This is a genomic window from Ruegeria sp. YTSC106 (assembly GCF_059609765.1).
The window spans coordinates 113,723-170,185 of record NZ_JBXWMI010000005.1; the positions used below are offsets into that span (position 1 = coordinate 113,723).

At 57.6% G+C, this 56,463-nt stretch carries 58 protein-coding genes (2 of these 58 only partly in view); 32 read left to right on the forward strand and 26 right to left on the reverse strand.

All coding sequences use genetic code 11. The annotated features are described in order from the left end of the window. Positions 1-802: the 5' end (the start) of a lipase family protein gene (locus tag AC2FEB_RS08845; RefSeq protein WP_496676590.1), read on the reverse strand. It extends 1,157 nt beyond the left edge of the window; only the first 802 of its 1,959 coding nucleotides appear in the window; the start codon lies at positions 800-802; its stop codon lies beyond the left edge, outside the window. Between the two features lie 133 nt (positions 803-935). Between AC2FEB_RS08845 and AC2FEB_RS08850 the strand changes: the two genes are divergently transcribed. Beyond that, the gene (locus AC2FEB_RS08850; protein ID WP_117869752.1) at positions 936-1,391 is read left to right on the forward strand and encodes a methylated-DNA--[protein]-cysteine S-methyltransferase; all 456 of its coding nucleotides are present in this window, start codon (positions 936-938) and stop codon (positions 1,389-1,391) included. Between the two features lie 76 nt (positions 1,392-1,467). Continuing rightward, positions 1,468-1,935, forward strand: a complete 468-nt coding sequence (locus tag AC2FEB_RS08855; RefSeq protein WP_299898545.1) for a hypothetical protein — start codon at positions 1,468-1,470, stop codon at positions 1,933-1,935. 21 nt (positions 1,936-1,956) lie between these two features. On the opposite strand, the gene AC2FEB_RS08860 is transcribed toward AC2FEB_RS08855, so the two are convergent. The 4 genes from AC2FEB_RS08860 to fsa all read right to left on the reverse strand — a co-directional run bounded on the left by AC2FEB_RS08860 (position 1,957) and on the right by fsa (position 5,197). Continuing rightward, complete coding sequence (locus tag AC2FEB_RS08860) at positions 1,957-2,652, reverse strand: CDP-alcohol phosphatidyltransferase family protein (protein ID WP_117869750.1); 696 nt, start codon at positions 2,650-2,652, stop codon at positions 1,957-1,959. Positions 2,653-2,720: 68 nt separating this feature from the next. Next, a complete protein-coding gene (locus tag AC2FEB_RS08865) occupies positions 2,721-3,641 on the reverse strand; it encodes a tyrosine recombinase XerC (protein WP_496676595.1) in 921 nt (306 codons plus the stop codon). After that, positions 3,638-4,345 (reverse strand): DUF484 family protein, encoded by a 708-nt coding sequence (locus AC2FEB_RS08870; RefSeq protein ID WP_117869748.1) that lies wholly within the window; start codon positions 4,343-4,345, stop codon positions 3,638-3,640. The genes AC2FEB_RS08865 and AC2FEB_RS08870 overlap by 4 nt, the downstream gene beginning before the upstream one ends. Positions 4,346-4,543: 198 nt before the next feature. Next, on the reverse strand, positions 4,544-5,197 hold the full coding sequence (fsa, locus tag AC2FEB_RS08875) for a fructose-6-phosphate aldolase (RefSeq protein ID WP_117869747.1): 654 nt from the start codon (positions 5,195-5,197) through the stop codon (positions 4,544-4,546). Between the two features lie 88 nt (positions 5,198-5,285). Here fsa and AC2FEB_RS08880 point away from each other — a divergent pair, with 88 nt between their 5' ends. The 4 genes from AC2FEB_RS08880 (at position 5,286) to AC2FEB_RS08895 (ending at position 10,184) form a co-directional block, all read left to right on the forward strand. Further along, a complete protein-coding gene (locus tag AC2FEB_RS08880) occupies positions 5,286-7,481 on the forward strand; it encodes a primosomal protein N' (RefSeq protein WP_496676597.1) in 2,196 nt (731 codons plus the stop codon). Between the two features lie 79 nt (positions 7,482-7,560). Further along, positions 7,561-8,793 (forward strand): MFS transporter, encoded by a 1,233-nt coding sequence (locus AC2FEB_RS08885; RefSeq protein ID WP_496884002.1) that lies wholly within the window; start codon positions 7,561-7,563, stop codon positions 8,791-8,793. A 66-nt stretch (positions 8,794-8,859) separates the two neighbouring features. Continuing rightward, a complete protein-coding gene (locus AC2FEB_RS08890) occupies positions 8,860-9,738 on the forward strand; it encodes a 50S ribosomal protein L11 methyltransferase (protein WP_496676598.1) in 879 nt (292 codons plus the stop codon). A gap of 101 nt (positions 9,739-9,839) precedes the next feature. Next, entirely contained in the window at positions 9,840-10,184 is a 345-nt protein-coding gene (locus AC2FEB_RS08895; RefSeq protein ID WP_117869743.1) for a hypothetical protein, read from the forward strand. Positions 10,185-10,286: 102 nt separating this feature from the next. Here the strand turns inward: AC2FEB_RS08895 and AC2FEB_RS08900 are convergent, their stop codons facing one another. Beyond that, entirely contained in the window at positions 10,287-10,502 is a 216-nt protein-coding gene (locus AC2FEB_RS08900) for a DUF1127 domain-containing protein (protein WP_117869742.1), read from the reverse strand. A gap of 332 nt (positions 10,503-10,834) precedes the next feature. On the opposite strand from AC2FEB_RS08900, the gene ruvC reads away from it, so the two are divergent. From ruvC to AC2FEB_RS08990, 18 genes are all read left to right on the forward strand, one after another. Beyond that, complete coding sequence (gene ruvC / locus AC2FEB_RS08905; protein ID WP_117869741.1) at positions 10,835-11,332, forward strand: crossover junction endodeoxyribonuclease RuvC; 498 nt, start codon at positions 10,835-10,837, stop codon at positions 11,330-11,332. Continuing rightward, positions 11,329-12,006 (forward strand): Holliday junction branch migration protein RuvA, encoded by a 678-nt coding sequence (gene ruvA, locus AC2FEB_RS08910; RefSeq protein ID WP_496761259.1) that lies wholly within the window; start codon positions 11,329-11,331, stop codon positions 12,004-12,006. Before ruvC ends, ruvA begins: the two co-directional genes overlap by 4 nt. A gap of 4 nt (positions 12,007-12,010) precedes the next feature. Continuing rightward, the gene (ruvB, locus tag AC2FEB_RS08915; RefSeq protein WP_496673767.1) at positions 12,011-13,030 is read left to right on the forward strand and encodes a Holliday junction branch migration DNA helicase RuvB; all 1,020 of its coding nucleotides are present in this window, start codon (positions 12,011-12,013) and stop codon (positions 13,028-13,030) included. A 64-nt stretch (positions 13,031-13,094) separates the two neighbouring features. After that, positions 13,095-13,718 carry a hypothetical protein gene (locus tag AC2FEB_RS08920; RefSeq protein WP_496673770.1) on the forward strand — a complete coding sequence of 208 codons (624 nt, stop codon included), beginning with the start codon at positions 13,095-13,097 and terminating at the stop codon, positions 13,716-13,718. Next, complete coding sequence (ybgC, locus tag AC2FEB_RS08925; RefSeq protein WP_299898561.1) at positions 13,715-14,098, forward strand: tol-pal system-associated acyl-CoA thioesterase; 384 nt, start codon at positions 13,715-13,717, stop codon at positions 14,096-14,098. Before AC2FEB_RS08920 ends, ybgC begins: the two co-directional genes overlap by 4 nt. Before the next feature lie 109 nt (positions 14,099-14,207). Further along, positions 14,208-14,903 (forward strand): protein TolQ, encoded by a 696-nt coding sequence (gene tolQ, locus AC2FEB_RS08930; RefSeq protein ID WP_117869737.1) that lies wholly within the window; start codon positions 14,208-14,210, stop codon positions 14,901-14,903. 2 nt (positions 14,904-14,905) lie between these two features. Then, the gene (gene tolR / locus AC2FEB_RS08935) at positions 14,906-15,382 is read left to right on the forward strand and encodes a protein TolR (RefSeq protein ID WP_117869736.1); all 477 of its coding nucleotides are present in this window, start codon (positions 14,906-14,908) and stop codon (positions 15,380-15,382) included. A 9-nt stretch (positions 15,383-15,391) separates the two neighbouring features. Continuing rightward, positions 15,392-16,495, forward strand: coding sequence for a cell envelope integrity protein TolA (gene tolA / locus AC2FEB_RS08940; RefSeq protein WP_496673774.1), 1,104 nt, complete (start codon positions 15,392-15,394; stop codon positions 16,493-16,495). After that, positions 16,492-17,811, forward strand: coding sequence for a Tol-Pal system beta propeller repeat protein TolB (gene tolB / locus AC2FEB_RS08945; RefSeq protein WP_496673777.1), 1,320 nt, complete (start codon positions 16,492-16,494; stop codon positions 17,809-17,811). Before tolA ends, tolB begins: the two co-directional genes overlap by 4 nt. Positions 17,812-17,883: 72 nt before the next feature. Then, positions 17,884-18,390, forward strand: a complete 507-nt coding sequence (gene pal, locus AC2FEB_RS08950; RefSeq protein ID WP_117869733.1) for a peptidoglycan-associated lipoprotein Pal — start codon at positions 17,884-17,886, stop codon at positions 18,388-18,390. 4 nt (positions 18,391-18,394) lie between these two features. After that, positions 18,395-19,219, forward strand: coding sequence for a tol-pal system protein YbgF (gene ybgF, locus AC2FEB_RS08955; protein ID WP_496673780.1), 825 nt, complete (start codon positions 18,395-18,397; stop codon positions 19,217-19,219). Beyond that, on the forward strand, positions 19,210-20,469 hold the full coding sequence (tilS, locus tag AC2FEB_RS08960) for a tRNA lysidine(34) synthetase TilS (protein ID WP_496673783.1): 1,260 nt from the start codon (positions 19,210-19,212) through the stop codon (positions 20,467-20,469). The genes ybgF and tilS overlap by 10 nt, the downstream gene beginning before the upstream one ends. Before the next feature lie 75 nt (positions 20,470-20,544). After that, complete coding sequence (gene ftsH / locus AC2FEB_RS08965; RefSeq protein WP_117869730.1) at positions 20,545-22,464, forward strand: ATP-dependent zinc metalloprotease FtsH; 1,920 nt, start codon at positions 20,545-20,547, stop codon at positions 22,462-22,464. A 101-nt stretch (positions 22,465-22,565) separates the two neighbouring features. Continuing rightward, entirely contained in the window at positions 22,566-23,162 is a 597-nt protein-coding gene (locus AC2FEB_RS08970; protein ID WP_496673786.1) for an MOSC domain-containing protein, read from the forward strand. A gap of 144 nt (positions 23,163-23,306) precedes the next feature. Then, on the forward strand, positions 23,307-24,983 hold the full coding sequence (locus AC2FEB_RS08975; RefSeq protein WP_496673789.1) for a formate--tetrahydrofolate ligase: 1,677 nt from the start codon (positions 23,307-23,309) through the stop codon (positions 24,981-24,983). A gap of 60 nt (positions 24,984-25,043) precedes the next feature. Beyond that, positions 25,044-25,349 (forward strand): chorismate mutase, encoded by a 306-nt coding sequence (locus tag AC2FEB_RS08980; RefSeq protein WP_117869727.1) that lies wholly within the window; start codon positions 25,044-25,046, stop codon positions 25,347-25,349. Between the two features lie 53 nt (positions 25,350-25,402). Next, complete coding sequence (gene folD, locus AC2FEB_RS08985) at positions 25,403-26,293, forward strand: bifunctional methylenetetrahydrofolate dehydrogenase/methenyltetrahydrofolate cyclohydrolase FolD (protein ID WP_496673792.1); 891 nt, start codon at positions 25,403-25,405, stop codon at positions 26,291-26,293. A 206-nt stretch (positions 26,294-26,499) separates the two neighbouring features. Then, positions 26,500-27,246: a LytTR family DNA-binding domain-containing protein gene (locus tag AC2FEB_RS08990; RefSeq protein ID WP_496673795.1), complete on the forward strand. Its 747-nt coding sequence runs from the start codon at positions 26,500-26,502 to the stop codon at positions 27,244-27,246. Positions 27,247-27,248: 2 nt separating this feature from the next. Here AC2FEB_RS08990 and pdeM read toward each other — a convergent pair whose 3' ends face one another. From pdeM to AC2FEB_RS09065, 15 genes are all read right to left on the reverse strand, one after another. Further along, positions 27,249-27,911 (reverse strand): ligase-associated DNA damage response endonuclease PdeM, encoded by a 663-nt coding sequence (gene pdeM, locus AC2FEB_RS08995; protein WP_496673798.1) that lies wholly within the window; start codon positions 27,909-27,911, stop codon positions 27,249-27,251. A gap of 41 nt (positions 27,912-27,952) precedes the next feature. Further along, entirely contained in the window at positions 27,953-30,364 is a 2,412-nt protein-coding gene (locus AC2FEB_RS09000) for a ligase-associated DNA damage response DEXH box helicase (RefSeq protein ID WP_496673801.1), read from the reverse strand. Between the two features lie 40 nt (positions 30,365-30,404). Beyond that, complete coding sequence (locus tag AC2FEB_RS09005) at positions 30,405-31,712, reverse strand: DUF8689 domain-containing protein (protein WP_117869723.1); 1,308 nt, start codon at positions 31,710-31,712, stop codon at positions 30,405-30,407. A gap of 116 nt (positions 31,713-31,828) precedes the next feature. Next, complete coding sequence (locus AC2FEB_RS09010; protein WP_496673804.1) at positions 31,829-32,374, reverse strand: prepilin peptidase; 546 nt, start codon at positions 32,372-32,374, stop codon at positions 31,829-31,831. Positions 32,375-32,377: 3 nt separating this feature from the next. After that, complete coding sequence (locus AC2FEB_RS09015) at positions 32,378-33,229, reverse strand: tetratricopeptide repeat protein (protein WP_496673807.1); 852 nt, start codon at positions 33,227-33,229, stop codon at positions 32,378-32,380. Positions 33,230-33,259: 30 nt separating this feature from the next. Then, positions 33,260-33,802, reverse strand: coding sequence for a tetratricopeptide repeat protein (locus AC2FEB_RS09020; RefSeq protein ID WP_371415269.1), 543 nt, complete (start codon positions 33,800-33,802; stop codon positions 33,260-33,262). Positions 33,803-33,859: 57 nt separating this feature from the next. Then, positions 33,860-34,834 (reverse strand): type II secretion system F family protein, encoded by a 975-nt coding sequence (locus tag AC2FEB_RS09025; protein WP_117869720.1) that lies wholly within the window; start codon positions 34,832-34,834, stop codon positions 33,860-33,862. A 10-nt stretch (positions 34,835-34,844) separates the two neighbouring features. Further along, on the reverse strand, positions 34,845-35,813 hold the full coding sequence (locus AC2FEB_RS09030; protein ID WP_117869719.1) for a type II secretion system F family protein: 969 nt from the start codon (positions 35,811-35,813) through the stop codon (positions 34,845-34,847). Between the two features lie 11 nt (positions 35,814-35,824). Further along, positions 35,825-37,267, reverse strand: coding sequence for a TadA family conjugal transfer-associated ATPase (locus tag AC2FEB_RS09035; protein ID WP_117869718.1), 1,443 nt, complete (start codon positions 37,265-37,267; stop codon positions 35,825-35,827). Between the two features lie 24 nt (positions 37,268-37,291). Then, positions 37,292-38,527, reverse strand: a complete 1,236-nt coding sequence (locus AC2FEB_RS09040; RefSeq protein WP_496673810.1) for a CpaE/TadZ family protein — start codon at positions 38,525-38,527, stop codon at positions 37,292-37,294. A 199-nt stretch (positions 38,528-38,726) separates the two neighbouring features. After that, positions 38,727-39,356, reverse strand: coding sequence for an OmpA family protein (locus AC2FEB_RS09045; RefSeq protein WP_117869717.1), 630 nt, complete (start codon positions 39,354-39,356; stop codon positions 38,727-38,729). Positions 39,357-39,373: 17 nt separating this feature from the next. Then, a complete protein-coding gene (locus AC2FEB_RS09050; protein WP_299898593.1) occupies positions 39,374-40,780 on the reverse strand; it encodes a type II and III secretion system protein family protein in 1,407 nt (468 codons plus the stop codon). A 194-nt stretch (positions 40,781-40,974) separates the two neighbouring features. Beyond that, positions 40,975-41,853 carry a Flp pilus assembly protein CpaB gene (gene cpaB, locus AC2FEB_RS09055; RefSeq protein ID WP_117869715.1) on the reverse strand — a complete coding sequence of 293 codons (879 nt, stop codon included), beginning with the start codon at positions 41,851-41,853 and terminating at the stop codon, positions 40,975-40,977. Positions 41,854-42,144: 291 nt separating this feature from the next. Further along, positions 42,145-42,384: a hypothetical protein gene (locus tag AC2FEB_RS09060; RefSeq protein ID WP_117869714.1), complete on the reverse strand. Its 240-nt coding sequence runs from the start codon at positions 42,382-42,384 to the stop codon at positions 42,145-42,147. 313 nt (positions 42,385-42,697) lie between these two features. Then, positions 42,698-42,928 carry a Flp family type IVb pilin gene (locus AC2FEB_RS09065; RefSeq protein ID WP_117869713.1) on the reverse strand — a complete coding sequence of 77 codons (231 nt, stop codon included), beginning with the start codon at positions 42,926-42,928 and terminating at the stop codon, positions 42,698-42,700. 353 nt (positions 42,929-43,281) lie between these two features. Between AC2FEB_RS09065 and AC2FEB_RS09070 the strand changes: the two genes are divergently transcribed. After that, complete coding sequence (locus tag AC2FEB_RS09070; protein ID WP_117869712.1) at positions 43,282-44,148, forward strand: lytic transglycosylase domain-containing protein; 867 nt, start codon at positions 43,282-43,284, stop codon at positions 44,146-44,148. A 38-nt stretch (positions 44,149-44,186) separates the two neighbouring features. On the opposite strand, the gene AC2FEB_RS09075 is transcribed toward AC2FEB_RS09070, so the two are convergent. From AC2FEB_RS09075 to tldD, 5 genes are all read right to left on the reverse strand, one after another. Next, positions 44,187-44,813 carry a CoA transferase subunit B gene (locus tag AC2FEB_RS09075; RefSeq protein ID WP_152457252.1) on the reverse strand — a complete coding sequence of 209 codons (627 nt, stop codon included), beginning with the start codon at positions 44,811-44,813 and terminating at the stop codon, positions 44,187-44,189. Beyond that, positions 44,813-45,517 carry a CoA transferase subunit A gene (locus tag AC2FEB_RS09080; RefSeq protein WP_496673817.1) on the reverse strand — a complete coding sequence of 235 codons (705 nt, stop codon included), beginning with the start codon at positions 45,515-45,517 and terminating at the stop codon, positions 44,813-44,815. Before AC2FEB_RS09080 ends, AC2FEB_RS09075 begins: the two co-directional genes overlap by 1 nt. A gap of 91 nt (positions 45,518-45,608) precedes the next feature. After that, positions 45,609-48,236: a type I DNA topoisomerase gene (topA, locus tag AC2FEB_RS09085; RefSeq protein ID WP_496673820.1), complete on the reverse strand. Its 2,628-nt coding sequence runs from the start codon at positions 48,234-48,236 to the stop codon at positions 45,609-45,611. Between the two features lie 167 nt (positions 48,237-48,403). Further along, entirely contained in the window at positions 48,404-49,528 is a 1,125-nt protein-coding gene (gene dprA / locus AC2FEB_RS09090; RefSeq protein ID WP_496673823.1) for a DNA-processing protein DprA, read from the reverse strand. 239 nt (positions 49,529-49,767) lie between these two features. Next, complete coding sequence (gene tldD / locus AC2FEB_RS09095; RefSeq protein ID WP_496673826.1) at positions 49,768-51,189, reverse strand: metalloprotease TldD; 1,422 nt, start codon at positions 51,187-51,189, stop codon at positions 49,768-49,770. Positions 51,190-51,365: 176 nt separating this feature from the next. Here tldD and coxB point away from each other — a divergent pair, with 176 nt between their 5' ends. The 7 genes from coxB to thrC all read left to right on the forward strand — a co-directional run. Next, a complete protein-coding gene (gene coxB, locus AC2FEB_RS09100) occupies positions 51,366-52,277 on the forward strand; it encodes a cytochrome c oxidase subunit II (RefSeq protein ID WP_299898603.1) in 912 nt (303 codons plus the stop codon). 87 nt (positions 52,278-52,364) lie between these two features. Beyond that, positions 52,365-53,315, forward strand: a complete 951-nt coding sequence (gene cyoE / locus AC2FEB_RS09105; RefSeq protein ID WP_496673830.1) for a heme o synthase — start codon at positions 52,365-52,367, stop codon at positions 53,313-53,315. Further along, positions 53,312-53,473 (forward strand): cytochrome c oxidase system small membrane protein, encoded by a 162-nt coding sequence (locus AC2FEB_RS09110; protein ID WP_162896804.1) that lies wholly within the window; start codon positions 53,312-53,314, stop codon positions 53,471-53,473. Before cyoE ends, AC2FEB_RS09110 begins: the two co-directional genes overlap by 4 nt. Further along, positions 53,473-54,048, forward strand: a complete 576-nt coding sequence (locus tag AC2FEB_RS09115) for a cytochrome c oxidase assembly protein (RefSeq protein WP_496673834.1) — start codon at positions 53,473-53,475, stop codon at positions 54,046-54,048. The genes AC2FEB_RS09110 and AC2FEB_RS09115 overlap by 1 nt, the downstream gene beginning before the upstream one ends. Positions 54,049-54,070: 22 nt before the next feature. Continuing rightward, positions 54,071-54,886, forward strand: coding sequence for a cytochrome c oxidase subunit 3 (locus tag AC2FEB_RS09120; protein WP_117869706.1), 816 nt, complete (start codon positions 54,071-54,073; stop codon positions 54,884-54,886). 155 nt (positions 54,887-55,041) lie between these two features. Then, complete coding sequence (locus tag AC2FEB_RS09125) at positions 55,042-55,719, forward strand: SURF1 family protein (RefSeq protein WP_496673838.1); 678 nt, start codon at positions 55,042-55,044, stop codon at positions 55,717-55,719. Then, positions 55,716-56,463, forward strand: the 5' portion of a protein-coding gene (gene thrC, locus AC2FEB_RS09130) for a threonine synthase (RefSeq protein WP_496673841.1). The gene runs 641 nt beyond the window's last position; 748 of the gene's 1,389 nt are visible here — the first part of the coding sequence; its start codon is at positions 55,716-55,718; its stop codon lies beyond the right edge, outside the window. The genes AC2FEB_RS09125 and thrC overlap by 4 nt, the downstream gene beginning before the upstream one ends.

The following is a 56,463-nucleotide window of genomic DNA, read 5'->3' on the forward strand; positions in this document are numbered from 1 at the left end:
GGGACAGCAGAAAAACCTGAAAAGCCACGAATTGCTCCAGAGCCGGTGGGCAGCTTACCGTGTCAGAAGGAACGCAGGCCCAAAATTCCAGACCCAGCGGCCCCAAGATCAGACAGAGAGTCAGTACTGCCCCCATTCCGAGCATTCCGCGCCAGAAGACCCGCCTGAGATAGGTCGGCGCTGCCCGGCTCTGCCCCAGCCCAACAACGGCCCCACCGGCGTAAAGCCCAAACAGCAGCAAGAATAACAGGGCAGGGTTCTGGGAAAACGAGACAGGTATCCGATCGGTCATGACCGCTGCGGCACCGATCAACAAATAGACGTTCAGCGTCGCGACCGCACCGAAGAATATCCAAGTGAAAAGGTGAACCAGTTGCGCTGCCAGTGTGTTCCGGCCATTGGGCTGGTCCGGGGCAACACCTTTGCGGCTATGGGTCTGCTCGGCGTTGTCCATCGCCAAATAACCCAGAGCCAGAATGACCCAAATCAGATCCATTACAGTTTTGATGGCTCCTTTCGGGGCCGGAGACCGATCGGCCCAATAAACTTCTGCAAACATGGCCTTGTCCTGTGGGACAGCCGGGTCGGTCACTGTGCGCAGATTGACTTCGAACAACTCTGCATTTCTCGGGTTTCCGTCGAAGGTGGATTCGGCCAGTTCGATCATTCCGCGTTCGACTTCGATCGGGGGTCTGGGTTTTCCATCCAGCCAGGTAGTTGCGGCACCGACCACCTGATCGACGGTTTCACCGGGTTTTTGTTCACCGATTCCGTGTACCGTGAGGATCAAATGACGACCCATTGCGTTCTCCAAATCTCTTTAAGTAACGACAGAAGCGTATCATGAATGGTGCCATTGCCCAAAAGTGATGCGTTGCGCGGTTTTGCACGCCCCTGCGCTTGCGCTTGGCGGTTTGATCTGAAACCGTCGATCCATGGCGATGATTTCCGTTGAAACCCGTTTCGGACGACTTGGTGTTGAAGAAACAGACGGGGCCCTTACGCGGCTTGTCTGGAACGGCAGGGACAAAGGCGAACCGACTGCGTTGCTGCGCGAAGCCGCCGCCCAGCTGGGGGCTTATGATGAAGGGCGACTTGACCGCTTCGATCTGCCATATCGCATTGACGGATCAGAGTTTCAAAAGCAGGTCTGTCACATCATGTATGCCATTCCGCTAGGAGAAACGCGCACCTATGGCGACATAGCAAAGGCATTGGGGCAGCCCGCCCAGCCGGTTGGCCAGGCATGCGGTGCAAATCCGATCCCTGTGATTATTCCTTGCCACCGGGTTCTGGCCGCCAATGGCCTGGGCGGCTTTTCGGGCGACGGTGGTATTGAGACAAAAGTCGCCCTCTTGCGACATGAGCGAGCGGCAGGCCTTTTGATCTGAGCATCGAAATTCGGTTGCAATCCGCTTTCTGCAGGCACAACTTGTAATTGGTGCAGAATTTGAAGGACCGCATTGCATGACCACTGAACAAGACCGTGCAGCCAGCAAGAAGGCCATTGTAGACCGGTTGATGTCGCTCGAAGCGCAAGAGCTTGCAACAGCGCAGGCGCATTATGACGCGTTTTTGAAAGATGCTCAATTGGACGACCGGGAAGGTCACGACAAGGATGACATTGCCGCATCGCGTGAGAACGCCGATCTGGCGGCTGCCTTTGACGCCCCGGTCCACGCGCATCATGCCAAGATTGATGTCATCGAAAATACCGATTTCAGTCTGACCGACACGGTCAAACCGGGTGCTGTGATCAAGTTCAACAATCGCAGATTTGTCGTGTGTGTCTCGACGACGCGGTTCGAGGTGGACGGTAAGACCTATATGGGCATTTCAACTCAAAGCCCGATTTATCTGGCTATGGCCGGCCTGCAAGAGGGCGACGTCTTTACCCATAACAGCACCGAATTCGAGGTGCAGGAAGTTCTGTAAAACGGCTCAGGCAGCGCTGCCTCAGACGTGGCGCTGCGGAATGATCTGTTGGGCGATGCCTGCAAAGGTCAGGTACAGGCTGGTGATTACCAGCCCCCAATGGGCCCAGCTTTCAGGGTGAAAATCGACCCAGGCGGCCCAACCCGCGAAAAACGTCCATGCCAGTGCCATCGGCAAGGTCAGGCTGCGCCAGCGCTCGGTGCGTACGGGATGGACGAATTTTAGTGGCAGGAACATGGCCAGCGACAGCAGCGTGACCAGCAGCAGGATGACCCAGAAACTCGGCTCTAGCGCGAAGATCACGATGACGAACATGTTCCAGCACCCGGGAAAGCCGGAAAAGGAATTGTCCTTGGTCTTCATGCGTGTATCCGCGAAATACATCGCACTGGCAAAGGTTATCACGATGATCGCAAACCATCCGGTCCAGCCGTCCATCAGCCCCGACTTGAACAGGGCAAAGGCCGGGATGAACACATATGTCAGGTAGTCAATGATCAGATCCAGCAGAACGCCATCGAACTCGGGCGCATTGTGCTTGACGTGATAGTGTCGTGCCAACGGACCATCGATACCGTCTACAATGAAAGACACGACCAGCCAAAGATACATAAGGCTCCATTTCTCTTCGACGGCAGCCAGCATGGCCAGCATGGCAAAAACAGCGCCTGTTGCAGTGAAGAGATGAACGGAAAGAGCTTTGAATCTGAGTGTCATGCAAGCGTCATGACCGATGCGCGTCTGAGATGCAAACCAAAAGCCCGGGTTGTCGAGTGATGTGTAAGTCAGGCTTTTGGGTGCGCGCGGTTGTAGACTTCCATCAACCGCGCAGTGTCCACTGCCGTATAGGTTTGCGTCGTCGACAAAGAAGCGTGGCCCAGCAACTCCTGAATGGCGCGCAGGTCGCCACCGGCTGAAAGCAGGTGGGTCGCAAAGCTGTGCCGCATAGCGTGGGGTGTTGCAGTAGAGGGCAATCCCAATTGCATACGGGCTTTGGCCATGACCCCCTGGATCGCACGCGGGTTCAGTGGCCCGCCACGAACGCCCCGAAACAGGGCCGCGTCATGTGTTTTTGCGTGTGGACACAGCTGCAAGTACCGGTCTACCGCGTCGCGGGCGGCTGGAAGAACCGGAACGATCCGCTCCTTGTCGCCTTTCCCGATGATGCGCAGTGTCGCAGGCAACGGTGCGTCCGCTCCGGTCAGCGATAGCGCCTCGGATATGCGCAGGCCGCAGCCATAGAGCAGCGTGACGACAGCGACATCACGAGCGGCGACCCAGTCGGATGTGGATTGCAGTTCCACAGTATCGATCATGGTTCGCGCGGCGTCTTCGGCCAGTGGACGGGGCAGTTTTTTGGTGAATTTTGGCGCGCGGGTGGACAGAACGGCTGTGGGTTCGAACCCCTCACGCTCTGCCAGCCAACGATAGAAGCTCTTGACCGCAGACAGTTTGCGCGCCAACGATCGTGCGCTTACGTCTGCGCTGCGCTGATCCGCCATCCAGGCGCGCATGTCCGATACCGTGATCCGTTCAATCGCTTTCAGCCCCTGTCGTTCAGAGTGATGCAGTGTCATGAACGACAGAAATTCGGTGACATCACCGCGATAGGCGTTTTGCGTGTTCTCGGATCTCGCGGCCAGCGCGCCCAGACTGTCCAGCCAGTGCTGCAGCGCGTCGCGGCACGCGGGTGAGATCAGGCTCACGACAGCCAGTGACGCATCGAGCGTTCGAATACGCCGGCAAAAAAGGCCAGAAGATCAGTGCCCAGCTGTGGCGTGAAATGTCGCGGGTCCCGGGCTGCCATGACGATCATGCCTGGAAGGCGGCCTGGCCCAAGGTCGAGTTTCAGGCAGGCCTCAGAGCGGAGCTGGCCAGCCTGAGACCCGAATATACGGCGGCTTGGCTGATGGATTTCCCGCAAGATCACGTCCCGTGCGGGGCCACCGCGATCAATGGTCAGATATCGGTCGATGAAACCTGGCTCCGCGATCGTCAGGACGCCACCCAGCGTGTCAATCGCAGGATCGTTCTGAACCACGGTGGTTTCCAGAACCAGCGTAACGCTATCGACGCGCAGGATGTCTGCGACGTCAGCGCCCAGCGCGCGGAGGAAACCTTCAAACTCGACCGGTTCCAGCAGGCGCAGAATGGCGCGGTGTACCTGATTGGTGCCCGCGAGGTTTTCATAAGCTGCTGCAATGACCGAGCGATGAGTGTCTTCCAGCCGATCCAGCCGGGCCTCGAGTCGTTGCATGGCAATGCCGCGCAGGTCGATCACGTTGTCGCCGCGTGCCTGCTCGTTGGCTGCAACAAGTGCCTGCATCAGGTCCTTGTCGTCCAGCACGACGTCCGGCTCGGCCAGTATCGCTGCGCGGAGGTTGTCCTCGAGTTTGGGGTTGCTGCTCATATCCCGTCCGGTCTTTTTTTGTTGTCGCGGTTTATAACATGCCGGACGGGATTTGCCTTGGGAAAAATGCACGCAGGGATGGATTTCCTTGCGTGCTGTGGCGAGGGAGCTCCCGCCTGCCACGCCCGATCACAGATAAGGCATTTGGCCTGTGGGCCGGGCGCGGCGCCGTTCGGCACCGCGCGGTCGCGCCTGGGATCAGAGGATCTTCTGGCCGGTTTTGGCCCAGTCCGCCAGGAAGGTTTCCAGACCTTTGTCCGTCAACGGATGGTCGGCCAGTTTCTTGATGACGGCAGGCGGTGCAGTGATCACGTCGGCCCCGATGCGGGCGCTGTCGGTCACGTGGTTGACGGTACGGATCGATGCGGCAAGGATTTCGGTCTCGAACCCGTAGTTGTCATAGACTTGGCGGATGTCTGCGATCAGATCCATACCGTCGAGGTTGATGTCGTCCAGGCGGCCGATGAAAGGTGAGATGAAGGTTGCGCCCGCTTTGGCGGCCAGAATTGCCTGATTGGTAGAAAAACAGAGCGTCACGTTGACCATCTGGCCTTCGTCGCTGAGCGTTTTGCATGTTTTCAGGCCCGCCCATGTCAGCGGAACCTTCACGGCGATATTCGGCGCGATCTTGGCCAGCTTGCGGCCTTCGGCGATCATGTCATCAGCTTCGGTAGCGACAACCTCTGCCGATACCGGGCCGTCGACCAGTTCACAAATCTCTTTGGTTACTTCCAGAATGTCGCGACCCGATTTCAGGATCAGTGAGGGGTTGGTGGTTACGCCGTCCACCATGCCCAGATCGTTCAGTTCGGCGATGGCGTCGATTTCGGCTGTGTCTACGAAGAATTTCATGAGGGCAGTCCTTTGATGGGTTGGCCTTGGTCGCGGATGGCTTTACCTCAAAGAGACCCATGCTGGAACCCCCTGCGAAGGACATGCCGTGAGCGCTAACGGATTTTTCGACCAAGGAGAGCTGGTTGCGGTGCTGACAACGCAGCCGCTGGACCGGACGCTGGATTACAAAGCGCCCGAGGGCGGGTGCTTTCTGGGTGCTTTTGTCGAAGTTCCTTTGGGTCCGCGCAAGGTGCTGGGGGTGGTCTGGGGGCCGGGGCAGGGCGGTTTTGATCTGAGCAAGGCGCGGTCGGTGATCCGGGTTCTCGAAGTTGCACCAATGCGCGAAGAGATGCGGGTGTTTCTGGAGAAGGTTGCCGATTACACTCTGACGCCAATGACCGCCATGCTGCGTCTTGCTACGCGGGCCCCGGGCCTGGGTGATCCGCCGTCTATGCGCAAGGTCTACCGGCTGGGCAATGCTGAACCTGACCGAATGACCGATGCCCGGAACCGGGTTCTGGAGGTGTTGCGGGATTATGGCGGGCTGGCCTTTACCTTGAAGGAACTCGCCGAACAGGCGGGCGTAACGTCATCTGTTGTCAAGGGGTTGGTCAAACAAGGCGCCGTGCGCGAAGAGGACAGCCCGCGCGACCTGCCTTATCCGCATCTTGATCCGGACCTGCCCGGTAAAGACCTGACAGAGGATCAGGCGGCGGCGGTCAAGCGGCTTCAGGCCGTGCAGCAGACAGGCGATTACGGCACCACGCTGCTGAAAGGCGTTACCGGTTCCGGTAAGACCGAGGTCTATTTGGAGGCCGTGGCCGAAGCGCTGCGCATGGGGCGGCAGGCATTGGTTCTGCTTCCCGAGATTGCCCTGACCGCAGAATTTCTGACCCGGGTTGAGGCGCGATTTGGTGCGCGCCCGGCGGAATGGCACTCTGGCGCGACGATGACGGAACGGCGTCGGGTCTGGCGGATGCTCGGACAGGGGAATGCGCAACTGGTTGTGGGCGCCCGGTCGGCGCTGTTTCTGCCATTCCGCGATCTGGGGCTGGTGGTCGTCGACGAAGAACACGACACGTCCTACAAACAGGAAGACGGCGTGCATTACAGCGCCCGTGACATGGCAGTTCTGCGCTCGGCGATCTGTGGCGCCCGGGTGATTCTGGCCAGTGCGACGCCTTCGCTGGAAAGCTGGGCCAATGCCGAGGCCGGCAAATACGAACGGCTCGATCTGACCTCGCGCTTCGGAGAAGCAGTTTTGCCCGAGATGAAGCCCATCGACATGCGGGCCGAACAGATGACGCCCGGAACGTGGGTTTCTCCGTCTTTGCGGCAAGCGGTGCAGCAGCGGATCGAGAGAGGCGAGCAGTCGCTTCTGTTCATAAACCGCCGTGGCTATGCGCCGGTAACGTTGTGCCGGGCCTGCGGTGAGCAGATTGCCTGTGACCATTGCGACGCGCGCATGGTCGAGCATCGGTTTCTCAAGCGGCTGATGTGCCACCAATGCGGTGAAACCAAGCCGATGCCCGAAGCCTGCCCCTCCTGCGGCGTGGAAGGCAAGCTGGCCCCGGTCGGGCCGGGCATTGAGCGGTTGGCTGAAGAAGCCGAGGCGACATTCCCAGACGCCAACATCGCGATGCTGAGCTCTGATCTGTTCGGCTCGGCGCGGGCTTTGAAGGCCAAGATTGAAGAGATTGCTGCAGGGGATGCCGATATTATCATCGGCACTCAATTGGTGGCCAAAGGGCATAACTTCCCCAAACTCACTCTGGTCGGCGTGATTGACGCTGATCTGTCATTGCACGGCGCGGACCTCCGCGCGGCTGAGCGTACGTTTCAATTGATGCGGCAAGTAGCCGGGCGCGCGGGGCGTGCGGACAAGCCGGGTCAGGCGTTGTTGCAGACGTTTCAACCGGAACACCCGGTGATCCGGGCCATCCTTTCGGGTGATGAGGAAGGTTTCTGGAAAGCCGAGGCGGCAGGTCGGCAGGCGGCAGGAGTGCCGCCTTATGGTCGCATGGCCGGGATCGTGTTGTCGGGGCCCGAGGTTGGACCGGTTTTCGATATCGGCAATGCATTGGCGCGCAACGATACACCTTTGACGCAGATCGGTGGGCAGGTATTTGGCCCTGCGCCAGCACCCATCGCTCGTATACGTGGCCGCCACAGAGTGCGTCTGTTGGTGAAAGCCCCCAAGGGTGCGCCGATCCAGGATGCCATTTCCCGCTGGATCGCGCCTTTGCGCCTGAAGGGTGACATCCGTCTGACAGTCGATATCGATCCGCAGAGCTTTTACTGACATCTGCATTTGCGCAGAGTGACTGTGTGCGCGCGGCTTCCCTCTCGCCAAAGCAGTGAAATGGGCGTACAGGACCCTCATGCTGAATCCCATGCCGCTTTCCGAGGCCCAGAGCCTGCCGTTCTGGCGCCGCCCCATCACGCTCTTGTTCATGATGGCGCTCACCATGCCCATTGCGTTCAACGCATGGAGCGCGCTGCTGAACAATTTCGTCATTGAGGCGGCAAACTTTGACGGGGCTGATATCGGCCTGTTGCATACGGTGCGCGAGATTCCGGGTTTTCTGGCGGTTGGCGTGATTGCCGTCATCATTTTCATCCGCGAGCAGGTGCTGGCGATGATCTCGTTGATGATGCTTGGTGTTGCAACGGCTGTGACTGCTTGGTTCCCCAGTCTGGGCGGGTTGCTGTTTGTGACCTTGTTCAGTTCGATCGGGTTCCATTACTACGAGACTGTTAACCAGTCACTTCAGTTGCAATGGTTGCCCAAGCACCGCGCGCCGCAAATTCTGGGATGGCTGGTGGCGATGGGGTCGGCGGCGACCATGGTGGTGTACGGGCTGATCGTACTGACCTGGGATCGTTTTGATCTGTCGTACAACATTGTCTTTATGGCTGCGGGCGGTGTTACAGCTTTGCTGGCACTGTTCTGCCTGTTTGCCTATCCGCAATTCGATGCGCCCACACCACAGACCAAGAAGCTGATCCTGCGTAAACGCTACTGGCTGTATTATGCTCTGCAATTCATGGCCGGTGCGCGGCGGCAGATATTTGTCGTCTTTGCCGGGTTCATGATGGTCGAGAAGTTCGGATTTGAAGTGCATGAACTGACCAGCCTCTATCTGATCAACCTGATGATCAACATGATGGCCGCCCCATTGCTTGGAAAGGCGGTGGCAAAGTTTGGTGAGCGGCGCACGCTGATCTTTGAATATACCGGTCTGGCTATCGTGTTCGCTGCTTATGGTGGCATCTATTGGTTCGGCTGGGGGGTGCTGTTGGCGGCGACCCTGTACGTGATCGACCATGTGCTGTTTGCGCTGGCTTTAGCATTGAAAACCTATTTCCAGAAAATCGCCGACCCTGCTGACATCGCACCGACCGCTGCGGTGGCCTTCACGATCAATCATATTGCGGCGGTGTTTTTGCCCGCTTTGCTTGGCCTGCTTTGGGTGGTGTCGCCGGGGGCCGTGTTCGGCCTGGCCACGGCTATGGCCATCGGTTCGCTACTGCTGTCCCTGTTGATACCGCGTCATCCCGAGCCGGGCAATGAAACCATCTTGACCAAGTACGCCCCCGCCCCCGCGGAATAGGCCTCAGCGCTTGACCTTCACGGCGCGGCGTCCTAGGCGCGGTGTCAATCGAGACAGGAGCCCCCAATGCCCACCTTCACCGCACTGACCACGCTGACAGGTATGAAAACCGCCGAAGGTCTGGGCGAGGCGATGGAACGTCTGGAGCCGGAGCCAACGGGCGTTGGTGTGTTCGAAGTCGAAGACGACTCTGGCCTGTGGGAGGTCGGCGGATACTTCACCGAAGCCCCGGACGAGACTGCATTGGCGGTTCTGGCCGCCGCGTTCGGCGCCAAACCGTTTGTTGTTTCAGAACTGCCGGAAACCGACTGGGTTGCACATGTGCGACGCGAACTGGCGCCAGTCGAGGCGGGCCGTTTCTTTGTCTATGGCAGCCATGATGCCGATAAGCTGCCCGAAGGCCGTATTCCGCTACTGATCGAGGCCGCGATGGCCTTTGGCACCGGCCACCATGGTACGACGTTGGGCTGCCTTAAGGCTTTTGACAGGCTGCTGGACGAAGGCTTTGCAGCAACAAAGGTGGCGGATATCGGTTGCGGCACCGCCGTTCTGGCCATGGCCGCAGCCCGGGTGTTTGACGGCGACATCATTGCCAGCGACATCGATGAAGTGGCCGTGGACGTGGCCGAAGCCAATCTGAAAGCAAACGGCATGGCAGGTGCAGTGCAATGCGTTGAAGCCGCAGGGTTCGGTCACCCCGATCTCAAGGCGCACGCGCCCTACGATCTGATCTTTGCGAATATTCTCAAAGGTCCCTTGGTGGCCCTGTCGCCGGAAATCGCAGCGAATCTGCGTCCCGGCGGGTATGCAATCCTGTCGGGAATCCTTAATGAACAGGCTGATGACGTCGTATCTGTTTATTCTCAAAATGAACTCAATCTAACTCACAGGGGTGAGATTGGTGAATGGACGACGCTAATCTTAACGAAACAGGGCGCAAACTAGGCTATTTGCAGGAGTTTTGTGGAATTTTGCCACGATTTTGTCGTAATCTCTTTTTACCGTTTCCTGACTGAAGTCGAGGGGGGCGGTTTTTGGAGGCTGCCATGACGGGTAAACAACTGGAGTTCACTCAGCGCGTTAATCGCCTGAACAAGAAGCATCAAAAGATGAGCCGTGGCTATCGCGCGACGATGCGCAGGGATGGCCTGGTCGTCATGAAGCCGCAGCGGGTAAGCTCGGCAGTGCCTGCTAGGGTATTGTTGCTTACACTTCTGGGAGTTCTGGCGTTCAAAGCGTTTCTTTTGTCCAGCCTTGGCCCGACCGGATACCAATATCGGATCGATAGTTTGAACGAAGGCACATCGGTCGAGAAAGCCGGTGCGTGGGTGATGCAGATCGACCCGGTGTCGCAAGCGCTGGCGGTTCAGCTCAACAAGATTTTGTACTGATTATCAGTCTTCGGACGAAGAAACACCGCGTGCCTTGGGCATGCGGTGTTTCTGTTTGCCCTCTAGGGAAAAGGAAGGGGCGAATGAGTGTGGTGGTCGGTATTACCGGCGACCTTGGGCGATGGCGTCGATGTCGCCACGGCACAGGCCGATATCTTCCAGTTCGCGATCGCTCAGACCAGTCAGCGCGTTGCGGGTAACGCGGGCGTCATTCCATTCGACGGCAGCGTTCACGGCCGATACGAAAAATGCGCCGATACGGCCAGCAAGGCCGAATGAGCCAGTGGAGGCGAAGCGGGTTGTGTCCAGTGCAGCCATATCCTGTTTCCTTCTGGTTGGTGTTCACTTTGCAGTCTTGCGTTCTGCCCGGCATCTAGTGCCGCCATATCGCCTGCACAAGTTCCGTTTTTGCATGTGTCCTATGCGTTTTATGCAACGCTTCACGAAGCTGTAATCCCCTTAAATATTTGGTCAAAATGCGTTCATAACAGTGTCGAATTCAGACATCCTCATGTCGCAAATCGCGCGTTAAGTCGCCTGTGGAACAGGTCTGTCGTTTTCAGCCCATGGGTCAATTCGCTTGGAAAATGTTCACGCTTCGTGCTAGGCGTTGAAAAAGATCACAGAACCCGAGCAGGCCGAGGCAAAACATGCGAATTCTGGGCATTGATCCGGGGCTTAGGACCCTGGGATGGGGCGTCATCGAATCAAATGGCAGCCGCCTGAGCCATGTGGCCAATGGTTTGTGCAAGTCGGATGGAGATGATCTGGGTGAGCGGCTTTTATCTCTTCACAACCAGATTGTCGAAGTCATCGCCGATTACCAACCGGATCAGGCCGCCATCGAACAGACTTTTGTGAACAAGGATGGCGCCGGCACACTCAAACTGGGTCAGGCGCGGGGGGTGGCGTTGCTGACACTGGCTCAGGCTGGATTGCCGGTGGGAGAGTACGCACCCAACCGCGTCAAAAAGACCGTGGTTGGTGTGGGTCATGCCGAGAAAGAGCAGGTGCTGCACATGGTCAAACTGCAATTGCCGGGCTGTTTGCCGAAAGGGGCCGATGCGGCAGATGCGCTGGCGATTGCGATCTGCCATGCCTATTACGGAAAGACGCAACAGGCGCGTGTGAAAGAGGTGCGGGCATGATTGGTAAACTGACAGGTCGCTTGGACTACCGAGCGGCTGATCACGTGCTGATCGATGTGCGTGGCGTTGGCTACCTCGTCTATTGTTCTGACCGGACCATGGCTGCGTTGCCGGGTGTGGGTGAGGCGGTCTCGATCTATACAGACATGGTCGTGCGCGAAGACCTGATGCAGCTTTACGGTTTCCTCTCATTGATCGAGAAAGAATGGCACCGCCTTTTGTGCTCGGTTCAGGGGGTCGGAGCGAAGGTATCTCTGGCGATCCTCAGCGCACTGGGGCCGGACGGTGTCAGCCGCGCAATCGCATTGGGCGATTGGAGCGCGGTCAAGGCGGCCAAAGGTGTCGGACCCAAAACGGCCCAGCGGATTGTTTTGGATCTCAAGGACAAGGCTCCGGGTGTCATGGCCATGGGCGGCACGGTTACCGAGGCGATGGATGGGCTAGAGCTTGAAGTCGTCGAGCCGGGTGAACCCGCGTCCGCGCCAAAACGTTCGGTGAAGCCACCTTCTGGCGCGTCTGCCGCGTCCGCCGGGGCGTTGTCGGCGCTCGCCAATCTTGGATATGGGCCGTCCGACGCAGCAGCGGCCGTGGCCGAGGCGGCGGCCAGTCAGCCTGAGGCGGGAGAGGCGGATCTGATTCGTGCTGCGCTCCGCTTGTTGGCTCCGAAAGGCTAGATGAATGGTAGACGCTGATCCCACTGTGCGCCCGGAGCCCCTGCCCGAGGACAACGACCGCGCGCTGCGCCCGCAGGGGCTGGACGAATTCATCGGTCAGGCTGAGGCGCGCGCCAACCTCCGCATCTTCATCCAATCTGCGCGCCAAAGGGGCGAGGCGATGGATCACACGTTGTTTCATGGACCTCCGGGGTTGGGTAAAACGACCCTCGCGCAGATCATGGCACGCGAGCTAGGGGTGAACTTCCGCATGACCTCGGGCCCGGTTCTGGCCAAGGCGGGTGATCTGGCGGCGATCCTGACCAATCTGGAGACGCGCGATGTGCTGTTCATCGACGAGATTCACAGACTGAACCCGGCGGTGGAAGAAGTGCTTTATCCGGCAATGGAGGACTTCGAGCTGGATCTGGTGATCGGTGAAGGCCCGGCCGCCCGCACCGTTCGGATCGAACTGCAACCTTTTACGCTTGTGGGGGCGACCACTCGGATGGGTCTGCTGACAACGCCCTTGCGCGACCGGTTTGGCATTCCGACGCGACTTCAGTTCTATACGATTGACGAGTTGCACGAGATCGTCACCCGCAACGCGCGCAAGCTGGGCGCGCCAGCCGATAATGATGGCGCGCGCGAGATTGCGCGCAGGTCGCGCGGGACACCACGTATTGCCGGGCGCCTGCTGCGCCGGGTGGTGGATTTCGCCATAGTCGAAGGAGATGGGCGGATCACGCGCGAATTGGCCGACGGTGCCTTGACGCGTTTGGGCGTCGACAATCTTGGCCTGGATGGCGCAGACCGGCGCTATCTGAAACTGATCGCTGAAAACTACGCCGGCGGGCCGGTTGGGATCGAGACGCTGTCGGCGGCGCTCTCGGAAAGCCGGGACTCGCTGGAAGAAGTGATTGAACCCTATCTACTGCAACAGGGCCTGATCCAGCGAACACCGCGTGGGCGTATGTTGGCGCAAAAGGCCTGGACGCATCTGGGAATGGCTGCGCCCAAGCGGCAGAGCGATCTGTTTGGTTGATGCCAGCGCCCAGAGATTTTATGCCTTTCCGTGTAAGGTTTTTCGAAAAGATGAAGGGCTGGGCGTGACACCGGAAGAGATTGAGGCACTGTTTGCGCGCGAAAGCGGTGAGTTTCTGTTTGCGCGTTGGGGGCGGCCCATCGTGCCGATTGTGTTTGGTGTAGAAGACGAGACGCTGTCCACTGTGAAGGGCGCATTCGAGGCTGTTGTCACTCTGGCCGGTCACAAAATGGCCGAAACCGACCCCGAGCTTGGTGCCAACTGCATGATCTTCTTCTTCCGGGATTGGCAAGAGCTGCTGGAGGTGCCGGATCTTGATCGTCTGATTCCCGATCTGGCACCGTTGGTCGAGCGCTTGGTTGAAGCGGATGCAAACCAGTACCGCATTTTCCGGTTCGAAGAGGACGGCGCGATCCGTGCGGCTTTTGTTTTTCTTCGCATGGACAAGCAGTTGTCCAAGGTACCGGCGGAAGCGCTGGCGCTGAGCCAGGTGGTGCAAACCATCCTGCTTTGGTCCGATACTGCGTTTCGAACGCAATCTCCGCTGGCTGTGGCAGGTGACACGACGATCCTTCGCCCCGACATTGCTGCGCTAATCCGGTCAGCTTATGATCCGGTTCTGCCAGGGGCGGCGCAGGATGCGTCTCATGCGCTCAGGTTGTTTGCCCGGTTGGAGCCACCGCAATGAAACACATCTACCCGGTTCGCGTATATTATGAAGACACCGACATGGGCGGCGTTGTCTATCACGCGAACTATCTGCGGTATATTGAACGTGCGCGTTCGGATTGGGTGCGCAATCTGGGCAATGACCAGAACGCGATGCGGGAAGAGGGCATTGTTTGGGTCGTGCGGCGGGTTGAGGCCGATTACCTTTCGCCTGCCAGGTTCGATGACGAACTGATCGTCGAAACCGAAGTCACGGAAATCTCGGGTGTGCGGCTGACCATGGCGCAGCTGGTCCGGCGCGGCGAGACCGAGATTTTTCGCGCCTCGGTCACAGCTGTGTGCATCAACAAGGACGGCAGGCCGATCCGACTTCCGGCAGAGATTCGCGCATTGATGTAACAATTTGCGTCTCAGGGGTGGTTCTGTTGGCATTTCAGCCCCAACTGCGTTAGCGTTTGGCAAAACAAGGCCAAACAAACGGCCGTCAGGCAAAACAAAGAGCAGGTTCATGGAAGCTGAAACGCTGGCGCTGGCGCAGGAGATAGATTTCTCCATGTGGGGGCTGTATGCCCGCGCGACCTTTATCGTCAAATTGGTGATGTTGATGCTGATCGGCGCATCCATCTGGTCTTGGGGTATTATTATCCAGAAGCTGATCAATTACCGCGCGGCCCGTCGCGAGGCGCAGACATTTGACGAGAGCTTCTGGTCCGGAAACCCTTTGGACGAGTTGTTCGAACAGATCGGAACCCAGCCGGATGGCAGTTCAGAAAAGATTTTTGCAGCGGGCATGATCGAATGGCGAAGGTCGCACCGAAATGATGGCGGATTGATTGCCGGAGCGACCGCGCGGATAGACCGTTCCATGGATGTGGCCATTGCGAAAGAGGCAGAGACCTTGCAGAAAGGTCTGCCCATCTTGGCCACGGTTGGATCGACTGCGCCGTTCATCGGCCTGTTTGGTACCGTCTGGGGCATTATGAATGCCTTTATCGAAATCGCAGAGCAGCAGAATACCAACCTGGCGGTTGTGGCCCCAGGTATTGCCGAGGCGCTCATGGCGACGGGGCTGGGCCTTCTGGCGGCGATCCCGGCGGTGATTTTTTACAACAAGCTCAGTGCAGACTGTGACCGCATCGTGGGCGGGTACGAAGCCTTTGCCGATGAATTCGCCACCATCCTGTCGCGCCAGTTGGACAGCTGACAATGGGTGCGGCGGTTCAGCAATCTTCGGGTGGAAACGGGCGCAGACGCGGCCGGCGTCGCGGTCGCGCGCAACCCATGGCCGAGATCAACGTGACCCCGTTTGTGGACGTCATGCTGGTTTTGCTGATCATCTTCATGGTGGCCGCGCCATTGCTGACCGTCGGTGTTCCGGTGGATCTGCCCAAGACCGCTGCCAGTGCTTTGCCCAGTGATAATGAAGAACCGTTGACCGTGACTCTGACGGCAGATGGACGTGTGCAAATTCAGACAACTGACGTGTTGCGCGAAGAGTTGATTGGCAAGCTGCGGGCCATCGCCGCAGAGCGGAGCAGTGACCGGGTTTTCCTGCGAGCCGATGGCGCAATTCCTTACGCTCAGGTCATGCAGGTTATGGGTGCGCTGAACGCGGGCGGGTTTTCCAACGTTGGGCTTGTGACCGATACGGGCGGGCCGACGCTGGATGAAGGTGGAGAGTGAGGCCGCACGGTGGATACCGGCACCAAGATTTCGGCGATTGCGCATGTCAGCCTGATCGGAGCGGCGCTGTTCGGCGGCACCTTCCGATCCGAGCCGTTGCCGATGGCCGTACAGGATGTGTCAGTGATTACCGCTGAACAATTCGCGGCCATGACGGCCCAGCGGGATGCGCCTGCGATCCCGGAGGTGCCGACGGCATTGCAACAGCCGCCCGAACCACAGGCTGAGACCAAGCCGCCAGAACCTGTGGTCGAGGAACAGCCGCGCCATGAACCCGTCGTGCCTGCCGAACCCGAACCCGAGCCTGCTCCTGTAATCGTCGAAGCGCCGCCGGAGCCGGACGTGCCGGACGAACCGCCAACATTGACAGAGCCCGAGGTCGAACCTGTCGCACAGCCTGTGCCCCCGGGGCCCGAGGCGCAGCCGCGCCCGTCGGATCGTGTCGCCCCCGAGGCCATAGCGCCACCACCGCCCGAGGCAAAACCGGATGATTTCGAAACGCCGCCGGTGTCTCTGGACGAAGGCGCCGAGGTTCAGCAGGAACAACAGGATCAGACTGCGCCGGAAGAAGCGGCCCCGGAGATCGTGACCGAGGCAGAGGAAACCAAAGAGCAGTCTCCGCTTACGTCACCGCGACCGCGGGTGCGTCCGAACCGCCCAAGCCCCCCACCCGAACCTGTTGTGGCGCAGACACCGGAAGCGGTACCTGAACCTGACGCACAGGCCGATGAGGCCGCAATCAATGACGCTCTGGCCGAAGCCTTGGGCAGCGGAGCCGAGCCTTCCGGCCCACCGCTGACCAGCGGCGAGAAGGACGCGATGCGATTGGCCGTGTCCAAATGCTGGAACGTGGGCTCTTTGTCTACGGATGCGCTGAGCACTGTGGTCGTTGTAGCATTTTCGCTGAACCGTGATGGTACAGTTGTGGATGGCAGCATTCGGATGCTGGACAGTTCTGGTGGGTCTGCCGGTGCGGCCAATCAGGCCTATCAGGCCGCCCGGCGCGCGATTTTACGCTGCGGGGCCAGAGGATATGACTTGCCTGCTGACAAATACGCTCATTGGCAGGATGTTGAGATTACATTCAATCCCGAGAGGATGCGGATCAAATGATGAAACTTCTGACCAGCCTCTTTGTTGGCCTGACGCTGATGTCTGCGCCGGTTCTTGCACAGAACGGTCCCCTGCGACTGGAGTTGGACCAGGGCATTATCGAACCATTGCCCTTTGCGGTACCGAACTTTGTCCCCGATGGCCCGTCAGCGGCGCAATATGCACAGGACATCTCGCGCGTGGTGGCGGCTGATCTGACGGGAACCGGTTTGTTTCGCGAAATCTCCTCGGATGCGTTCATCAGCAGGGTCAGCAGCTTCGAAGCACCAGTTCAGTTTGCCGATTGGAAAGCGATCAATGCCGATGCGCTGATCACGGGGGCGGTCAATGTTTCGGGCAAGAACCTCACGGTTCGGTTTCGGGTCTGGGATGTGTTTTCGGGTCAGGAACTGGGGAACGGCCTTCAACTAGCGGGTACCACCGAAGGCTGGCGACGCATGGCCCATAAGGTGGCCGATCAGGTGTACAGCCGGATTACGGGCGAGGGCGGTTACTTTGACAGCCGCGTGGCCTTTGTTTCGGAAAGCGGGCCGAAGAACCAGCGCCTGAAACGTCTGGCGATCATGGATTATGATGGGGCGAATGTGCAGTACATGACCGACAGTGCGGCGATCGTGCTGGCGCCGCGCTTTTCGCCTACCGGCGATCGGTTGCTTTACACCAGCTATGAAAGCGGCAGCCCGCGCATCTATGTTCTGGATGTGGGCCGCGTCAAACGGCAGGAACTGAAGACGCAGGACGGAACCATGAGCTTCTCGCCCCGCTTTTCGCCGGATGGCCGGTCGATCGTGTATTCATTGATTCAGGGCGGAAATACGGATCTGTGGAAAATGGATCTGGCCTCGGGGAAAAGCACCCGTCTGACCAACACGCCGGCGATTGAAACCGCACCCAGCTATTCGCCCGACGGCAGCCGGATCGTGTTTGAAAGCGACCGTTCTGGTACGCCGCAGCTTTACGTGATGCCTGCGAACGGAGGCGAGGCCACGCGGATCAGTTTTGGCGCAGGTCGTTATGGCACGCCGGTATGGTCCCCACGTGGCGATCTGATTGCCTTTACAAAGCAAAACCAGGGCCGTTTCCACATTGGCGTTATGCGCACGGACGGGTCCGAAGAGCGGTTGCTGACGGCCTCGTTCCTGGATGAAGGCCCGACGTGGTCGCCCAATGGACGTGTCATCATGTTCACCCGTGAAACGCAGGGTGCCAGTGGCCGGGCCTCGCTGTATTCGGTGGATATCTCGGGCCGCAACCTGCGCCCTGTGCGTACACCGGATGGCGGCAGTGATCCGTCATGGGGCCCACTACAGAATTGATCGCAGCAAAGTTCACAACGAATCGTCCCTGTGGTAGACAGGCGGCAATAATCAAAACACGAGGCACTTGAAATGAATGTATTGAGCAAAGTCCTGGCGTTGGGCGCGCTGAGTGTGATCGCGGCCTGTACGAACAATGACCCCTCTGCTTTGGGCGGCGGTGGTGCCGGTGGCACTGGCGCAATCGTACCGGGCTCGCCCAGTGACCCGCGTTCGCCAGCGTATTTCCAGCAAACCGTCGGCGACCGTGTTCTGTTCGCCGTGGACCAGTCGACCTTGTCTCCGCAGGGGCAGACCGTACTGCAAGGACAAGCCGACTGGCTGCTGGCCAATCCGGATTTTGTTGCCACGATCGAAGGTCACGCGGATGAGCAGGGCACGCGCGAGTACAACCTTGCGCTGGGCGCGCGTCGGGCAAATGCCGCGCGTGAGTATCTGATTTCGCGCGGTGTCGCGGGCAACCGTCTCAAAACCGTCAGCTACGGCAAGGAGCGCCCAATCGAAATTTGCAGCGTTGAGGAATGTTATTCCAAGAATCGCCGCGCGGTAACGGTGCTGACCGGGTCAACTCTGGGGTAAGACAATGCGTATTGCAGGATGGGTATTGGCGGCGGTCATGGCGACGACCGGTGTTGCACAGGCACAAGATCAACAGACCTTGGCTGACATACGCCAGGAGCTGACAGTGCTGTACGTGGAAATTCAGCGTCTGAAGCGCGAGTTTTCCACCACAGGATCCCCCGCGCCAAATTTGTCCGGCAGTTCGATTCTTGAGCGCGTCGACGCAATAGAGGCCGAATTGCAGCGCCTGACCCGTCAGACCGAACAGCTTAACCAGCGGGTGCAGAGCATTGTCTCCGATGGCACCAATCGCATCGGGGATCTGGAATTTCGTCTGTGCGAGTTGGAGGCAAATTGCGAGATATCGGGTGAGCCGACGAGCACGCTGGGTGGAGATGGCACGGATGCTGGTACAGCTGCAATCACGCCTGCCACACCACCTGAAACAGATCAGGGTGAACTTGCTGTAGGTGAACGGGCGGATTTCGACGCGGCATCGCAAGCGCTGGCCGAAGGCGACTATCAGACCGCTGCCACCTTGTTTGCGCAGTTTGAAACAAGCTATCCCGGCAGCCCTCTTGCCCCTGAAGCTAATCTGAAAAGAGGTCATGCGCTTGAAGGCCTTGGCGACACCCGCGAAGCCGCGCGTGCGTTCTTGGCTAGCTTTACCGGAGATTCCGAAGGTCCTTTAGCCCCCGAGGCCCTCTATGAGTTGGGCGCGGCGCTGGGGCGTCTGGGGCAGACCGATCAGGCTTGCATCACGCTCAATGAAGTTGGCGTGCGCTTTCCATCCGCACCCGCGTTCGCGAATGCCACGCAAGAGATGTCTGCGCTGGGGTGTTCTTGAGACGACACAGCGAAAACCTGCTTGCAGAGCTTCGCGCCCGGCTTCCCGAAAGGCTTCCGCGCAAACTGGGGGTAGCGGTATCAGGTGGTGGGGATTCTGTCGCGCTGATGCATCTCTTGCATGAGATCGCTCAAACCGAAACGACCACCGTTATTGTTGCCACGGTCGATCATGGCTTGCGCCCCGAGGCCAGGCAGGAGGCCGAGGCCGTGTCCCGCCAGGCCGCTGCATTGGGGATGGCTCATGATACTTTGCATTGGGCGGGTTGGGACGGCGCTGGCAACTTGCAGGATCATGCGCGTCAGGCTCGTTACAAATTGCTCGCCGACTGGATGCGGGAGCGCGGAATAGACGCCATGGCGTTGGGGCATACAGCAGATGATCAGGCGGAAACGTTGTTGATGCGCCTGGGTCGATCATCAGGTGTCACGGGTCTGTCCGGCATGTCGGCAAGTCGGCAACTGGAAGGGCTGACATTACTGCGACCTATGCTGGGGATCACCCGAAAGGACCTGCGAGCCTACCTGGCCGGTATCGGCGCATCGTGGGTCGAAGATCCGTCGAATCAGGACACACGTTTCGACCGCATCAAAGCGCGAGAAGCCCTATGTGGCCTCAAACCATTGGGAATTGACGCGCTTTCACTGTCTCGAGTGGCCGACAATCTGGCGCAGGCACATGCAGCCCTGGGTGTGTTTGCGCAGGAATCCGCACGGAATGTAGCCCAGGTTGAGCAAGGTGATGTGAAGGTGGACAGAGCCGGGTTTGCCGCATTGCCCAAAGAAATCCGACGCCGCGTGTTGGTTGGCAGCCTCGCCTGGATCGCAGGGCAGGGATACCCCCCGCGTCAGGCTGCGGTCGAGCAGGCGATGGAGGCCATGACCAACGGGCGGTCTGGATCGGTCGGTGGGTGTCTGTTGGTCCCCAAGGGCAATAGTGTTTGGATTTGCAGGGAATTTAGGACCGTGGAGGCTCAGGTATCGGCATCCGACGAAGTATGGGATGGTAAATGGGTCTTGAGCGGACCCGAAATATCCGGTGCCGAGATCCGTGCTTTGGGTGAAGATGGGCTGCGACAGGTGCCCGATTGGCGCGAAGCAGGCCGCCCCAGACTTGCCTTGAGCGCGACGCCTGCTGTCTGGAAAGGGCAAACGGTGCTGGCTGCTCCGCTTGCGGGATTCGCGAACGGATGGCGCGCGGACACGTCACCAGAATGGCCCGAGTTCTACGCATCTTTTTTATCGCATTGAACATACCACAATCCTCTCTATTTTAAGAGGTAACTTGGCAGCTCCTCACCTGCCGGAACTTTTGGGAGAATTTCCTTGGGCAACGCTCGCAATATCGCGTTTTGGGTCGTTCTGTTCTTGCTCATCCTTGCACTGTTCAATCTGTTCAGTGGACCGGGCGGAACGCTTCAGAGCAATGAGAGAACTTATTCCGACTTTGTCGGCGCCGTGCAAGGCGGCGAAGTCAAGAACGTGACGTTGGATGGCGAGCAGATTCGCTATACCACAGAAAGCGGTGCGACTTATGTCACGATCAAACCCGGCGATGCCGAAGTCACCAAGCTTTTGATCGATGAGAACATCCCGGTTCAGGCGGTCAAGCAACAACAGTCAGGCTTCCAGTCGTTCCTGATCACGCTCTTGCCGTTCCTGCTGCTGATCGGTGTCTGGGTATATTTCATGAACCGGATGCAAGGCGGTGGCAAAGGCGGCGCGATGGGCTTTGGAAAATCCAAGGCTAAGATGCTGACCGAGAAGCATGGTCGCGTGACCTTTGATGACGTCGCAGGCATCGACGAGGCCAAGGAAGAACTGGAAGAGATCGTAGAATTCCTGCGCAATCCGCAGAAATTCAGCCGGCTTGGCGGCAAGATCCCGAAAGGTGCTCTGCTGGTGGGACCACCGGGGACGGGTAAGACATTGCTGGCCCGTGCCATCGCGGGTGAGGCGGGCGTTCCGTTCTTCACCATTTCGGGGTCCGACTTTGTCGAGATGTTCGTAGGTGTCGGTGCATCCCGTGTCCGCGATATGTTCGAACAGGCCAAGAAGAATGCGCCTTGCATTGTGTTCATCGACGAGATTGACGCCGTTGGCCGCCATCGTGGTGCCGGTTACGGCGGTGGTAACGACGAACGCGAACAGACCCTCAACCAGTTGCTGGTCGAGATGGACGGCTTTGAAGCCAACGAAGGTGTGATCATTCTGGCGGCCACCAACCGCAAGGACGTACTGGACCCGGCCTTGCTGCGTCCGGGCCGGTTCGACCGCAACGTCACCGTTGGCAATCCTGACATTAAAGGCCGCGAAAAGATTTTGGGCGTACATGCCCGCAAGACACCTCTGGGCCCCGATGTCGATCTGCGCATCATTGCGCGCGGGACACCGGGTTTCTCGGGTGCTGATCTGGCAAACCTCGTGAACGAGGCCGCGTTGATGGCCGCCCGCGTAGGCCGTCGCTTTGTAACCATGGAGGACTTTGAGAACGCCAAGGACAAGGTGATGATGGGCGCCGAGCGCCGCTCGATGGTGCTGACCCAGGACCAGAAGGAAAAGACCGCCTATCACGAGGCCGGACACGCCGTTGTCGGCCTGAGTCTGCCGCTGTGTGATCCGGTCTATAAGGCGACGATCATCCCGCGCGGTGGCGCGTTGGGTATGGTTGTATCGCTGCCAGAAATGGACCGTCTGAACTATCACCGTGATGAATGTGAGCAAAAGCTGGCTATGACCATGGCCGGGAAAGCCGCGGAAGTGATCAAATATGGTGAAGATCATGTGTCGAACGGCCCGGCCGGGGACATCATGCAGGCCAGCCAGTTGGCGCGCGCCATGGTGATGCGCTGGGGTATGTCTGACAAGGTTGGCAATATCGACTATGCCGAAGCGCATGAGGGATATCAGGGCAATACTGCCGGGTTCTCGGTCTCTGCCCATACCAAAGAACTGATCGAGGAAGAGGTGAAACGCCTGATCCAGCAAGGATACGAGAGGGCGCACCAGATTCTGACCGAAAAGAACGAAGAATGGGAGCGTCTTGCGCAGGGCCTGCTTGAGTATGAAACCCTGACTGGGGATGAGATCAAACGCGTAATGAATGGCGAGTCACCCAGCGAGGATGATGATGAAGGCGACAAGCCGGATGAAGGCAGCGCGCCCAGTGTCACGGCCATTCCTAAGACAAAGGCCAAGAAGTCTCCTCCCGATGATGGCGGGATGGAGCCTGAACCCACTGCATAGTCAAAAGAAACAGACCCGGGGCACGCTCCGGGTCTTTTCTCTTTTCATCGGGGTTTTGCCGGGCATTATGCGCGCAAGCAAAAGGACGAAAAGGGAAGGCTATGCCGTTTCTACGGGAAACCGAGTATACTGCTGAAGTAATCTGGCTTGGCCATGTTCCTACGGGAAAATCCCTGCGAGCTGATGCCGTTGATGCGCTTGATCTGGGCTTCGACGGCGTAAAGGGCGAGCGCCACGAGGGGCTTAATCGCGCGTCATGTGTCAGGGTCTCAAATCTCTATCCAAAAGGCACCGAAATTCGCAATGTGCGTCAGCTTTCGGTTCTCTCTGCCGAGGAGTTGCAACAAATTGCGCAGGACATGGGGTTGGACCAGCTTGATCCGTCTTACCTTGGGGCGTCCATTGTGCTGCTTGGGATCCCGGATTTCTCACATATTCCGCCGTCTTCACGTCTTCAGGCAAAAAGTGGGATGACGATAACAGTAGACATGGAAAACGCCCCATGTGTTCTGCCTGGGCGCGAGGTTGAAGCGGATCACCCGGGGCATGGCCCGACTTTCAAACCTGCGGCTGCCGGACGTCGGGGCATCACAGGATGGATAGAACGACCTGGACGCATTCAACTTGGGGATCGGCTAAAGCTGTTTGTTCCGGATCAACCTGCCTGGGCTTACGAAAACGGGCTTGTTTCCGATTAGAAACCCCTGAAACGAACTTACGACGCTTCACGACGCCAGAATGTCGGAATCCATGGCTATTGAAATTGTACACAAGGGTATGGAATGCACAGCGCCGACGCCCTGCGTCGGCTTTGCACGGTATTCAATCAAGGACCCCGGCCAATGAGCTACAAATCCGATATCGAAATCGCCCGCGAAGCGAACAAAAAGCCGATTCAGGAAATCGGTGCCAAGATCGGCATCGACTCTGCGGATCTGCTGCCTTACGGCCATGATAAGGCAAAAGTCAGCCAGGACTTCATCAACTCGGTGCAGGACCGCGAAGATGGCAAACTGATCCTGGTCACTGCGATCAACCCGACCCCGGCAGGTGAAGGCAAGACCACCACCACCGTTGGACTTGGTGACGGTCTGAACCGTATCGGCAAAAACGCGATGATCTGTATCCGCGAAGCCTCGTTGGGCCCGAACTTCGGCATGAAGGGCGGCGCTGCTGGTGGCGGTTACGCTCAGGTTGTTCCGATGGAAGAGATGAACCTGCACTTCACCGGCGACTTCCACGCCATCACCAGCGCGCATTCGCTGCTGTCGGCGATGATCGACAACCACATCTACTGGGGCAATGAGTCCGACATCGACACCCGTCGTGTTGCCTGGCGTCGTGTGGTCGACATGAACGACCGCGCCCTGCGTCAGATCACAGCGTCCTTGGGTGGCGTGTCGAACGGTTTCCCGCGGGAGGCTGGTTTTGACATCACCGTGGCGTCCGAGGTCATGGCCATCCTGTGTCTGGCCAACAACCTGAAAGACCTGGAAAAACGTCTGGGCGACATCATCGTGGCCTATCGCCGCGACAAGACCCCGGTCTATTGCCGTGACATCAAGGCCGAAGGCGCGATGACCGTTCTGCTCAAGGACGCAATGCAGCCGAACCTGGTGCAGACGCTGGAAAACAACCCGGCCTTTGTCCATGGCGGTCCGTTCGCGAATATCGCGCATGGCTGTAACTCGGTCATCGCCACCAAGACCGCTCTGAAGGTGGCCGACTATGTCGTTACCGAAGCGGGCTTTGGCGCCGATCTGGGTGCCGAGAAGTTCATGAACATCAAGTGCCGCAAGGCAGGCATTGCACCGTCCGCTGTGGTGCTGGTTGCCACCGTGCGCGCGATGAAGATGAATGGCGGCGTTGCCAAGGCCGATCTGGGTGCGGAAAACGTCGATGCGGTTAAATCGGGCTGTGCCAACCTTGGTCGTCACATCGAGAATGTGAAATCCTTCGGCGTGCCGGTTGTTGTCGCGATCAACCACTTTGTCACTGACACCGATGCCGAAGTGCAGGCGGTCAGCGACTATTGCGGCGAGCATGGGGTTGAGGCGGTTCTGTCGCGTCACTGGGAGCTGGGCTCGGAAGGCTCTGCCCCGCTGGCCGAGAAGGTTGTCGAGATCGTCGAGGGTGGCAGCGCCAACTTCGCGCCGATCTATCCTGACGACATGCCACTGTTCGAGAAGATCGAAACCATCGCCAAGCGCATCTACCGCGCCGATGAGGTTCTGGCCGACAACAAGATCCGCAACCAGCTGCGCGAGTGGGAAGAGGCGGGATATGGCAACCTGCCGGTCTGCATGGCTAAGACGCAGTATTCCTTCTCGACCGACCCGACGCTGCGCGGTGCGCCCACCGGCCATTCGGTTCCGGTGCGTGAAGTTCGCCTGTCCGCAGGCGCCGGTTTCATCGTGGTTGTCTGCGGCGAGATCATGACCATGCCCGGTCTGCCTCGCAAACCGGCCGCTGAAACCATCTGCCTCAATGACGCAGGTGAGATCGAGGGCTTGTTCTAAGCTGCTGAATAAGACATCTCGTGGTCCGGGGATTCATTCCCGGGCCATGAGGAGATGACGATGCCCACTCTGACACCGCCCCAGAACTGTAACACGATGCAGGACCTGCGGGCCGAGATCGACAAGCTGGATCGCCAACTGATCGAAATGTTGGTGACTCGCGCGAGTTATATTGACCGCGCGTCGCAGCTGAAGCCGGGCGAGGGCCTTCCGGCCCGTATCCCGGAACGCGTCGAAGAGGTGGTGCAACGCGTGCGTGCAAACTCGGACGCGCTGGGGATGGACCCGGATCTGGCCGAGAAGCTATGGCGCATATTGATTGACTGGTCGATTGCACGCGAAGAGCGCGTGATTGGCACCGACTGACTGACCGGGCGCTTTGTGCGCCCGATCCGTTTTTTGAAAGAAGGGATCAAAACATGGTAGCTCAGGTTATCGACGGTAAGGCCTTTGCCGCAAAAGTGCGCGCACAAGTGGCCGATCAGGTCGCAAAGCTGAAAGAGGAAAACGGCATCACCCCCGGCCTGGCCGTGGTTCTTGTGGGCGAAGACCCTGCCAGCCAGGTCTATGTCCGCTCGAAGGGCAAAATGACTGTTGAAGTCGGTATGAATTCGTACGAGCACAAACTGGACGCAGCGACGTCGGAAGAAGATCTGCTGGCGCTGATCGACAAGCTGAACAACGACCCCGCCGTGCATGGCATTCTGGTCCAGTTGCCGTTGCCTAAGCACCTGAATGAAGATCTGGTGATCAATTCTATCGACCCGGTCAAAGACGTCGACGGGTTCCATATCTCGAACGTGGGCCTGCTGGGCACCGGTCAGAAGTCGATGGTGCCCTGCACCCCGCTGGGCTGCCTGATGATGCTGCGTGACCACCACGGCTCGCTTTCCGGCATGGACGCGGTTGTGATTGGCCGCTCGAACATTGTGGGCAAACCGATGGCGCAACTGCTGCTGGGCGATAGCTGCACCGTGACGATCGCGCATTCGCGCACCAAGGATCTGCCGGATGTCGTGCGCCGTGCCGATATCGTTGTGGCCGCCGTGGGCCGTCCGGAAATGGTGCCGGGTGACTGGATCAAGGAAGGCGCGACCGTGATCGACGTAGGCATCAACCGCATCGAGCGTGACGGAAAGAACAAGCTTGTCGGTGACGTGGACTATGCCAGCGCGTCCGAGCGTGCTGGCGCGATCACTCCGGTTCCGGGTGGCGTAGGCCCGATGACCATTGCCTGCCTGCTGGCCAACACGTTGACTGCGTGCTGCCGTGCCAATGCTCTGCCCGAACCAGAAGGTTTGACGGCATAAAGCAATCTGGTCGGGTCGATCCATTCGGCCCGACAAACCCCTTGGTTGCGCTGGACAAACACTGGACGCCACGGCCATTTTGTTCCAAATGGGTTTGACAGCTTTAAAATTCGTGATATCCCTGTATTCCCAGCCAGTTACAGGTAAGGTGCATCAGTGCTCGACGTGCTCAGGTTGATTTTTATTAAATCGTGCACAAAAGCGGTATGACGTCCAAGATTGACACTATTCGGAAAGCATTTACCCCACAGCGGGTGATGGCGGGTCTCGTCTTTCTTCCTTTGCTTGCCTATGCGTTTCCGCCGTTTCTGGTTGCTGATCTGACCTTTGGATTGCGACTTCTTTTCTGGACCGGGGTGATGGTCCTTGCCTTGACTGTCACCGGGGTGGCGCGAAAGCTGATGCAGAAAAACCCTGTATTTTTGAATGTTCCTGCCCGTGATGTGGCATTTGCCGCTTTAATTCTGGTCTTGTTCACACCGTCCCTTTGGATGTTGGCTTGGGTTCTTTTCACCTGCGGTGGTCACATGGCACCAGGTGCCCAGACAGTAGCAGTCTATGGGGTCCTGTTCGCGACTGGTTTGGTTCTTGTGCAGCGCGGTGACCTAAATACTTCGATGGACTCTGCGCCTGAGATCGAGAAGCCGCGCCTTGTCAGACGCTTGCCACCCGATTTCGACGGTCAAATCCATCGTCTGACGGTCAGGGATCACAATGTGGATGTTGTGACCTCGGAAGGCACGTTCACAGTCCGCTCGCGTTTTACGGATGCAATTGCCGAGATGGAGCCGGTTCCCGGACACTGTTCGCACCGTTCACATTGGGTGGTGGATGCGTCCATCGTTTGCGTTGAAAAATCAGGCGGTAAAACCTTTTTGCGCCTGATGAACGACGACCTGGTTCCGGTGAGCCGCAAGTACAAACCCATGTTGGAAGAAGACGGGTTGATCTGAGTTTACAGCGGCATTGGAATCATGCGCGGTTGCGGACCGGTCAGAATGGCCATTGCATCCGCGTCCATGAGATCTGCCAGTGCCTGATCCGAACTGCGCAACCCCCCGGTATAAGTACCGTAGGCAGGCAGGATCAGCCGATTGCTGTCCAGCAAGAAGGCGGGTCGTGAAATGTGCCTGCCTTTCGTCCGAATCCGAGCTTTTGGGTGAAAATGGCCTGAAACCTCGCCTTGTAGCCGACTTTGAGCGATATGACGAAAGATAAGCGGGCCACACTGCCATTCGACCAAATGAGAGCCGCCCATCTCGATCGGGCCTGGATCGTGATTTCCTTCGATCCAGATCCACTGACGCCCGGCCTGCAACGTTGCAATCCTCAACCCTTCGGCGCCGGGTAGAGCCCGGGCGGCTTCAAGATCGTCGAAACTGTCACCCAGGCAGATGACGGTTTCAGCGTTGGTGTGTTCCAGATCGCGCGCCAGCCGATCAAGCGTTTCGCGACTGTCATAAGGCGGAAGCGTCGCCCCGCCTCGACGGGCCATGCGTTCGGATTTCCCCAGATGCAAATCCGAGACACAGAGCAGTCGCCGCTCCGGCCACCATAATGCGCCGGATGGCAACGCATCGAGCCGCTGACCGGCAAAGGAGAACTTGCACACGTTCATGATACGTTCTTGAACTGTTTGCGGATGTAGCGCAAGGGGGATCAAAGCTGGTCCAACCCGGCGGTCTCAAGCAGGCGCGCGCTTTCTTCTGCAAGCAGCCTTTCCTCGGCTGCCCCTTTGACAGGCACCTTTCCAACTTCAAGAAACAGCGGCGCGGCAAGTGGGGAAACGTGGTCCAGACGCAGCAGGTCGATGCGGTCTCCGATGCGGGCCAGCATCGCCTCGATACGACCGAAGTCAACCAGCCCGCGCATGGCTTCTTCGCGGGTGATCTGCATCAACAGATGATCGGGATCATATTTCAGCAGTGTGTCATAGAGAATATCCGACGAAAATGTGGCTTGCCGTCCGCTTTTACGTTGCCCGCCCGTGTTGCGTTCGATCAGACCGGCAATTGTTGCCGACGCGCGAAAGGTACGCTTCATAACCGCGTTGCCTGCCAGCCAGGTGTCCAGCCCGTCACGCAGCGCTTCGGGTTGAAACAAAGGGCGAGGGTCGGTGACTGCGTCCAGCCCCCAAATCAGCGTGGCATAGTCTGTGGCTACAAACCCCAACGGGGCCAAACCGGTTTCCTCCATTCGCTTTGTCAGCAGCAGGCCCAGTGTCTGTTGCGCATTGCGCCCGGCGAAACCGTAAACGCACAGATGCTCCCGCCCGTCACTTGGAAAGCTTTCGATCAGCAAACGATCGCGCTGAGGCAGGCGAGACACTTGGCGCTGTAAGTCCAACCAATCAGCCGTGTGTGAAGGCAGGTGCGGCCAGTCAGTTTGGGCGAACATGCGCAGAATGCGGTCACTGAGTTGCGTGGAGGTTGCAAACTTCGTACCCGAGAAGGTCGCGATCTTTGGTTTGCGATCTGCGCGACGGCTGACTTCGACCACCATTTCGCGCAGGCCCTCATAGCGCACGATCTGCCCACCGATCAGGAAGGTATCGCCGGGGGTCAGCGAGGCAGCAAAGGCTTCTTCAACTTCTCCCAACGGTTTTCCACCACGGCTGCGCTTCAGGCGTACCTTCAGGGTGTCGGTATCCTGAATCGTGCCCAAGTTCATGCGAATGCGTGACGTTGCGCGAGGATCGCGCAATTGCCATTGCCCGTCGGCACGCTGCTGCAATCTTTGCCAGCGATCATAGGCGCGCAAGGCGTAACCCCCGGTGGCACAGAAATCCAGACAGGCGTCAAACTCGGGTCGCGTCAACTGCGCAAAAGGCCCGGCGGATGTCATCTCAGCATAAAGGTCATCGGCGTCAAAAGGCCCGGCGCAGGCCGCAATCAGAATGTGCTGGCACAACACATCGCGAGGGCCGGGGCCTCGGGGTTCCCCGTCCAGGTCATGAGCCTTGGCAGCCTCGAGCGCTGCAATGCATTCGACAACTTCAAACCGGTTAGCAGGCACCAGTAGTGCCTTGGAAGGCGCGTTATAGCGGTGGTTGGCTCGTCCAATCCTTTGCACCAGCCGTTTGACGTTCTTGGGCGCACCGATCTGAATCACCAGATCGACATCGCCCCAATCAATGCCCAGATCCAGCGAGCCGGTGCAGACTATAGCACGCAAGTCGCCACGCACCATCGCTGCCTCGACCCGCTCGCGTTGCTGTCGGTCAAGACTGCCATGATGGACGCCGATGGGCAGGCCGTCGTCATTTGCCAACCACAGATTGTGAAAGTAGATCTCGGCCTGCGCGCGGGTGTTGTGAAAGATCAGCGTGGTCTTGTGCCGCCGGATTTGTTCCAGTACTGCCGGAATCGAATAAGCCGCGCCGCCGCCGGACCAGGGCGGCATTTCGGTTGTTTCCAGCATCTGTATGTCCGGGTCCGGGCCGGGGTCGGCCTGCACGATCCGGCAGGGGTCCGGGTGGCGCGCCAGAAAGTGGGCAATCGCTGCGGGGTCTTCGACCGTGGCTGACAAACCAACACGGCGCAGATCCGGGTTGAGACGCTGAAGACGCGCCAGGGCCAGTATCAGTTGATCGCCGCGCTTGCTTTCCGCCAGCGCGTGGATTTCGTCGACGATGATCCGTTGCACGCCGTCGAACATGCGCGGCGAATCTTCATAAGAGGTCAGCAGCGCCAGACTTTCGGGTGTGGTCAGCAGGATATGGGGCGGGTCGGCCCTTTGGCGTTTCTTCTGTGTGGCTGAGGTGTCCCCGGTGCGATCCTCGATCCGAATAGGCAGGCCGATCTCGTCCACCGGGGTGCGCAGGTTACGTTTGATATCAGCTGCCAGGGCCTTCAGGGGAGAGACATAGATCGTGTGCAATCCGCCATGGCCACCGTCGGCCAGCTCGGACAGGGAAGGTAGAAAACCGGCCATGGTCTTGCCGCCACCGGTTGGGGCGATCAGCAAGGTTGACGGGTCCTTCGCCCGATCGAACATCTCTTGTTGATGTGGGTGGATGGACCAGCCTTTGGTGGAAAACCACGTATCAATCCGAGCGGGAATCTGCGTCATGGTCACAGATTACCCGCCCGGAGGAGGGATTGGCACGGCGTTATTTGACGATTTTCTCGTCTTTGACGAACATATTGGCCCAGGCACGGTCAATCAGGTCCGGGCTCATCTGATAAGGTATGCCCTCGAACTCGCAGATCGAGATCATCTGGTCGATCAGGAAGATCGGCTGATAGTTGGCATAGATATTGTCGATAGTCGGATACTTGACCTTCAGCAGGTGTACCAGTGCCGCCTCGTCTAGTGGTATTCCACGTTTGCGGGCCACCATGGCGAAAATTTTCAGGAAGTTTTCCTGGTTCGGGCCGTCAATCTTGATCTTGAAGAAGATTCGACGCAAGGCGGCTTGGTCGAAGATCTCGTTCGGGTGGAAGTTGGTCGAGAAGATGACCAGCGTGTCGAAGGGTACTTCGAATTTTTCACCCGATTGCAGGCCGAGGATATCCTTGTTTTCCTCCAGCGGGACGATCCAACGGTTGACCAGCGCCTGCGGGGGCTCGGCCTGACGGCCAAGGTCGTCCACGATGAAGATGCCACCGGTGGATTTCAGCTGCAACGGGGCCTGATAGGTTCGTGCGGTTGGGTTGTAGACCAGATCCAACATGCTGAGCGACAGTTCACCACCGGTTACAACGGTGGGGCGTTCACATTGCACATAGCGGGAATCGAACCGCTTGCGACGGCGCAGGCTGTTGGGATCATCCGGCTCCTGTTGGATCGCCGTGTGAACGATCGGGTCATAAACCGTGATCACCTGCCCCGAGTATTCGATGGCGTAGGGCACATAAACATTATCGCCCAGTGCGTCCCGTACACCGTTCGAGATTGAGGATTTACCGTTGCCCGGGGGACCATACATCAAAATCGACCGGCCCGCGCTGACCGCAGGGCCCAGATGATCCAGCAGGCTGTCGGGTAGGACCAGATGGCCCATTGCACCTACGAGTTGTTCTCGCGTGACCTGAATGTTGCGGATCGACTGGCGTTTAACCTGCTCGCGATAGACATCCAGCGGCACCGGCATCGCACCAAAATACTCGGATTGGCTCAGCGCATCCAGCGAACGGGCCTTGCCCGCATCGGTCAGCTGATACCCCATCTCATTGCCGCTATTGGCGTTCAGTGTCCCGGTCGCTTCAAGCAGTTTCTGATCGCGCGCGATGTCGATCAGTTCCTGAGTAACCGAAGTGGGAAGACAGATGGCTTCGGCCACTTCCGACACGGTGCTCGCGTTTTTGCGGAAAATCGTCTTCAGCAGAATATCCCGCATCATTACAAGCGGAAGCTTCATTTCGCCCAGACCCTTGGGGGCAGGGGGGGCCATAACAGAGGAAGTCTGCATATTCATGCGCGGTGCTCGTCCATCAAAATGTCACGCCAAGAACCCAAAAATGGGCGTCTTGAAAAAAAATGAACCAGCTTTGTGGCGGGACAAAGGCAGCGAAAAGGCGCGCTGATGATAGTTTACGATCCGAGAACAGTGCCCAAAATCAGGTACATGGCGAGCGATCCGCCCAAGGCGAACCCCATCGGAAACTGTTTGCCTCGATCCCAGCTTTCCCAATGCGGTGCAATGGTGCGCAGCTTTGTGATTTTGGCCAAACGATGAGTGACCACGGCAGCCAGAATGCAGGCGGTCACGATCACCAGCACAATTCTAAAGTCGCCGAGCCATACAAACGCCGACGCGGCAGCCAGAAACTTGGCGTCGCCAGCGCCCATGGTGCCTGCAGCATTCAGGAAGATACCAATTACCAGGACCACGACGATATGCAGAAGTTGCCAGAAATAGACCGGCATCGACACGGTGAACGGCCCCAGGTTGCCGCTGATGCCGCCTGTGGACCAGGGTGGGAGGACGATCAGACCTATCACAATGTAAACCAGTGCCAGCGCAAGGACTGCATGGTTCTTGATCCGCATCTCACGCATATCCGTGAATGCCACGTAAAAGCAGATCGGCAGCACAAACGGCAGGAACCAGGCCGCGGCCACTGCAGGTATATGCATGTGTCAGGCCCCTTCAAGCGCCCGAAGCGAGCGGACTGCCTCGTCGAAATGCTGCGGGTGGGTTGAAATGGCTTCACGGAACAGGTTCTTGGCAGTTGTTATATCGCCCTGTTTGACTGCTGAAATACCCATTGTGTTCAGCAAGCGCGCCCGTTCGACCTGAGTCATGGGGACGACTGGCAGGCTATAGTTGCCTTGCGCTGATCGGGCCAAAACAAGGTTGTTCTTTGCGGTAAACAATGAGTTGTCCTGGCGGACTGCATCCGAGAACAACCGCTCAGCTTCGGCATATTGGCCGCGGGTCAGTTTGGAATACCCCCAGTTGTTCATCACACTGCCTGGACGTGTCGTCAGTCCGACAGCGGTTTCATAGAAATGATCCGCGCGCTTCCACTCTTTCCGGGAATCCGCAACCACGGCCTCAAGGCGATACCGTTTGAAGGTTTCAAAGGTCGGGGGGACCGAATCCAGAACCGTTTTGGCCTGCGACCAGTCTCCGTTTCGGACTAGTGCGTCCGCGTATTCGACCTTGTCCGCGGCATTCGTGCCTTTCATCGTCGTAACGCGCTTCCACGCGGTTACGGCTTCGGTCGTGCGCTTGGCACGGCCCAAGGAAATCGCCAGTCCACGCTGAAGATCGATCCGGTCCGGGTTTTTGAGTGCTGCACCGTGGAAATAGGTCACTGCCTCATTTGGATCAGCGGCACTCAGAAGCACATCGTTCAGGTTGGTTTCGTCGATTACGTTCACTTCCTGGAATGTGCGTTCAACCTTTTCCTCTTCGGTTTCCTTTGCACAGGCCGAAAGGATCAGACCACTGATAACAACAGTCGGAATCAAGAATTGCTGGCGCATTTTTTGCGTCCTTTACTGCTCTCGCCTCAATTACTGGATCTTGCGTAGCGTGAATTGCCCGTCGCCAAGCTGCTCCAGTGTGTATTCTTGTTGTTCTTGTGGGGTATTATTAACAGGATTTTCCATTTTTGCGAGTGCTAAGCGCAGATTGTCCCGGATTGCGTCACTTTCGCCATTGTCCAACGCATAGGCCCGCTGAAACACTTGCGCGGCTTCAGGGTAATCCTGTTTCTCCATCAGCAGGACACCGAGATTGTTCCACGCTACGGGCCAGTCCGTGTCGTCTTCTACAGCACGGCGCAGCAGTTTTTCGGCCTGACCCAAGCGGCGGAGTCCGACATTCGCGGTGCCCAGAGACGTCAGGACCTGGGGCGTCATACCCTGCTCCAGCGCGGCCCGGGAAAAAGTTTCAAGCGCCAGTTCGTATTCTCCGGCGGCCATCAATCTGTTTCCGACTTTGATGCTGTCCTCGGCCTGACCTTTGGCGTCAATTCCCGGTGCATCCAATCCGTTAGGTGACAGGCCTTCTGTGCAAGAAGCCACCATGGCAAAAAACATGGTGGCCCGGAGCATTCGGCGAAACCCGGAAGGGAAGCACCTGATTTCAGCATTCATATGGTTCTATCCGACCTAGCGTCCAAAACTCGAAATAACGTTCGCCGACGGGCCGATCAGAATAATCAGCAGTGGCGGTACTGTCAGCATCATTGTGACAAGAGTCATCTTGGTCGGCAACTTGTTCGCGGCCTCTTCGGCGCGCATCACACGTTTGTCGCGCATCTCACCGGCGTAAACCCGCAACGCCTCGGCAATCGATGTGCCAAATGTCGCCGATTGGATCATAACGGTAACAAATGAGTTCACGTCCTGCACACCACATCGCACGCCGAAATCACGCAGGACGGTGTCCTTGTCCTTACCAGCCTTCATTTCATGCGCGACAGTTTCGAATTCCTGCGCGATATCTGGATACGACGCACTCATTTCACCGGCTACCCGAACAATGGCCTGATCCAGCGACTGACCGGCCTCAACGCAGACGAGCATCAGGTCGAGCGTATCGGGAAAGCCGGCGGTAATCGCTTCCTTCCGTTCTTCAACCCGGCGCGTAATCCAGTATTTTGGTGCGAAATAGCCAATCGCGCCGGGAACAAGCACCCGGATCATCATCTGTGTTCCGGTAAACTCCTGGCCGCCGGAAAAGACTGTGACCAACATAACACCAAGGAAAATGCCAAGGATACCCAAAGAAAACTGCGCAAAGTGAAAGAACCGAACTGAATCCTTCGACCTGTAGCCCGCCTGACGCAGTTTCAGCTCGACGGCCGAATATTCTTCTTCGTTCTTGGGCTCCAGAAAAGTCGCGAACTTCTCAAGCTGTTCGTTTCGGCTTGAGTTTCGAAGCTGCTCTTTTTTCCCCTTTTTCTGCTTTGGAGGGGCAGCATTAGATCTTTGCAGTTTCTTCAGGGGATCTTCCGGCTGCTTCATCATCAGTGTGACAGCGACCAGAACCAAAATCAGGCCAAGTACGCCGACAATGATCAGGGGGCCGAACTCACCCAAGTGCTGGGTCAACAGGTCATTGATGCTGGTCAGGAATTCCATGGTACTGCCCTCAGACCTTGATGTTGGTGATGATTTTCATGACGATCAGGTTCAATGTCAGCAGGATAGCGACAACAAAACACGCGGGAATAAACCAGGGGTGATCCAACACATCGTCGTAATAGCCCGGGTCCTTGACCAGAATGAATATCAGACAGGCGACGGGAAACCCGGACAGGAACTTACCAGACCATTGTGCCTCGGCTGTAATCGCCTTGACGCGACGGAACAAGCGAAAACGAGCACGGATCACCTTTGCCAATCCGGCCAAAATCTCAGCAAGGTTACCGCCAGATTGCTGCTGAATACCCACGGCTACGGCCAGAAAGCGCATATCCTGCATGTCCAGACGTTCAGCCATGTCCTTTAGCGCCTCGCCCACATCGCGACCATAGGCACATTCATCGGCGATAACGCCAAATTCGGTTCCCAGCGGATCCTGGACTTCGTTTGCAACCACTTGAATTGTCGATACAAATGGATTTCCGACACGCAGAGATCGCACCATCAGTTCAACCGCGTCCGGCAGTTGTTCTTCGATCATACCCATTCGTTTCTTGGCCTTGTGGTTGACCCAGGCGTAAACACCACCGATGCCGATTGCGATGGAAACAACGATGCGCAGTGCCGTGTCCGTAGCGGTGCCGATGCTCAATCCGACAAAGGCCATGGCGGATACCAGGCCCATGATCATGATCAATTGACGTGGAGAGAACGCGATTGCCGCCTTTTGCGCCTTGTCTGCCAGCAGTGAGTACAGAGGGATGCTCTGCGACTTCATATGCTGCTGCATCTCTTTGCGCAGCTGTTCCAGCACCTGTTCGCGCCCAGCACCCTTTTCCAGCATGTCCAGACGCCGGTTGACCCGGCTGTTCAGGCTGATGGACTTGCCGAAGGCGACAAGATAGATGCCCTCGACCAAGGCAAGAACCCCCACAAAGATGGCGACATAAATGATCGCCTCCATAGGCAATTGCATACCTGGTTCTCCTACATTGTGGTTGGGTCGTAGATGGACGCTGGCAAATCAAAGCCCCAAAGACGGAAGCGTTCCGAATAGTGGCTGCGCACGCCGGTCGCGGTAAAGTGTCCGATGATCTTGTTGTCGGGTGTCAGGCCAACGCGTTGAAAACGAAAGATTTCCTGCATGGAAATCACGTCACCTTCCATCCCGGTGATCTCGGTGATCGAGGTCATCCGGCGCGAACCGTCCTGCAGACGACTGGCCTGCACGATCAGGTTGACAGCCGAAGCGATCTGACTGCGGACGGCTTTGATCGGCATTTCGATCCCGGCCATGGCGATCATGTTTTCCAGACGTGAAATACCGTCCCGGGCCGAGTTGGCGTGGATCGTGGTCATCGATCCGTCGTGGCCTGTGTTCATGGCCTGCAACATATCGATCACCTCGGCACCACGCGTCTCACCCACGATGATACGGTCAGGACGCATACGCAGGGCGTTTTTCAGACAGTCACGCGGACTGACCTCACCTTTGCCTTCCACGTTGGGCGGGCGGCTTTCCATCCTGCCCACATGCGTCTGTTGCAGCTGAAGTTCCGCCGTATCCTCGATGGTCAGAATGCGCTCGGCGTCGTCGATGAAACTGGACAGGGCGTTGAGCGTGGTCGTTTTACCAGAACCCGTACCCCCGGAAACGATGATATTCAGCCGGGTGGACACGGCGGCCTGCAAATAGGCGGCCATTTCTTCGGTGAACGCCCCGAAATTGACCAGATCGTCAATGCCCAGCTTATCTTTCTTGAACTTACGAATGGAAACAAGCGATCCGTCCACCGCAATCGGTGGCACCATAGCGTTGAAACGCGAGCCATCGGCCAGACGGGCGTCAACATACGGGTTGGATTCGTCAACTCGACGGCCCACGGCGGACACGATCTTGTCGATGATCCGCATCAGGTGCTTTTCATCCTTGAAGGTAATATCGCTGATTTCCAGCTTACCGGAGCGTTCCACAAAGATCTGTTGTGGACCGTTCACCAGAATATCGTTGACCGTATCGTCCTGAAGCAATGCTTCAAGCGGTCCAAGCCCCGTTACCTCGTCATAAAGTTCCTTGTTCAGCTGGGACCGGTCTTCGCGGTTCAGAACAATGTTTCTTGTTTCCAGAACTTCACTGGCGATTGCACTGATTTCAGCACGCAACTCCGATTCGCCAGCGTTTTCCAGTGCTGCCAGGTTCAGGTTTTCGAGCAACTCGCGGTGTAGTTCGATCTTGATCTCGCCCAGCCGCTCTTTGCGTTTCCGATCCCGGTCCGAGCTTGCGACCTCACCTGCAATCTTTTTCACAGGCTTGCGGGCCACGGCAGTCGCAACAGGTGTCTCTTGCGCTGTGGACGCCTCAGTTTCGGGCGGTTGCGCCGGCGTTTTGACGGGCTGCGCTATGGGCTGCTTTTTGTATCTTGAAAACACGGCTTATCCCCCCTTGGGATGATGTTACGCAGCTTCTTCGGCACTGCTGCCATGGCTGTGAAGCGACTTTGCCAGCTTTGCGATTTCCCGGCGTAACGGATTCTTGGCGGCCGCATTTGCCAGAGGCAGGCCGTGATCCCCACTTTGCATGACCGGTTTGCCGCCATCAGGCAGTAGCAGGTCGATGGAGATACCAAGGCTTTCCCCCATGCGCTTCACACGGCTTTTTCCGTTCAGGTCGGTAAACTTCGGCGCCCGGTTCAATGCAAAGCGCAACTTGTTGAATGGCAGTTCCTCTGCCTGCAAAGCACGCTTCAGGCGCAGGGCATTCTGGGCGGACCGCATGTCCAGCTCAATCATGGCGAAATACACATGGGCAGCCTGCAAAACTGTTTCAGACCACAGGACAAGCGTCTTCGGCATATCAACAATGACGTAGTCGAAATGCGCGCGCGCCACGTCAATCACGCGTTGAATGTCTTCCGGAGTAATCAGGTCCAGCGGCACCATATCAGAGGGGGCCGTCAAAACCTGCAATTTTTCTTCATATGTTTGAAGAGCTTGCGAGAACACTTCGCTGTCCATCGCATCCGTGTCCGATAACATTTCAAACACTGTTTCCCGCCGCGGCAGGTCTAGGTAGGTGGAAACGGTACCGTATTGCAGGTCCAGATCGATCAGGCAGACAGTTGGCGCGTCCTTGTCAGAGGCACATGCCAGTTCCCAAGCTAGGTTAACGGCCAGCGTCGTCGCTCCGACACCACCTGCCAGGCCCTGAACGACAAACAAGGCGCCTTCCTTTGATTCGCCACCCGCCAGAGGAACGGCAGCCGCTTGCGCCACGGCAACCGGGTCTGGCTGCTTCATACGCTCAATGGCTTCCTGCAACTCACCTTCCGGAAGAGGGTAGGGCACAAACTCGTCCGCGCCCTTGCGCAGCAGTTGGTGCAATGAAGCCGGAGTAACGTCCTCGGCGATCAGAACAACTTTTACTTTCTTTTCATTCGCTTGGGTAATTATCTCACCCAGCAGGGAAAGGTTGTCTTCATCTTCTCCGTCGATAGCCAGAGCTACAAATTCCAGTGCTTCAGCTTCGGGTTGGCTGAAAAAGGCCAACGCTTCTGCAAATCCCAGATCCCCCCAGCGCTCGCCCAGGATGGTTTCCATGTCTTCGATCAAAAGGTCGAAATTCTGAACATCCCGACTGATCGTGCAGGCCAAGATTGCAGTATTGTCGTCTTGCGGCGTCGCGCTGGTCATTAACATTATCCTCGTCGTGAGGGCTCAGCATGTCATATGAACGAAATCCGCCAGATTGATGTGCTGTCGCCCCAATACGGTCAAATTTGGCCGCAGGTCACCCTATTGTTCACAATGTTGCTTTGAAGTTGGGCAAGAATTGGGCGCAAAAGAACCAATTGTAGGGAAATGGGCGACGATGCCGCCCATTTCAAACGTATTATCCACCGCTGCCAGCGTCCTGGGCGTCAACTTCCTGAATCTGGCTTACAGCGGTCGCACTTTCTACATATTCGCGATAGATGACTTCGGCATATTTGCCATCCAGAAGCTGCGGGTTACGGTCAACAAATCCTGAAACTTCGGTGACCGTTCTGCGGTTCCTGCGATCCCGGTTTTGCGTTGCGACCAGCGGTTGCGTCTTGCCAAAGGACACCACCGCCTCAAGCCGTGAGCGCGAGATACCCTGTTGTCCCAAAAACGCGACGACTGCCTGTGCACGGCGTAAGCCAAGGCTTTTGTTGTAGCTGGTTGATCCCACAGCGTCCGTATGTCCGTAAACGCGGAAACGGGCTTCGGGAAACTGTTTGATCCAGTCCGCCTGTTGCAACAGAATACGCTGAGCCGAAGCATCCAGTTGCGAGCTGTTGAACGCAAAGTTCACCTGGCTGGGCACGTCAGCGGCAAACCGGCGGCTGAGAATCTGCGCATAGGTCAATTCACCGCTTTGAACCTGGACATTGTTTAATGTCGCGTTTCCGAAAGTGCCTGCATCGATCTCGTACCCGGCCTCACGCGTACACGCGGCGACAGCGACCGAAAGACCCAGTGTGATAATCCACTTCTGCATTGGTCCTATCCTCCTGATCAATCTAGGACGTAGCCGTAGGAGCTGCCGAAGTCTTGCTTGGCAACCTCTGACGCTCCGCCGGCTCCAGTGCGTTGTGTGCGCGCGACCCTGCCATTCACGAACAGGTCAAATTCGCTGGGCGGTTTTACCCGATCGGTGGGAAGGGCAAGTGTCTCTCCACGAGTTGGCGAAACCAGATGCGCGGTGATGATGACCACGAGTTCGCTTTGCTCGCGCTGGTAGTCGGCGCTGCGGAACAACGCGCCAAGAACGGGCACATCACCCAGCCAGGGGACCTGATTGCTCAAATCGGCAAAGTTATCCTGGATCAAACCGGCAATGGCAAAGCTTTCACCATCCCGAAGTTCAATCGTCGTTTTTGCCCGGCGCGTGATGAAGCTGGGTACGGAGTCGCCGTTGATGGTGAAATCCGAGCTCTGATCGATACTTGAAACAGCGGTGCCCATTTCAAGATTGATCAGATCACCGTCAACAACGCGTGGGATGAAGTCCATCTCAACGCCGAATGCTTTGTATTCAATGGCAACAACGCCATCATCCTGTGGTACCGGGATCGGAACTTCACCGCCGGCCAGGAAAGAAGCTTCCTGACCTGACAAGGCGGACAGGTTCGGTTCAGCCAGACTGCGGGCCAACCCTTTGGTTTCAAGTGCTTCCAACAACAGGCGAACTTGCGTCGAGCCTGCGCCGAAACCAAACAGGATCGCGCCTGTATTGGCCTGAACGGCCGGAATGTTGTTCGACAAAGCGTTGTTCAGTGCGAACTGGTTATTGAGCGTGTTGAAGCCCCCGGTAACGTCACCTCCGCCGAAACCAAGCGACGCTGTCAGGCTTTTGGCGACCGAGCGGTTCATTTCCGCAAAGCGGACCTTCAGCATGACCTGCTGAACACCACCGACCGACATCAGGTTGGAAACACGCTCGGGAGCATATCTTTCAGCCAGTTCCAAAGCGCGCGCCAGTTTTGCCGAGCTGGAGATTGTGCCGGACAAAACAATGCCATCATTTGCCGTGCGAACCTCGATGGGTTCGTTGGGCAGGATCTGACGCAGACGTTCCTTGAACTCCGTGACATCTGGTGCGACGCGGACGCGAACGTTGGCCAACAAATTGCCAGCGCCATCAAACAGCGTCAGCGTGGTAAGTCCGGGGGCCTTACCCAGAACATAGATTGTGCGCTCCGACAATGAAGAGATATCTGCAATGCCGGCGTTGGCAATGCTGAGCTCTGCAAACGGTTGCTCGCTTTCTACGACAATTGCGCGGTTCATCGGGACGTCGAGTGTTTCCACAGTCCCTTTCTTCACCACGCGCAAAGTTTCGGCCCAGGCGGTGTCGCCAATGGGGGCCATAACAAGCGACAACCCCAGCAGGGTTGCGCTGATCCAGGAACGTATTGTCATGTGACCTGCCTCTCCGATCACGCCTCGTTTTTTGGGTCTTATGCCCTATAGGTGGAGAGACTGCGCGAAATCCGAATTTATTGCAATAATCAATGGTTTCCGTAAGTTTCCTTATGTGGGGAATTGGCAACAATCGCAAAAAAATAAGCCGCACCAAGGGTGCGGCTCTGAACCTGTAACGTTCTGAATTGGCGTCAATTTGTACAGGGGATCGGTACATTTACGATTTCGCCACCGCGGCGAATACGTGTTGTGCATACCTTCTCGGCTTTTGCCTCGGGTTCCGGAGCAGTTTTCTGAATTCCCAGCAGCTTGTTTTGGTCCACCTCAATCGTAGACGCAACGGATTCATCCTGTACCCCAACCAGAGCCAGGGAAAGACGCCCCGTGTTTTGGGCCTGTGCCAATGCGGCGACCTGTTCCGGTGTGGCCGCAACCGTAACTGTGCGCGCAATCGTTGTGTTGGTGACATCCGAACCGGCGGTCTGGTCGACGGCAATGAGCTGCACGTTGGTTTCGATCAGGCGGGTGATACCACCGCTGCTCCCCTCGATGGTTCCACTGGAACCCGTCCAATAGATGTCGACACTATCGCCGGGTCGCAAGAAACCCGAAACGCCAGAAGCAACGTCAACGCTGATCGCAAAGGCACGCATACCCTTTTCCAGACGTGACGTCAGGCCAGCTTTTTCGCCCGGACGAGTGATCTTGACCTCCATGATCGCTTCGTCCTTTTCCATTGCCCTCAAAACGAAACGTTCATTTGCGCCGCTTACGGGGAACAGGGCTGTAAGCTCCTTGAAAGTACCTTCCGGGATCGCGTTTTCCGGCCAGTCAACAGCGCGTATATCTTCCTCAGTCAACCGCTCGCCGTATTTCAAGGCGCGGTTCGACACAAACACAGTGACAGTCGGAACAACGTCGACTTTGGCGTTGGCCAGGGCTTCTTCTGCAGCAAGTCTTTGGCGTGCCAACTCGCTTTGGTATTCCGCAATATAGTTTCGCGCCATGTAAACGGCGCCCCCGGCCAGTGCAACGCCGACAATCAGGACAAGTCCGAAAACTGCTCGCATGCGTGTACCTCATTCTTTTGTTTGGTCGATTACTTAGCGGCCAAGGAACCACATTGAAACAGCCTATTTGCTAACTGCAAATTGTGTCGAAATGTGGGACAAATATGCCTGATTGTCAGATTCTACGCCATCTTCCGCACAATTCTTCATGGTGAGTGTTGCCTTTCCTCACGATTGCCAGCGGATCGGGCGCAACAAAAGAGCGCCGCACCCCATGGGCGCAGCGCTTTGCGTCGAAACGGTTAAGAGTAACGTCTTTGGAAAACAGCTGATGCGTACACCTGCTGTGGTTTAGTTTCCGCCGCCGGCGGTTCCTGCCGTGATAATGCCCGAGGGTGCAGTGTTCGACCCGGTGCTGACAACGGCACTGTTCATGGCCCCGTTTATGTTGCCGCCCATGCCATCGACGCTTGAGCTGATTACGAGGTAGGTCGCGCCCGACAATCCTATGACCACGGCGGTCAATACCACCCAGTCAACTGTCACCGCTCCTGCTTCGTCAGATTTAAACTGATTAAGGAACCTGAACATGTGCTTATCTCCAAATACGTCTCGTCAGTGCCACCGACAGGTTGGCCCATAACTGGTTCGCGCGGATGGCGAAATTTGGGCTAAATATTGATTTCGCAGAAAACTTCGGTCTCAGGCAGAGACCGCGCGTGTGTCGAATTGATTGGGACAGAAGAAACACAGGGGTTGCAACAAAACACCCCGAGCGTCGCGAAGGTTTGCATGACTTGCGCGCAGGCTGGAATCTGTGCGCCTGGGATGAAGCAGTTTCAGATCACAAAAAAAAAGGCCGCGCCCATTGAGCGCGGCCTTGAAAATTCTCTAGAGCAGCAACTTAGTTGCTTTTGCCTTCGCCGGTGATACCACCTGTCGCGGTGTTGCTGCCGGTGCTCAGCGATGCGGCGTTCAGCGCTTCGTTTACGCCGGTTGCCAGGCCAGTGGCGCCAGCCGAAATCTGCTGGTATGCAACTGCGGCCAGGCCGATGACTGCTGCGGTCAGAACAACCCAGTCAACTGTTACTGCGCCGTCTTCGTCTTTGCGGAAGTTCTTGATGAACTTGATCATGTTACGTCCCTCCTAAAGGATCAAAAAAAGTTTAACAAACCTCGGCGTCTTTCAGAGCTTTCTCTCTCAGTCCGCTCATGTCCGTCTCGGTATGGAACTATGTTTGACTGTTGGGCGTGGCAGGAATTGGGCCAAACACCGATTTTTTTTCGCGCAGCTTAACTTTTTGGTGATAATTTTAGTAACTTATTGAAAAAAAATGATAAAAAAATATCATCGATTGAAGTGAAGGCCCTATAGCGATGCAAAATTGCGCCAAATGAGGCGAAACTGCCCCAATTCGCTTTGTTTTTCTGGCCTTGCGAGAAGATTCAGGGTTCAAATCGCCTAAAAAGAAAACACGAGGCAGGCAAATGAATCTCCGGAACGCACTCCAATGCGCCGGTGTGCTGGCGTTTCTGATATCGGGTACCGCATCAGTGAATGCGACCGAGATAGAGCCGCGCGGCGTATACAAGCGAGTCAAAGCCCCCAAACCCGGCGAACGCCCGCGTGTATCCGTGCAAATCACACCGGAAGAACACGCAGCCAACCCTTCAGCGCCCAGTACGGGCACTGAACTGGTGGTCCCTGAAATCATCGCGCGCACTAAGGTCACTCCGGCAGCGGTGCCTGGTGTCGAAGCCAAACGAGATCCCAAGGGGTCGTACAAGGCATTCTGGAACCGGGTTTCACCACACATGGATGAAGCCGGGGCCTGGCGGCTGGATGCAGCTATCAACGCCCTAGCCGCGACGAACGTAAGATCACCGCGACTGCAATCGCTGCAAAACATCGCAAAGGAACGCGGGATCGAGATCCTTCGTTCCACAGTCGGAACCAATGTTTCACCTGCGCTGGTGTTAGCGGTGATTTCGGTGGAATCAGCCGGACGTGCAGATGCTGTCAGCTCTGCTGGCGCGCAAGGGCTCATGCAGTTGATGCCCGCCACGGCGGCCAGATTCGGGGTGAAAGACAGTCTTCAGCCCTCTGACAATATCGCAGGCGGTGTGAAATACCTCAACTGGCTGATGGAAGAGTTCGGGAATGATCCAATACTAGTATTGGCTGGATACAACGCGGGTGAGGGGGCCGTACGCAAACACAGCGGCGTGCCGCCCTATGCTGAAACCCGAGACTATGTGCCAAAGGTCCTTGCCGCGTTCCAGATCGCGCGGGCCTTGTGTACGACGCCGCCGGACCTGATTTCCGATGGCTGTGTTTTTCAGACGTCAAACTGAAAAAGGCCCGCCGTGATCTGGCGGGCTTTTCCAATTGATCAGGAAACGATTGTCGCTTCTGTTGCTGCGCGTAGCTCGTCTTCGCTGACACCTTCCGCCAGTTCCACGATTTTCAGACCGCCTTCGACCACATCCAGCACACCCAGATTGGTGATTATGCGATCTACGACGCCCTTTCCGGTCAATGGCAGGGTACATTCCTTCAGGACCTTACTGTCACCATGTTTGTTGGTGTGGTCCATCACGACAATCACACGGCCTACGCCTGCGACCAGATCCATTGCACCGCCCATGCCTTTCACCAGCTTTCCGGGAATCATCCAGTTGGCCAGATCACCTTTCTCATCTACTTCCATTGCACCCAGAATCGCCGCAGCGATCTTGCCGCCGCGGATCATGGCGAAGGATGTGGCACTGTCGAAATAGGCCGTGCGGGACAATTCAGTGATCGTCTGCTTGCCCGCATTGATCAGGTCTGGGTCTTCTTCGCCCTCAAAAGGGAAGGGGCCCATGCCCAGCATGCCGTTTTCCGATTGCAGAGTGATGTCCTTGTCACCCACATAGTTTGCCACCAGCGTCGGAATGCCGATGCCGAGGTTCACATACATGCCGTCTTCCAGTTCCTCTGCCGCGCGTGCGGCCATCTGATTGCGGTCCCAGGGCATTATGCTTCCTCCTTCTTCCGGGTGGTGCGCTGTTCAATGCGCTTTTCGTGTTTGCCCTGAACAATGCGATGCACATAGATACCGGGCAGGTGGATGCAGTCGGGGTCCAGCGCGCCACGCGGAACAATCTCTTCCACTTCAGCCACGCAGATCTTGCCGCATGTCGCTGCCGGCACATTGAAGTTGCGGGCGGTCTTGCGGAACACCAGATTGCCGGTGTCGTCGGCCTTCCACGCCTTGACGATGGCCAGGTCGGCGAAGATGCCCTCTTCAAGAATGAAAGTCTCGCCGTTGAAGTCCTTGTGCTCCTTACCGTCAGCAATCACGGTGCCAACGCCGGTTTTTGTGTAGAAGCCGGGGATACCCGCGCCACCTGCGCGCATCCGTTCCGCCAGAGTGCCCTGCGGGTTGAATTCCAGCTCCAACTCGCCGCTCAGATATTGACGCATGAACTCTGCGTTTTCACCGACATACGAACTGATCATTTTCTTGACCTGCTTGGTTTGCAGCAGGATGCCGATGCCGAAATCGTCCACGCCTGCGTTGTTTGACGCAAAGGTCAGGTCTTTGACGCCCGACTCCCTGATGGCCTCAAGCAACAATTCCGGAATGCCGCACAGGCCAAACCCGCCTGCGGCGATCAGCATACCATCCGACAGCACCCCATCGAGCGCCTCGGTGGCATTGGCATAGACTTTCTTCATGGAAAACTCCCCCAATGACATGGTGATGGGCAGGTTGTGCCGCCACGTCATTGGGAAGTCAATGAAACCCGGAGGAGGGAGGTATTTCTACCTATCCCGCCGCCTTCTTGGTTGTGGCCTTCTTCTTGGGGGCCGCCTTTTTCTTGGTGCCCTTCTTGGTCGCGCGTTCATTGACCAGTTCGATGGCCATTTCTTGCGTCACGTCCTCGGGTTTTATGTCCTTGGGGATGGTTGCGTTGACCTTCTCCCATTTCACATATGGCCCATAGCGCCCGTCGAGAACCTGCATTGCTCCGCCATCGGGATGCTCGCCCAGTTCCTTCAGGGGTTTCGCGGCGGCTCGTCGTCCACGTCCGGGATTGGCGCGTTTTTCGGCCAGCAATTCAACGGCACGGTTCATGCCGATCTCGAACACGTCATTGGGGTCTTTGAGGTTGGCGTAAACCGGTTTCGCCTCTTCCGGCAACTGATGCATCAAATACGGGCCGAACCGTCCGAAATTAGCGCTGATCATGCCACCCTCGGGGTGTTCGCCGATCTGACGGGGCAGGGACAGCAGCGTCAGCGCCTTTTCCAGATCCATGTCATCCTTGCTCCACCCTCGCGGCAACGACGCGCGGGGCGGCTTTTTGTTCTCGGGCGTGGGTTCGCCGCGCTGAACGTAAGGACCGAACCGGCCGGATTTCAACCAGATCTCATCGCCACCATCTTCGCCCAGCAGTTTTTCGTCGCCTTCCGCACCTTCACCTGCAATCGGACGCGTATAGGTACATTCCGGATAGTTTCCGCAGCCAACGAACCCGCCGGTCCGCGAGGTCTTCAGGTGCAACTGACCGGTACCGCATTTCGGGCAGATACGCGGATCGGACCCATCCTCGCGCGGCGGGTAGAGCTGCGGAGCCAGAGCTTCGTCGAGCCTGTCCAACACTTCAGAAATCCGCAGCTCGGACGTCTCGCCAATCGCGGCTGAAAAATCACGCCAGAACTTGCCCAACAGGTCCTTGTAGTCGCGTTCCCCGGCGCTTACATCATCCAGCTCTTCCTCCAGATTGGCGGTGAACTCATAGCCTACGTACTGCCGGAAGAAATTCAGCAAGAAGATCGTAACGATCCGCCCCTTTTCCTCGGGGATCAGCCGGTTCTTGTCCTTGCGTACATATTCCCGGTCCTGAATCGTCGTGACGATCGAGGCATAGGTTGATGGTCGCCCGATCCCCAACTCTTCCATCCGTTTGACCAGCGTCGCTTCGGTATAACGCGGGGGTGGTTGAGTGTGATGCTGCAGCGCCAGAACAGATTCGTTCTCGGACAGGATCGCCTCTTTCGCAACCTTGTCCCCGCTGTCGCTGGTCGCCTTGGCGAACTGATCCTTCAGAGAGGTTTTGGCAAAACGGGCTGGATCACCCTGCGTGATCTGTGGCAGACGCTTTTCGTCCTCGTCCGCAACGTCATCCCGGCCTTCTTCATACACCCGCATGAAACCATCGAACATCACGACCTGGCCAGTGGCGCGAAGGCCGACCTGACCGTCATCGCTGCCAATCTCGACGGTCGTGCGCTCCAGGCGGGCGGCTGCCATCTGACAGGCAATGGTACGTTTCCAGATCAGATCATAAAGCTTGCGCTGATCCTCGTCCGTGACTTTCAAGGCCTTGGCGTCGCGCGACATATCTGTCGGGCGGATACACTCGTGCGCTTCCTGAGCGTTCTTGGCCTTGTTCTTGTAGATGCGCGGGCTGTCCGGAACATATTCGGCGCCAAAGCGGTCGGCGATGGCATCCCGTGCTGCCGCAACGGCCTCGGGCGCCATGTCTATGCCGTCGGTCCGCATATAAGTTATGTATCCGGCCTCATAGAGCCGCTGCGCCACTTGCATCGCGTGGCGCGCGCCCATTCCGAACTTGCGGCTTGCTTCCTGCTGCAAGGTCGAGGTCATAAATGGTGCGCTGGGGTTGCGGGCGGCAGGCTTGGCCTCGACCGAGGTGACGGTCAGAGCCCGGCTGGTAACGGCCTGAACGGCCAGTTCCGCCTGCGTGGCGTTGGCCAGATCATGCTTGTCCAGCTTTTTGCCCGCCAGCGTGACCAGCCGCGCCTCATAGGTCTGACCACGAGGCGTCTCGAACATTGCTCTGACCGACCAGTATTCGACCGGCTTGAACGCTTCGATTTCCATCTCGCGTTCGACGATCAGGCGCAAACAGACGGACTGCACGCGCCCAGCGGACTTCGCGCCGGGCAATTTGCGCCACAAAACCGGAGACAGGTTGAAGCCCACAAGATAGTCCAGCGCACGGCGGGCCAGATAGGCCTCAACCAGCGGCATGTCGACCTGGCGCGGGTTTTGCATTGCCTGTGTGACAGCCTCTTTCGTGATGGCGTTGAAGGTCACGCGGCTGACAGGCGTGTCTTTCTTGATCGACCGGCGTTTGGTCAACGCTTCCTGCAGGTGCCAACTGATTGCTTCGCCCTCACGGTCAGGGTCAGTGGCGAGGATCAGCGCGTTGTCTTCTTTCAGCGCGTCAGCAATGGCTTTGACATGCTTGCGGCTGTCGTTCCCCACTTCCCATTTCATCGAGAAATCGTGTTCGGGATCGACAGATCCGTCCTTTGGCGGCAGGTCCCGCACATGGCCGTAAGAGGCCAGAACTGTGTAGTCGGGCCCCAGATATTTATTGATTGTTTTTGCTTTGGCCGGAGATTCTACAACAACTACGGGCATTTAAGGGGAAACCTCGCTCGACGAATTTGACGCCTTCTATGGTGGAGCAAAATGTGTGGGGCAAGCAGGAATTGTCAATGCGTTCCTTTTGCAGGTGGAAAAGCGCCGTGATTTCAGTGCGCTACCACAGATATTCAGGAACCGGACCAGCCAGATCAAGGGTTCGATCAACTTGCCAGCGACAGCAGACCCCCAGGCTGACGCTGGATTCGCCCATCAAGTTCAAGGTCGATCAGCGCCGGACCAAGCTCACCGGCTGAGACCGTGATATCCCGCAGCAATTGATCTTCAGCGATAGGTGAGGGACCGAGTCGCTCGAGGATCTTCACATGCAGGTCCCTTGCGGGGCGCGCGATCGGTGCAGAGGGAGGTTCGGGCGGTAGTGAAACCAAATCGTTTGTTCGGGGCAACGCTTCAATAACATCATCAGCGGATCGAACCAGCGTTGCGCCATCACGAATCAACAGATTGCAACCGGCGGCCCGCGCGTCGAACGGATGGCCGGGAACGGCCAGAACCTCGCGTCCCTGATCCAACGCGTCACGTGCTGTTATCAGACTCCCGGATTTGGCAGCGGCCTCGACGACGACAACGGCCTGTGCAAGCCCCGAAATGATCCGATTTCGGCGCGGAAAGTGACGGGCCTGGGGTGTTACACCCATCGGCTGCTCAGAAAGCCGCAAGCCTCTGGAGGCGATGTCGCGGGCCAGCTCCGTGTTTTCGGCGGGATAGATCACTTCGACACCGCCTGCCATGACTGCCACCGTACCTGTCTCCAGTGCGGCCATATGTGCGGCCGTGTCGATACCGCGCGCCAGACCAGACACAACCACGTACCCCTTGCTGCCCAACTCCGAGGCCAAGCCACGCGCCATCCGCGCGCCAAGCGAGGAACAGTTTCGCGCGCCGACCATCGCAATCGATGGTTTTTGCAGAAGCGAAACATCCCCGACTGCCCAAAGCAACGGGGGGGCATCGTTCAGATCATTCAGGGTCGTTGGAAAATCAGCGGACCCAAGGCACAAAAGCCGCGCTTTGGCGGCCCCTGCGGCCTTGAGTTCCGCCTCGATCACGCCGGGAGGGCAGGTTTCATACCCTGTTATACCGGCGGCGCGTGCCATTTCAGGCAGCGCGGCCAGCGCGTTCTGCGCTGAGCCATGTTCGCGCAGCAGCCGACGAAATGTCGCCGGACCGACCTTGCGAGAACGCAACAGGCGAAGCCACGAGAACCGGTCCTCTTCCGTGGTGGGTGGGAGTGGGGGGTGATTGGAAGAAAGCTGCTCTTCGGTCATCCGTTGCTCCGCCTTGTTACAGAACTGGTTTACGGGATAAGCGGTTAACAGCTTGTGAATCGTCGAAAATTAGACATATTTATTTTAATCTCGTCAGGCGATGCGACTATAAAATCTTGATATTAAACAATATAAAAGAAATACCACAGGAAGAGGTGCTTTTTGTAACCAAACGCAAGTTTAATGATGAAAGAGGCGCAAGGTTAACCCTGCGCCTCTTTCTGCATCTTGGGTTCGACTCAGGCTGCAGAGCCGCCGACGGTCAGCCCGTCCATCAGGACGGTTGGCTGGCCAACGCCTACCGGCACCCATTGCCCATCCTTGCCGCAGGTTCCCATGCCGGGGTCCAGCGCCATATCGTTGCCGAGGCCGCGGATCCGTTTCAAGGCCGAAGGGCCGTCACCAATCAGCGTGGCCCCTTTGACCGGTGCACCGATTTTGCCGTTTTCGACGCGGTACGCCTCGGTGCATGAGAAAACGAACTTGCCGTTGGTAATGTCCACCTGACCTCCGCCGAAACCAACCGCCCAGATACCGTCCTTGATGTCAGCTACCAGAGCCTGCGGGTCGGCCTCGCCCCCCAGCATGATCGTATTGGTCATGCGCGGCATGGGTTTGTGCGCATAGCTTTGTCGCCGCCCGTTGCCAGTGGGCGCAACACCCATCAAGCGAGCGTTCTGGCGGTCCTGCATGTAGCCGGTCAGGATGCCGTCTTCGATCAGCACCGTGCGTGCGCTGGGCGTGCCCTCATCATCCACGCTGATCGAGCCACGACGATCAGCAATCGTACCGTCATCCACCACGGTCACACCTTTCGAGGCAATCTGCTGCCCCATCAATCCGGCAAAGGCCGAGCTGCCCTTGCGGTTGAAATCACCTTCCAGACCATGGCCTATTGCCTCGTGCAACAGGATGCCAGGCCAGCCGGGGCCAAGCGCAACTTCCATGACGCCGGCTGGCGCGGGAACGGCGTCCAGGTTGACCAGCGCAATGCGCAGCGCTTCGCGTGCCTTGGCCTGCCAGTCGGTGGGATCAATCAACCCGCTCAGGCCAACCCGACCGCCGCCACCGGCGGATCCGTTTTCGCGGCGGCCGTTCTGCTCGACAATCACCGAGACATTCACACGGGTCATGGGGCGCACATCGCGGACCATCACACCATCCGGGCGCAGAATCTCGACCTCTTGCACAGCCGCCGCGATCGTGGCGCTGACCTGAACAACACGCGGGTCCAGATCGCGCGCGAAGGCGTCTATCTCACGCAGTGTCTCGATCTTGACCGGGAACGCGGCAGATTCAATTGGGTCTTCGTCCGTATAGAGACGCGTATTGGTGGAGCGCGGAGCATCCGCCAAGACCCCGCCGCCATCCCCTACAGCCAGTCTTGCGGTTTCCGCCGCCCGTTTCAGGGCAGGAATGGAAACGTCAGTTGAATGCGCATATCCAGCCACTTCACCTTGTACGGCGCGCAGTCCGAACCCTTCCGACGCATCGTAAGACGCGGTGCGCAGACGTCCGTCATCGAACACGAGGGACTCGGATTTTCGTCGCTCGACAAACAGCTCTCCATCCTCGGCGCCATCCGTTGCCGAGCGCAATATGGCAAGCGCTTCATCGTACGGAAGAGCGCTTTCAAAGGGGCGAAACTGGGCGTCGGACATGGGTTGGGACCTTTCGGGTTTGATCCAGATCAAAAATAGCGTCTGTTTGACGCAAGCATTTTGCTTTATCTACCCGACGGAATATGGTTTTTAACGCGGCCAAAGACAACGGGAGAGGTGCGACCGATTCACACCTTTTCGCCAGGGACGCAAAGATCAAACGATCAGGACAGAACATGAAGAATGCTTTGATGCTTTCAGGGTTTATGACAGCCCTCTCCAGCCTTCCAGCCATGGCTCAGGAGCTTGAGATTATTGGCAAGCCGGTTGACGGCGGTATGGGTTTTCAACCCGCGGCCACCAGCCTTGCCACAGGAATTCAGCGTCTGGACGGCATGATTCTGGTGATTATCACCGTAATCTGCCTGTTGGTAGCCGGTCTGCTGGTTTACTGCATCGTGCGCTACAACGAACGTGTTAACCCCAAGCCGGCACGGTTTTCGCACTACACCCCGGTTGAGATTGCGTGGACCCTTGGCCCCATCCTGATTCTGGTCTTCATCGGTGCGTTTTCGCTGCCGGTTCTGTTCAAACAGCAGGAAATACCTGAAGGCGATATCACCATCAAAGTCGTCGGCAACCAGTGGTACTGGACCTATGAATATGTCGATCACGATTTCGCGTTCGACAGCTACCTGCTGGGTCATCCCGCCACTCTGGATGAGGGCGCGCGCCCCGCTGACGCGGACGTGACCCCGTTTGTTCTGGATGATGCCATGCGCGCGAAGCTGGCAGATGCTGGTTACAGCGATGACGAATGGCTGTTGGCCACCGATACCGCCGTGGTCGTTCCGGTTGGCAAGGTTGTCGTGATGCAGGTTACCGCGTCTGACGTGATCCACTCCTGGACCATCCCGTCCTTCGGCGTGAAGCAGGATGGCGTGCCCGGACGTCTGGCAGAACTGTGGTTCGAAGCCGAGAAAGAAGGCATCTACTTTGGTCAGTGCTCGGAACTCTGCGGCAAAGACCACGCTTATATGCCGATCACCGTCAAAGTCGTCAGCCAGGAAGCTTATGACCAGTGGCTGCAAGGCGCGATCGAAGAATATGCAGGTCTGCCGCAAAACTATCAGGTTGCTTCGAACTGAGCACGCTGAGGGCGGGTTAAACCTGCCTGGCACAAAATGCAGGCTGTGCGGGCTGACCGCACAGCTTTCGCCCCAAAAGGACCCGAGATGACCGACGCAAGCATCAATGCCAGCACAGCGACCGCCCACGCGGACGAGGCCAGCTTTGGCGATTACTTCGCCCTGCTCAAACCGCGCGTGATGTCTCTGGTCGTGTTCACGGCGCTGGTCGGTCTGCTGGCGGCCCCGGTTCCGGTCCATCCCTTTGTCGGATTCTGCGCCATTCTGTTCATCGCCATAGGTGGCGGCGCATCCGGTGCGCTGAACATGTGGTGGGATGCGGATATCGACAAGGTCATGAAACGCACCAAAGGTCGCCCGATCCCCTCCGGCAAGGTGGAAGAGGGTGAGGCGATGGCCATCGGCCTGACCCTGTCGGGCCTGTCGGTGATCATGCTGGGCCTTGCGACCAACTGGTTCGCGGGAGCGTTCCTGGGCTTCACAATCTTATTCTATGTCGCTGTCTACACGATGTGGCTGAAGCGCTCGACGCCGCAGAACATCGTGATCGGTGGTGCGGCTGGCGCTTTCCCTCCGGTGATCGGCTGGGTGGCTGCGACCGGATCCATGGCGGTTGAGCCGTGGCTGATGTTTGCCCTGACCTTCATGTGGACGCCGCCGCATTTCTGGGCACTGGCCCTGTTCATGCGCTCGGACTATGACGATGCGGGCGTGCCCATGCTGACCGTGACACACGGCCGCCGTGCGACGCGTGTACATATTCTGGTCTATACGGGGTTGCTGGCGATTCTGGCGGTAGGAACGGCGTTTTCTGGCATCGGCGGTCCCATCTACCTGACCGTGGCTCTGGTGTTGAACGCGTTGTTCCTGCGCGGCGCCTGGCAAATTTCGCGTCGGACCGAGGATGACTCGGAGGCCGACAACTTCAAGGTCGAACGCAGCTTTTTCAAACTTTCGCTGCTCTACCTCTTCCTGCATTTCGGCGCTATTCTGGCCGAAGCCTTGCTGAAGCCCTATGGTTTGGGAGGATGGTCATGAGCCTGCGCAAAAGCCATGAACTGCATCAGCGACGGTTCAGCCGCAATTTGGGCGTTGGACTGACGCTGGCTGCCTTTATCGTGATCATCTTTGGCCTGACCATCGTGAAGGTGTCGGGTACTGATTTCAACATGGCCACGCAAGAGGTTCAGAACTGATGGCGCTGTCTGGTCCTCAGAAAACTGTTGCCCAAACCGTGGGTGTGGTTGTCCTGATGGGCAGTCTGGCCTGGGCATCGGTACCGTTCTACGACTGGTTCTGCCGCGTTACCGGATTTGGCGGCACCACGGGTGTTGCCGAAGCCGCCCCCGAAGAAATTCTGGACCGCACTGTCACCATACGGTTTGACGCATCCAAGGCCAAAGACATGGCTTGGGAATTCAAGCCCGTCGTCCGCGAGATGGAAGTGCGCATCGGCGAGACCGGGCTGGCCTTCTATGAGGCCTATAATCCAACGGATCGTCCGATTGCAGGGCAGGCCTCATACAATGTGGCGCCCTATTCGGCAGGCGGGTACTTTCAAAAGATTGCCTGCTTCTGCTTTGAAGAGCAGGTACTGCAACCCGGCGAACGTGTAGAGATGCCGGTAACCTTCTTCGTCGATCCTGAAATGGTCGAAGATCTTGAAGCAAAGTATATTCATACGATCACGCTGTCGTATACATTCTACGAAATTGACCTGCCAGAGGGCTATGCCGCCCTTGAAGCGCAGGCAGAAACAAACACGAACTAACGCCTGTAGGTGAGGGACGCTGATGGCACACGCTAAAAACCATGATTATCACATTCTGGCCCCGTCGATCTGGCCTCTGATCGGAGCTGTCGGCGGCTTTGTGATGTTGTTCGGAGCAGTCCTTTGGATGCACGGCGTGACGCCGTGGATGTTCTGGGCCGGTCTGGTCGCAGTTCTCTACACCATGTTCGCATGGTGGTCCGAAGTTGTTGTCGAGAGCCGCCAGGGGGATCACACTCCTGTCGTTCGCATCGGTCTGCGTTACGGTTTCATCCTGTTCGTCATGTCCGAGGTGATGTTCTTCTTCGCCTGGTTCTGGTCGTTCTTCAAACATCGCATGTACCCGATGTACGACTATGCCGGCACCGAATACATCCAGCCGGACATCCATGCGGTTGACCCGTTCCACCTGCCGCTGATCAACACTCTGGTCCTGTTGCTGTCAGGCTGTGCAATCACCTGGGCGCACCACGCGCTGGTGCATGACAATGACCGCAAGGCGCTGATCAACGGTCTGGCCATCGGTATCGTTCTGGGCATCGCCTTTACCGGGTTGCAGGCGTTCGAGTATTATGAACTGCTGGCCCATGAAGGCTGGAAGTTTGGCGATGATCAGTTCTATTCGAACTTCTTCATGGCGACCGGCTTCCATGGTTTCCACGTCGTTATCGGAACCATCTTCCTGTCGGTCTGCCTGATCCGGGCCCTCAAGGGTGACTTCACACCTGAAAAGCATGTCGGGTTCGAGGCGGCAGCCTGGTACTGGCACTTCGTTGACGTTGTCTGGCTGTTCCTGTTTTTCGCGGTCTACATCTGGGGACAGGCCCCGCTGATGTAAGCCGGTCAGCTGACTCAATTGCAAAAGCCGCCCCTTGGGGCGGCTTTTTCTCTATTCCGGGCGCAAGATTGCGCCCCATACAATTGCGTGGTTGCAATTTGGCCCACACGCCCCTTAACAAGACGCCGGTTCCTGAAACGAGGTTCGACCCTGACATGCGCCGCATTCTGTTCCTGCTGATCTTCGGCCTTGCCGGTTTGGGCGCGCTGCTGTCGCTGGGCATCTGGCAGCTTCAGCGTCTGGCCTGGAAGCAAGAGGTGCTGGCCGAGATCGAAAGCCGAATCTCAGCCGCACCCATCGCCTTGCCTCGACAGGTTTCAGAGGACACTGACAAATACCGTCCGGTAACGGTTGCGGGTGAGATGGAACCGGGCGAAATCCATGTTCTTGTTTCGGTCAAACAGGTCGGGGCAGGGTATCGGATCATCCAGTCGTTCAGCACCGAGGGCCGAACTATTCTGGTGGATCGGGGTTTTGTACCGACAACGGCCAAGCAGGCACCGCGTCTGACCGGCCCGATGGAGATCACCGGCAACCTGCACTGGCCGGATGAAGTCGACAGTTACACGCCTGAACCCGATATCGATGAAAATATCTGGTTTGCCCGCGACGTGCCAAATCTGGCCGCCGCTCTGGGGACCGAGCCGGTGCTGCTGATCGCGCGGTCTGAGACCGACCCGAACGTGACGCCTTTGCCGGTAGATACGGCGGGAATTCCAAACGATCACCTGCAATATGTAATCACCTGGTTTGGCTTGGCTCTGGTCTGGGCTGTGATGACCGGTTATTTCCTGTGGCGCAATCGCGCCCCTTCTGAGAGAGAAGAGCAATGAAATACATCTCGACCCGTGGCCAAGCGCCAGAACTGACCTTTGAAGAGGCGATGCTGACCGGATTGGCCCGTGATGGTGGTTTGTATCTGCCTGCCGAGATCCCCGGCATGAGCCATGACGAGATCGCGGCGCTTGCTGGTCTGCCCTATGAAGAAATCGCATTCCGCGTGATGTGGCCTTATGTCAGCGGGTCCTTTGCCGAGGATGAGTTCAAGCAGATCATCGCCCGCGCCTATGAAGGCTTCGGCCACGATGCCCGCGCGCCGTTGAAGCAATTGAACGAGAACCATTTTCTGCTGGAACTGTTCCACGGGCCCACACTGGCCTTCAAGGACTTTGCGATGCAGTTGATCGGCCAGCTGTTTCAGGTGGCACTGAAACGGCGCGCGGACCGCGTGACCATCGTCGGCGCGACCAGCGGTGACACCGGCTCGGCCGCGATCGAGGCATTCCGGGGGCTGGATTCTGTGGATGTGTTCATCCTGTTCCCGCATGGCCGCGTGTCCGAGGTGCAGCGTCGCCAGATGACGACGCCTGCGGACAGCAATGTTCATGCTCTTGCCGTGGACGGCGACTTCGACGATTGTCAGGCTGCGCTGAAGGACATGTTCAACGATTTCGACTTCCGCGACGGTGTCAAATTGGCCGGTGTGAACTCGATCAACTTCGCGCGGGTGCTGGCGCAGATCGTTTATTACTTCTCATCCGCCGTCAGCCTCGGTGCGCCGCACCGCAAGGTCAGCT

What these genes read in the sequence shown, in the direction of transcription:
- AC2FEB_RS08975 (WP_496673789.1), top strand. Translation starts at nt 23,307, where the DNA reads ATGAGCTACAAATCCGATATCGAAATCGCCCGCGAAGCGAACAAAAAG.
- ruvA (WP_496761259.1), top strand. Translation starts at nt 11,329, where the DNA reads ATGATTGGTAAACTGACAGGTCGCTTGGACTACCGAGCGGCTGATCAC.
- ruvB (WP_496673767.1), top strand. Translation starts at nt 12,011, where the DNA reads ATGGTAGACGCTGATCCCACTGTGCGCCCGGAGCCCCTGCCCGAGGAC.
- AC2FEB_RS09060 (WP_117869714.1), bottom strand. Translation starts at nt 42,384, where the DNA reads ATGTTCAGGTTCCTTAATCAGTTTAAATCTGACGAAGCAGGAGCGGTG.
- coxB (WP_299898603.1), top strand. Translation starts at nt 51,366, where the DNA reads ATGAAGAATGCTTTGATGCTTTCAGGGTTTATGACAGCCCTCTCCAGC.
- tolR (WP_117869736.1), top strand. Translation starts at nt 14,906, where the DNA reads ATGGGTGCGGCGGTTCAGCAATCTTCGGGTGGAAACGGGCGCAGACGC.
- AC2FEB_RS09040 (WP_496673810.1), bottom strand. Translation starts at nt 38,527, where the DNA reads ATGACCAGCGCGACGCCGCAAGACGACAATACTGCAATCTTGGCCTGC.
- AC2FEB_RS08900 (WP_117869742.1), bottom strand. Translation starts at nt 10,502, where the DNA reads ATGGCTGCACTGGACACAACCCGCTTCGCCTCCACTGGCTCATTCGGC.
- AC2FEB_RS09010 (WP_496673804.1), bottom strand. Translation starts at nt 32,374, where the DNA reads ATGCATATACCTGCAGTGGCCGCGGCCTGGTTCCTGCCGTTTGTGCTG.
- topA (WP_496673820.1), bottom strand. Translation starts at nt 48,236, where the DNA reads ATGCCCGTAGTTGTTGTAGAATCTCCGGCCAAAGCAAAAACAATCAAT.
- pal (WP_117869733.1), top strand. Translation starts at nt 17,884, where the DNA reads ATGAATGTATTGAGCAAAGTCCTGGCGTTGGGCGCGCTGAGTGTGATC.
- dprA (WP_496673823.1), bottom strand. Translation starts at nt 49,528, where the DNA reads ATGACCGAAGAGCAGCTTTCTTCCAATCACCCCCCACTCCCACCCACC.
- ruvC (WP_117869741.1), top strand. Translation starts at nt 10,835, where the DNA reads ATGCGAATTCTGGGCATTGATCCGGGGCTTAGGACCCTGGGATGGGGC.
- fsa (WP_117869747.1), bottom strand. Translation starts at nt 5,197, where the DNA reads ATGAAATTCTTCGTAGACACAGCCGAAATCGACGCCATCGCCGAACTG.
- AC2FEB_RS08855 (WP_299898545.1), top strand. Translation starts at nt 1,468, where the DNA reads ATGACCACTGAACAAGACCGTGCAGCCAGCAAGAAGGCCATTGTAGAC.
- AC2FEB_RS09030 (WP_117869719.1), bottom strand. Translation starts at nt 35,813, where the DNA reads ATGCAATTGCCTATGGAGGCGATCATTTATGTCGCCATCTTTGTGGGG.
- AC2FEB_RS09115 (WP_496673834.1), top strand. Translation starts at nt 53,473, where the DNA reads ATGGCGCTGTCTGGTCCTCAGAAAACTGTTGCCCAAACCGTGGGTGTG.
- AC2FEB_RS09110 (WP_162896804.1), top strand. Translation starts at nt 53,312, where the DNA reads ATGAGCCTGCGCAAAAGCCATGAACTGCATCAGCGACGGTTCAGCCGC.
- AC2FEB_RS08990 (WP_496673795.1), top strand. Translation starts at nt 26,500, where the DNA reads ATGACGTCCAAGATTGACACTATTCGGAAAGCATTTACCCCACAGCGG.
- AC2FEB_RS09045 (WP_117869717.1), bottom strand. Translation starts at nt 39,356, where the DNA reads ATGCAGAAGTGGATTATCACACTGGGTCTTTCGGTCGCTGTCGCCGCG.
- AC2FEB_RS08895 (WP_117869743.1), top strand. Translation starts at nt 9,840, where the DNA reads ATGACGGGTAAACAACTGGAGTTCACTCAGCGCGTTAATCGCCTGAAC.
- cyoE (WP_496673830.1), top strand. Translation starts at nt 52,365, where the DNA reads ATGACCGACGCAAGCATCAATGCCAGCACAGCGACCGCCCACGCGGAC.
- AC2FEB_RS09075 (WP_152457252.1), bottom strand. Translation starts at nt 44,813, where the DNA reads ATGCCCTGGGACCGCAATCAGATGGCCGCACGCGCGGCAGAGGAACTG.
- AC2FEB_RS09120 (WP_117869706.1), top strand. Translation starts at nt 54,071, where the DNA reads ATGGCACACGCTAAAAACCATGATTATCACATTCTGGCCCCGTCGATC.
- AC2FEB_RS09050 (WP_299898593.1), bottom strand. Translation starts at nt 40,780, where the DNA reads ATGACAATACGTTCCTGGATCAGCGCAACCCTGCTGGGGTTGTCGCTT.
- pdeM (WP_496673798.1), bottom strand. Translation starts at nt 27,911, where the DNA reads ATGAACGTGTGCAAGTTCTCCTTTGCCGGTCAGCGGCTCGATGCGTTG.
- AC2FEB_RS08890 (WP_496676598.1), top strand. Translation starts at nt 8,860, where the DNA reads ATGCCCACCTTCACCGCACTGACCACGCTGACAGGTATGAAAACCGCC.
- ybgF (WP_496673780.1), top strand. Translation starts at nt 18,395, where the DNA reads ATGCGTATTGCAGGATGGGTATTGGCGGCGGTCATGGCGACGACCGGT.
- AC2FEB_RS09020 (WP_371415269.1), bottom strand. Translation starts at nt 33,802, where the DNA reads ATGCTCCGGGCCACCATGTTTTTTGCCATGGTGGCTTCTTGCACAGAA.
- AC2FEB_RS09015 (WP_496673807.1), bottom strand. Translation starts at nt 33,229, where the DNA reads ATGCGCCAGCAATTCTTGATTCCGACTGTTGTTATCAGTGGTCTGATC.
- AC2FEB_RS09025 (WP_117869720.1), bottom strand. Translation starts at nt 34,834, where the DNA reads ATGGAATTCCTGACCAGCATCAATGACCTGTTGACCCAGCACTTGGGT.
- AC2FEB_RS08870 (WP_117869748.1), bottom strand. Translation starts at nt 4,345, where the DNA reads ATGAGCAGCAACCCCAAACTCGAGGACAACCTCCGCGCAGCGATACTG.
- ybgC (WP_299898561.1), top strand. Translation starts at nt 13,715, where the DNA reads ATGAAACACATCTACCCGGTTCGCGTATATTATGAAGACACCGACATG.
- tolB (WP_496673777.1), top strand. Translation starts at nt 16,492, where the DNA reads ATGATGAAACTTCTGACCAGCCTCTTTGTTGGCCTGACGCTGATGTCT.
- AC2FEB_RS08850 (WP_117869752.1), top strand. Translation starts at nt 936, where the DNA reads ATGGCGATGATTTCCGTTGAAACCCGTTTCGGACGACTTGGTGTTGAA.
- AC2FEB_RS09005 (WP_117869723.1), bottom strand. Translation starts at nt 31,712, where the DNA reads ATGAATATGCAGACTTCCTCTGTTATGGCCCCCCCTGCCCCCAAGGGT.
- AC2FEB_RS08980 (WP_117869727.1), top strand. Translation starts at nt 25,044, where the DNA reads ATGCCCACTCTGACACCGCCCCAGAACTGTAACACGATGCAGGACCTG.
- AC2FEB_RS09070 (WP_117869712.1), top strand. Translation starts at nt 43,282, where the DNA reads ATGAATCTCCGGAACGCACTCCAATGCGCCGGTGTGCTGGCGTTTCTG.
- tolQ (WP_117869737.1), top strand. Translation starts at nt 14,208, where the DNA reads ATGGAAGCTGAAACGCTGGCGCTGGCGCAGGAGATAGATTTCTCCATG.
- AC2FEB_RS09000 (WP_496673801.1), bottom strand. Translation starts at nt 30,364, where the DNA reads ATGACGCAGATTCCCGCTCGGATTGATACGTGGTTTTCCACCAAAGGC.
- tldD (WP_496673826.1), bottom strand. Translation starts at nt 51,189, where the DNA reads ATGTCCGACGCCCAGTTTCGCCCCTTTGAAAGCGCTCTTCCGTACGAT.
- AC2FEB_RS08860 (WP_117869750.1), bottom strand. Translation starts at nt 2,652, where the DNA reads ATGACACTCAGATTCAAAGCTCTTTCCGTTCATCTCTTCACTGCAACA.
- cpaB (WP_117869715.1), bottom strand. Translation starts at nt 41,853, where the DNA reads ATGCGAGCAGTTTTCGGACTTGTCCTGATTGTCGGCGTTGCACTGGCC.
- AC2FEB_RS09080 (WP_496673817.1), bottom strand. Translation starts at nt 45,517, where the DNA reads ATGAAGAAAGTCTATGCCAATGCCACCGAGGCGCTCGATGGGGTGCTG.
- AC2FEB_RS08970 (WP_496673786.1), top strand. Translation starts at nt 22,566, where the DNA reads ATGCCGTTTCTACGGGAAACCGAGTATACTGCTGAAGTAATCTGGCTT.
- AC2FEB_RS09125 (WP_496673838.1), top strand. Translation starts at nt 55,042, where the DNA reads ATGCGCCGCATTCTGTTCCTGCTGATCTTCGGCCTTGCCGGTTTGGGC.
- AC2FEB_RS09065 (WP_117869713.1), bottom strand. Translation starts at nt 42,928, where the DNA reads ATGATCAAGTTCATCAAGAACTTCCGCAAAGACGAAGACGGCGCAGTA.
- folD (WP_496673792.1), top strand. Translation starts at nt 25,403, where the DNA reads ATGGTAGCTCAGGTTATCGACGGTAAGGCCTTTGCCGCAAAAGTGCGC.
- AC2FEB_RS08885 (WP_496884002.1), top strand. Translation starts at nt 7,561, where the DNA reads ATGCTGAATCCCATGCCGCTTTCCGAGGCCCAGAGCCTGCCGTTCTGG.